Origin of the sequence: Actinophytocola sp., from assembly GCF_036378875.1 — a bacterium.
Classification (GTDB): Bacteria; Actinomycetota; Actinomycetes; order Mycobacteriales; family Pseudonocardiaceae; genus Actinophytocola.
Map to the genome: position 1 here is coordinate 1 of NZ_DASUVO010000159.1, position 57,671 is coordinate 57,671.

General features: G+C 69.3%; 48 protein-coding genes and 1 pseudogene (1 of these 49 running past the window's edge). 33 read left to right on the forward strand and 16 right to left on the reverse strand.

Going from position 1 to position 57,671, the window contains the following annotated elements:
• Positions 1-144 precede the first annotated feature (144 nt).
• The 3 genes from VF106_RS44050 to VF106_RS44060 are packed head-to-tail and all read left to right on the forward strand — an operon-like array spanning position 145 to position 3,415.
• The gene (locus tag VF106_RS44050; protein WP_330846014.1) at positions 145-582 is read left to right on the forward strand and encodes a helix-turn-helix transcriptional regulator; all 438 of its coding nucleotides are present in this window, start codon (positions 145-147) and stop codon (positions 580-582) included.
• A 10-nt stretch (positions 583-592) separates the two neighbouring features.
• Entirely contained in the window at positions 593-1,003 is a 411-nt protein-coding gene (locus VF106_RS44055; protein WP_330846015.1) for a VOC family protein, read from the forward strand.
• A gap of 27 nt (positions 1,004-1,030) precedes the next feature.
• On the forward strand, positions 1,031-3,415 hold the full coding sequence (locus tag VF106_RS44060) for an ATP-binding cassette domain-containing protein (RefSeq protein WP_330846016.1): 2,385 nt from the start codon (positions 1,031-1,033) through the stop codon (positions 3,413-3,415).
• On the opposite strand, the gene mug is transcribed toward VF106_RS44060, so the two are convergent.
• Together mug and VF106_RS44070 are read right to left on the reverse strand one after the other, a co-directional pair.
• Positions 3,400-3,960 (reverse strand): G/U mismatch-specific DNA glycosylase, encoded by a 561-nt coding sequence (mug, locus tag VF106_RS44065; protein WP_330846017.1) that lies wholly within the window; start codon positions 3,958-3,960, stop codon positions 3,400-3,402. The genes VF106_RS44060 and mug overlap by 16 nt on opposite strands.
• Before the next feature lie 21 nt (positions 3,961-3,981).
• Positions 3,982-4,839 (reverse strand): LysR family transcriptional regulator, encoded by an 858-nt coding sequence (locus VF106_RS44070; RefSeq protein ID WP_330846018.1) that lies wholly within the window; start codon positions 4,837-4,839, stop codon positions 3,982-3,984.
• A 69-nt stretch (positions 4,840-4,908) separates the two neighbouring features.
• Between VF106_RS44070 and VF106_RS44075 the strand changes: the two genes are divergently transcribed.
• From VF106_RS44075 to VF106_RS44140, 14 genes and pseudogenes are all read left to right on the forward strand, one after another.
• A complete protein-coding gene (locus VF106_RS44075; RefSeq protein ID WP_330846019.1) occupies positions 4,909-5,565 on the forward strand; it encodes a type 1 glutamine amidotransferase domain-containing protein in 657 nt (218 codons plus the stop codon).
• Between the two features lie 347 nt (positions 5,566-5,912).
• Positions 5,913-6,368 (forward strand): annotated as a pseudogene (locus VF106_RS44080) (class I SAM-dependent methyltransferase); the annotation flags it as partial.
• A gap of 355 nt (positions 6,369-6,723) precedes the next feature.
• Entirely contained in the window at positions 6,724-7,107 is a 384-nt protein-coding gene (locus tag VF106_RS44085; protein WP_330846020.1) for an STAS domain-containing protein, read from the forward strand.
• Between the two features lie 57 nt (positions 7,108-7,164).
• Positions 7,165-7,599 carry an ATP-binding protein gene (locus tag VF106_RS44090; protein ID WP_330846021.1) on the forward strand — a complete coding sequence of 145 codons (435 nt, stop codon included), beginning with the start codon at positions 7,165-7,167 and terminating at the stop codon, positions 7,597-7,599.
• A gap of 205 nt (positions 7,600-7,804) precedes the next feature.
• On the forward strand, positions 7,805-8,005 hold the full coding sequence (locus VF106_RS44095; protein ID WP_330846022.1) for an MbtH family protein: 201 nt from the start codon (positions 7,805-7,807) through the stop codon (positions 8,003-8,005).
• Between the two features lie 273 nt (positions 8,006-8,278).
• Entirely contained in the window at positions 8,279-14,116 is a 5,838-nt protein-coding gene (locus VF106_RS44100; RefSeq protein WP_414639209.1) for a non-ribosomal peptide synthetase, read from the forward strand.
• Positions 14,113-17,205 (forward strand): non-ribosomal peptide synthetase, encoded by a 3,093-nt coding sequence (locus VF106_RS44105; protein ID WP_330846023.1) that lies wholly within the window; start codon positions 14,113-14,115, stop codon positions 17,203-17,205. Before VF106_RS44100 ends, VF106_RS44105 begins: the two co-directional genes overlap by 4 nt.
• The gene (locus VF106_RS44110) at positions 17,202-18,506 is read left to right on the forward strand and encodes an FAD-dependent oxidoreductase (RefSeq protein ID WP_330846024.1); all 1,305 of its coding nucleotides are present in this window, start codon (positions 17,202-17,204) and stop codon (positions 18,504-18,506) included. The genes VF106_RS44105 and VF106_RS44110 overlap by 4 nt, the downstream gene beginning before the upstream one ends.
• A 2-nt stretch (positions 18,507-18,508) precedes the next feature.
• The gene (locus VF106_RS44115; RefSeq protein WP_330846025.1) at positions 18,509-19,186 is read left to right on the forward strand and encodes a DUF6875 domain-containing protein; all 678 of its coding nucleotides are present in this window, start codon (positions 18,509-18,511) and stop codon (positions 19,184-19,186) included.
• Positions 19,183-22,341 carry a non-ribosomal peptide synthetase gene (locus tag VF106_RS44120; RefSeq protein ID WP_330846026.1) on the forward strand — a complete coding sequence of 1,053 codons (3,159 nt, stop codon included), beginning with the start codon at positions 19,183-19,185 and terminating at the stop codon, positions 22,339-22,341. Before VF106_RS44115 ends, VF106_RS44120 begins: the two co-directional genes overlap by 4 nt.
• Positions 22,341-23,633: an MFS transporter gene (locus VF106_RS44125; protein ID WP_330846027.1), complete on the forward strand. Its 1,293-nt coding sequence runs from the start codon at positions 22,341-22,343 to the stop codon at positions 23,631-23,633. Before VF106_RS44120 ends, VF106_RS44125 begins: the two co-directional genes overlap by 1 nt.
• Positions 23,626-27,972, forward strand: a complete 4,347-nt coding sequence (locus VF106_RS44130; RefSeq protein ID WP_330846028.1) for a non-ribosomal peptide synthetase — start codon at positions 23,626-23,628, stop codon at positions 27,970-27,972. The genes VF106_RS44125 and VF106_RS44130 overlap by 8 nt, the downstream gene beginning before the upstream one ends.
• On the forward strand, positions 27,953-28,954 hold the full coding sequence (locus VF106_RS44135) for a methyltransferase (RefSeq protein ID WP_330846029.1): 1,002 nt from the start codon (positions 27,953-27,955) through the stop codon (positions 28,952-28,954). The genes VF106_RS44130 and VF106_RS44135 overlap by 20 nt, the downstream gene beginning before the upstream one ends.
• Position 28,955: 1 nt before the next feature.
• Entirely contained in the window at positions 28,956-29,969 is a 1,014-nt protein-coding gene (locus tag VF106_RS44140; RefSeq protein WP_330846030.1) for a helix-turn-helix transcriptional regulator, read from the forward strand.
• 87 nt (positions 29,970-30,056) lie between these two features.
• Here VF106_RS44140 and VF106_RS44145 read toward each other — a convergent pair whose 3' ends face one another.
• The gene (locus VF106_RS44145) at positions 30,057-30,974 is read right to left on the reverse strand and encodes an SDR family oxidoreductase (protein ID WP_330846031.1); all 918 of its coding nucleotides are present in this window, start codon (positions 30,972-30,974) and stop codon (positions 30,057-30,059) included.
• 629 nt (positions 30,975-31,603) lie between these two features.
• On the opposite strand from VF106_RS44145, the gene VF106_RS44150 reads away from it, so the two are divergent.
• The gene (locus tag VF106_RS44150; protein ID WP_330846032.1) at positions 31,604-32,791 is read left to right on the forward strand and encodes a GGDEF domain-containing protein; all 1,188 of its coding nucleotides are present in this window, start codon (positions 31,604-31,606) and stop codon (positions 32,789-32,791) included.
• On the opposite strand, the gene VF106_RS44155 is transcribed toward VF106_RS44150, so the two are convergent.
• Entirely contained in the window at positions 32,788-33,195 is a 408-nt protein-coding gene (locus VF106_RS44155) for a winged helix-turn-helix transcriptional regulator (protein WP_330846033.1), read from the reverse strand. The genes VF106_RS44150 and VF106_RS44155 overlap by 4 nt on opposite strands.
• 328 nt (positions 33,196-33,523) lie before the next feature.
• The gene (locus VF106_RS44160; RefSeq protein WP_330846034.1) at positions 33,524-34,549 is read right to left on the reverse strand and encodes an LLM class flavin-dependent oxidoreductase; all 1,026 of its coding nucleotides are present in this window, start codon (positions 34,547-34,549) and stop codon (positions 33,524-33,526) included.
• A gap of 91 nt (positions 34,550-34,640) precedes the next feature.
• Here VF106_RS44160 and VF106_RS44165 point away from each other — a divergent pair, with 91 nt between their 5' ends.
• Entirely contained in the window at positions 34,641-37,361 is a 2,721-nt protein-coding gene (locus VF106_RS44165; protein ID WP_330846035.1) for an alpha-amylase family glycosyl hydrolase, read from the forward strand.
• Positions 37,362-37,425: 64 nt separating this feature from the next.
• Here the strand turns inward: VF106_RS44165 and VF106_RS44170 are convergent, their stop codons facing one another.
• From VF106_RS44170 to VF106_RS44195, 6 genes are all read right to left on the reverse strand, one after another.
• Positions 37,426-37,599 carry a hypothetical protein gene (locus tag VF106_RS44170; RefSeq protein ID WP_330846036.1) on the reverse strand — a complete coding sequence of 58 codons (174 nt, stop codon included), beginning with the start codon at positions 37,597-37,599 and terminating at the stop codon, positions 37,426-37,428.
• A 124-nt stretch (positions 37,600-37,723) separates the two neighbouring features.
• Positions 37,724-38,515, reverse strand: coding sequence for an alpha/beta fold hydrolase (locus VF106_RS44175; protein ID WP_330846037.1), 792 nt, complete (start codon positions 38,513-38,515; stop codon positions 37,724-37,726).
• Entirely contained in the window at positions 38,512-39,228 is a 717-nt protein-coding gene (locus VF106_RS44180) for an SRPBCC family protein (RefSeq protein ID WP_330846038.1), read from the reverse strand. Before VF106_RS44180 ends, VF106_RS44175 begins: the two co-directional genes overlap by 4 nt.
• Positions 39,218-39,811: an ArsR/SmtB family transcription factor gene (locus tag VF106_RS44185; RefSeq protein WP_330846039.1), complete on the reverse strand. Its 594-nt coding sequence runs from the start codon at positions 39,809-39,811 to the stop codon at positions 39,218-39,220. The genes VF106_RS44180 and VF106_RS44185 overlap by 11 nt, the downstream gene beginning before the upstream one ends.
• A 210-nt stretch (positions 39,812-40,021) precedes the next feature.
• Positions 40,022-40,771 (reverse strand): alpha/beta fold hydrolase, encoded by a 750-nt coding sequence (locus VF106_RS44190; protein ID WP_330846040.1) that lies wholly within the window; start codon positions 40,769-40,771, stop codon positions 40,022-40,024.
• Positions 40,772-40,838: 67 nt separating this feature from the next.
• Positions 40,839-41,156, reverse strand: a complete 318-nt coding sequence (locus VF106_RS44195; protein ID WP_330846041.1) for a YciI family protein — start codon at positions 41,154-41,156, stop codon at positions 40,839-40,841.
• 31 nt (positions 41,157-41,187) lie between these two features.
• Here VF106_RS44195 and ybaK point away from each other — a divergent pair, with 31 nt between their 5' ends.
• Genes ybaK through VF106_RS44210 form a run of 3 tightly spaced genes read left to right on the forward strand, consistent with a single transcriptional unit; the run spans position 41,188 to position 43,288 of the window.
• Positions 41,188-41,676 carry a Cys-tRNA(Pro) deacylase gene (gene ybaK, locus VF106_RS44200; RefSeq protein ID WP_330846042.1) on the forward strand — a complete coding sequence of 163 codons (489 nt, stop codon included), beginning with the start codon at positions 41,188-41,190 and terminating at the stop codon, positions 41,674-41,676.
• Positions 41,673-42,026, forward strand: coding sequence for a hypothetical protein (locus tag VF106_RS44205; RefSeq protein WP_330846043.1), 354 nt, complete (start codon positions 41,673-41,675; stop codon positions 42,024-42,026). Before ybaK ends, VF106_RS44205 begins: the two co-directional genes overlap by 4 nt.
• A complete protein-coding gene (locus VF106_RS44210; RefSeq protein ID WP_330846044.1) occupies positions 42,023-43,288 on the forward strand; it encodes a cryptochrome/photolyase family protein in 1,266 nt (421 codons plus the stop codon). Before VF106_RS44205 ends, VF106_RS44210 begins: the two co-directional genes overlap by 4 nt.
• Here VF106_RS44210 and VF106_RS44215 read toward each other — a convergent pair.
• The 4 genes from VF106_RS44215 to VF106_RS44230 all read right to left on the reverse strand — a co-directional run bounded on the left by VF106_RS44215 (position 43,271) and on the right by VF106_RS44230 (position 46,176).
• On the reverse strand, positions 43,271-44,053 hold the full coding sequence (locus tag VF106_RS44215) for an alpha/beta fold hydrolase (RefSeq protein ID WP_330846045.1): 783 nt from the start codon (positions 44,051-44,053) through the stop codon (positions 43,271-43,273). The genes VF106_RS44210 and VF106_RS44215 overlap by 18 nt on opposite strands.
• Positions 44,050-44,571: a TIGR03086 family metal-binding protein gene (locus tag VF106_RS44220; protein ID WP_330846046.1), complete on the reverse strand. Its 522-nt coding sequence runs from the start codon at positions 44,569-44,571 to the stop codon at positions 44,050-44,052. Before VF106_RS44220 ends, VF106_RS44215 begins: the two co-directional genes overlap by 4 nt.
• Before the next feature lie 61 nt (positions 44,572-44,632).
• Positions 44,633-45,847 carry an RNA polymerase sigma factor gene (locus VF106_RS44225; protein ID WP_330846131.1) on the reverse strand — a complete coding sequence of 405 codons (1,215 nt, stop codon included), beginning with the start codon at positions 45,845-45,847 and terminating at the stop codon, positions 44,633-44,635.
• Positions 45,838-46,176, reverse strand: coding sequence for a YciI family protein (locus VF106_RS44230; RefSeq protein ID WP_330846132.1), 339 nt, complete (start codon positions 46,174-46,176; stop codon positions 45,838-45,840). The genes VF106_RS44225 and VF106_RS44230 overlap by 10 nt, the downstream gene beginning before the upstream one ends.
• A gap of 98 nt (positions 46,177-46,274) precedes the next feature.
• Between VF106_RS44230 and VF106_RS44235 the strand changes: the two genes are divergently transcribed.
• The 3 genes from VF106_RS44235 to VF106_RS44245 are packed head-to-tail and all read left to right on the forward strand — an operon-like array spanning position 46,275 to position 48,776.
• Positions 46,275-47,012: an SDR family oxidoreductase gene (locus VF106_RS44235; RefSeq protein ID WP_330846047.1), complete on the forward strand. Its 738-nt coding sequence runs from the start codon at positions 46,275-46,277 to the stop codon at positions 47,010-47,012.
• The gene (locus tag VF106_RS44240) at positions 47,012-47,857 is read left to right on the forward strand and encodes an SDR family NAD(P)-dependent oxidoreductase (RefSeq protein WP_330846133.1); all 846 of its coding nucleotides are present in this window, start codon (positions 47,012-47,014) and stop codon (positions 47,855-47,857) included. Before VF106_RS44235 ends, VF106_RS44240 begins: the two co-directional genes overlap by 1 nt.
• A 13-nt stretch (positions 47,858-47,870) precedes the next feature.
• Positions 47,871-48,776: a LysR family transcriptional regulator gene (locus VF106_RS44245; protein WP_330846048.1), complete on the forward strand. Its 906-nt coding sequence runs from the start codon at positions 47,871-47,873 to the stop codon at positions 48,774-48,776.
• Between the two features lie 3 nt (positions 48,777-48,779).
• Here the strand turns inward: VF106_RS44245 and VF106_RS44250 are convergent, their stop codons facing one another.
• A complete protein-coding gene (locus tag VF106_RS44250) occupies positions 48,780-50,309 on the reverse strand; it encodes an LLM class flavin-dependent oxidoreductase (RefSeq protein WP_330846049.1) in 1,530 nt (509 codons plus the stop codon).
• Positions 50,310-50,373: 64 nt separating this feature from the next.
• Here VF106_RS44250 and VF106_RS44255 point away from each other — a divergent pair, with 64 nt between their 5' ends.
• The 8 genes from VF106_RS44255 to VF106_RS44290 all read left to right on the forward strand — a co-directional run.
• Positions 50,374-50,856: a MarR family winged helix-turn-helix transcriptional regulator gene (locus tag VF106_RS44255; protein WP_330846050.1), complete on the forward strand. Its 483-nt coding sequence runs from the start codon at positions 50,374-50,376 to the stop codon at positions 50,854-50,856.
• 86 nt (positions 50,857-50,942) lie between these two features.
• Positions 50,943-52,094, forward strand: a complete 1,152-nt coding sequence (locus VF106_RS44260; RefSeq protein ID WP_330846051.1) for an ROK family transcriptional regulator — start codon at positions 50,943-50,945, stop codon at positions 52,092-52,094.
• 10 nt (positions 52,095-52,104) lie between these two features.
• Positions 52,105-53,418 (forward strand): ABC transporter substrate-binding protein, encoded by a 1,314-nt coding sequence (locus tag VF106_RS44265; RefSeq protein ID WP_330846052.1) that lies wholly within the window; start codon positions 52,105-52,107, stop codon positions 53,416-53,418.
• A 2-nt stretch (positions 53,419-53,420) separates the two neighbouring features.
• A complete protein-coding gene (locus VF106_RS44270) occupies positions 53,421-54,404 on the forward strand; it encodes a carbohydrate ABC transporter permease (RefSeq protein ID WP_330846053.1) in 984 nt (327 codons plus the stop codon).
• The gene (locus VF106_RS44275; protein ID WP_330846054.1) at positions 54,401-55,261 is read left to right on the forward strand and encodes a carbohydrate ABC transporter permease; all 861 of its coding nucleotides are present in this window, start codon (positions 54,401-54,403) and stop codon (positions 55,259-55,261) included. Before VF106_RS44270 ends, VF106_RS44275 begins: the two co-directional genes overlap by 4 nt.
• Complete coding sequence (locus tag VF106_RS44280) at positions 55,258-56,508, forward strand: family 4 glycosyl hydrolase (RefSeq protein ID WP_330846055.1); 1,251 nt, start codon at positions 55,258-55,260, stop codon at positions 56,506-56,508. The genes VF106_RS44275 and VF106_RS44280 overlap by 4 nt, the downstream gene beginning before the upstream one ends.
• The gene (locus VF106_RS44285; protein WP_330846056.1) at positions 56,505-57,476 is read left to right on the forward strand and encodes an N-acetylglucosamine kinase; all 972 of its coding nucleotides are present in this window, start codon (positions 56,505-56,507) and stop codon (positions 57,474-57,476) included. The genes VF106_RS44280 and VF106_RS44285 overlap by 4 nt, the downstream gene beginning before the upstream one ends.
• Positions 57,460-57,671 carry the start of a nitroreductase family deazaflavin-dependent oxidoreductase gene (locus VF106_RS44290; RefSeq protein WP_330846057.1) on the forward strand. 226 nt of this gene lie beyond the right edge of the window, so the window shows 212 of its 438 coding nt (coding positions 1-212); its start codon is at positions 57,460-57,462; its stop codon lies beyond the right edge, outside the window. Before VF106_RS44285 ends, VF106_RS44290 begins: the two co-directional genes overlap by 17 nt.

Sequence of the window (57,671 nt, forward strand, 5' to 3'; positions counted from 1 at the left end):
CCGCGGGGGCGGTGGGGTTCTGCTGGTCACCGACGCGATCGTGGCACCCCGCAGCGGGGGGCCACGATCCGATGATCAGTTCCCGGCGGTGGCGAAGCGGCGCTCGGTAGACGAGCTCCGGTGCGACATGGCACGATCCCGCAGGTGACCAGCGACCCCGCCGCGCACCTGAGCGACCTCGCGCGGCTGCGCCGCGTACGCGACCGGATGGACCGCGAGTACGCGCAGCCGCTGGACGTCGAGGCGCTCGCCCGCGGCGTGAACATGTCGGCCGGGCACCTCAGCCGGCAGTTCAAGCTCGCCTTCGGTGAGTCGCCGTACTCCTATCTGATGACGCGGCGCATCGAGCGGGCGATGGCGCTGCTGCGTCGTGGTGACCTCAGCGTCACCGAGGTCTGTTTCACGGTCGGCTGCTCGTCACTGGGGACCTTCAGCACCCGCTTCACCGAGCTGGTCGGGGTGCCGCCCAGCGTCTACCGGGACCAGGCGGCCGAGGCGACGGTGGGCATGCCGCCGTGCGTGGCGAAACAGGTGACCAGACCGATCAGGAATCGAGAAGCGCGGGCGCCGAGCCGCACCTAACGTGACCGCCATGGAAATCACCATTGCCCAGACCTACCTCCCCCACAACGACCCCGAGGCCGCCGTGGCCTTCTACCGCGACACGCTCGGCTTCGAGGTCCGCAACGACGTCGGCTACCAGGGGATGCACTGGATCACGGTCGGCCCAGCCACCCAGCCCGGCACGTCCATCGTCCTGTACCCGCCGGCCGCCACCCCCGGCCTCACCGACGACGAGCGCCGCACCATCACCGAGATGATGGCCAAGGACACGTTCGCCAGCATCAACCTGGCCACCAAGGACCTCGACGGGACCTTCGAGCGGCTGCAGGCGAGCGACGCCGAGGTCGTCCAGGAGCCGACCGAGCAGCCCTACGGCGTCCGCGACTGCGCCTTCCGCGACCCCTCGGGCAACATGATCCGCATCATGGAACAGCGCTGAGCCGCGCTTGAAACAGATGGAGACACGATGAGCACGGCCATGAGGACGAACACGCCCTCGCCGCACATCGCCGACAGCCATGACCTGATCCGCGTGCACGGCGCCCGCGAGAACAACCTCAAGGACGTCAGTATCGAGATCCCGAAACGCAGGCTGACGGTGTTCACCGGCGTCTCCGGCTCTGGCAAGAGCTCCCTGGTCTTCGACACGATCGCCGCGGAGTCGCAGCGGATGATCAACGAGACCTACAGCGCCTTCCTGCAGGGCTTCATGCCGACGCTGGCGCGGCCCGACGTCGACCTGCTGGAAGGGCTGACGACGGCGATCATCGTGAACCAGGAGCGGATGGGCGCCAACCCCCGCTCCACCGTCGGCACCGCGACCGACGCCAACGCGATGCTGCGCATCCTGTTCAGCAGGCTCGGGAAGCCGCACATCGGGCCGCCGACCGCCTACTCGTTCAACGTTCCGAAGCGCACCGCGAGCGGGTCGATGACCGTCGACAAGGGCAAGGGCGAGCGGGTCACGGTGCGCAACGCCGTCTACCACGGCGGCATGTGCGCGCGCTGCGAAGGCATGGGCTCGGTGAGCGACATCGACCTGACCGCGCTGTACGACGACAGCAAGTCGCTCAACGAGGGCGCGCTCACGATCCCCGGCTACAGCATGGAGGGCTGGTACGGCCGCATCTATCGCAGCGCCGGCTACTTCGACCCGGACAAGCCGATCCGCAAGTTCAACAAGAAGGAACTGCACGCGCTGCTGTACCAGGAGCCGACCAAGATCAAGGTCGACGGGATCAACCTGACGTACGCGGGGCTGATCCCACAGATCCAGAAGTCGTTCCTGTCCAAGGACGTCGACGCGATGCAACCGCACATCCGCGCCTTCGTGGAGCGAGCGGTGACGTTCACGATCTGTCCCGACTGCGACGGCACACGGCTGAGCGCGGAGGCCCTGTCGTCGAAGATCAAGGGCAAGAACATCGCCGACCTCTGCGCGATGCAGATCAGCGACCTGGCCGGCTGGGTCAGGGCCCTCAAGCTGCCCGCGGCGGCACCGCTGCTCAAAGGGCTGCAACACCTCCTCGACTCGTTCGCGGACATCGGCCTGGGTTACCTCTCGCTCGACCGGCCGGCGGGCACCCTGTCCGGCGGCGAGGCGCAGCGCACCAAGATGATCCGCCACCTCGGCTCGTCGCTCACGGACGTCACGTACGTCTTCGACGAGCCGACGATCGGTCTGCACCCCCACGACATCCAGCGGATGAACGACCTGCTGACGCAGCTGCGGAACAAGGGCAACACCGTGCTCGTCGTCGAGCACAAGCCGGAGACGATCGCGATCGCGGACCACGTCGTCGACCTCGGCCCCGGCGCCGGCACGGCGGGCGGCACCGTCTGTTTCGAGGGCAGCCTCGAAGGACTGCGGAAGAGCGGCACCATCACCGGCCGCCACCTCGACGACCGGGCCACCATCAAGGACTCGGTGCGGACGTCCACCGACGCGCTCGAGGTGCGCGGCGCGTCGACCCACAACCTGCGTGACGTCGACGTCGACATCCCGCTCGGCGTGTTGTGCGTGGTCACCGGCGTGGCAGGCTCCGGCAAGAGCTCACTGATCCACGGCTCGGTCGCCGGCCGCGACGGCGTGGTGGTGGTCGACCAGGGCGCGATCCGCGGCTCGCGACGGAGCAACCCGGCGACCTACACCGGTCTGCTCGAGCCGATCCGCAAGGCGTTCGCCAAGGCCAACGGCGTGAAGCCGGCGCTGTTCAGCGCCAACTCCGAGGGCGCGTGCCCGACCTGCAACGGCGCCGGTGTGATCTACACCGAGCTGGGGATCATGGAGACCGTCGCCACGACCTGCGAGGAGTGCGAAGGTAAGCGGTTCCAGGCGTCGGTGCTGGAGTACTCGCTGGGCGGCCGGAACATCGCCGAGGTGCTCGGGATGCCGGTGACCGAGGCCGAGGAGTTCTTCGGTGCTGGCGAGGCACGCACGCCGCCCGCGCACGCCATCCTCAGCCGGCTCGCCGACGTCGGACTCGGGTACCTGAGCCTCGGCCAGCCGTTGACGACGCTGTCCGGCGGTGAACGGCAGCGGCTCAAGCTGGCCACCCACATGGCCGAGAAGGGCGGCGTCTACGTCCTCGACGAGCCGACCACGGGCCTGCACCTCGCCGACGTCGAGCACCTGCTCGGCCTGCTCGACCGGCTCGTGGACGCCGGCAAGTCGGTCATCGTCATCGAGCACCACCAGGCCGTCATGGCGCACGCCGACTGGATCATCGACCTCGGCCCCGGCGCCGGGCACGACGGTGGCCGGATCGTCTTCGAGGGCACTCCGGCCGACCTCGTCGCCGCCCGCTCCACCGTCACCGGCGAGCACCTGGCGGCCTACGTCGGCGCCTGATCCTCCTGGGCCGCGGCGCGCAGCTCGCGGAACGCCGCGGCCAGGGCGGGCGGCTGATAGTGGGCGTTGAGCCCGCTCGGGTTGGGCAGCAACCACAACCGCGCACCGGCGAGCCGCTCGTCCTGCTCACCCATGGCCGCCTTCGGACGGTCGAACGCCGTTCTGTAGGCGGAGATGCCGACGACGGCGACGAAGGCCGGCGCGTACCGGGTCACCAGTGCGGTCAACCTCCGCGCGCCGGCGCGCAGTTCGTCACGGGTGAGCTCGTCGGCGCGGGCGGTGGCGCGGGCGGCGATGTTGGTCACGCCCAACCCGTGGGTGAGCAGCTCGTCCTGCTCGGCGGGGCTGAACTGGCGCGGGGTGAAGCCGGACTGGTGGAGCGCGGGCCAGAACCGGTTACCCGGCCGGGCGAAGTGGTGGCCGGTCGCCGCCGAGTACAGGCCGGGGTTGATGCCGCAGAACAGCACCGACAGTCCGGGCGCGACCACGTCCGGCACGGTCTTCGTATGCGCGGCGGCCAACTCGGCCGCGGAGGGCTTCGGCACGCCTCGGCAGTCTACGTACGGTCACCACTCCGCCGCGCGTGCCACGAGGAGGTCCCGCGCCCGCGCGATGTGCGGTTCGGCGAGGGCACCCGCGCGCACGGCCAGGTAGATCGTGTTGGTGGGCAGTTCACCCCGGATGATCACCTCACGGAGGGCACCGGTCGCGAGCTCGTACTCGCACAGGTATCTCGGCAGCACGGTCACACCCGCCCCGGCGATGGTCGCGGCCAGCACCGCCCGCAGGTCAGGGACCACGACGACCGCGCTGCCCGTGGGCGGTGTCTTGTAGACCGTGTGCCAGTAGCGGCGAATGAGCGGCAGGTCCTCGGCATACGCCACCCATGGCGCGTCGCCGAGGACGCCGGAGGTGTCCGGATAGTGCCAACGGTCCGCGGCGACGACGGTGAGTTCCTCGACGTAAAGAGGTTCGGCGGTGACGCCGCGAACGCGCGGTCTCGCCCCGGAGATCACCAGGTCCAGGCCACCTTTGACCAGCGCGTCGAGTAGCTCGTCCGGCATCCCGAAGGTGACGCGCAGGGCGGTGTCCGGCAGTTCCGCCAGTGCCGGCACCACCTTCACGCTGAGGAACTCGGCAGGGCCGCCGACGTGCAGCGCGACCTTGCCACCCACGAAGTCGCCTACCGCCGCTGCGAGGTCGTCGAGCGGACCGGCCAGCCTGCGCGCCAGGTCCTCGCCGGCCGCAGTGGTGGTGACGCCACGGGCGTGCCGGTGGAACAGGGGCTTCCTGACGCTCTTCTCGAGGGCCTTGAGCTGCGCCGTGACGGCAGGCTGGGACAGGCCGAGCAGCTGCGCGGCCGCGGTGATGGAGCCGGCGCGGTGCACGGTGAGGAACGTGCGGTACAGGTCAAGTGATGTCATCAGAAAACTGATGATACGCCACGTAAGTTCTATTGGTGCTCGATGGCTCCGACATGGCAACCTGTCCTCATGAACGCAATCCTGATGGCTCTGACCAGCCACGATGACCTGGGCGGCGTCCGCCCGACCGGTTTCTACGTGCCCGAGGCCGCGCATTCCTGGCGCGTCTTCCGGGACGCGGGCTACGCGGTCGACCTGGCGAGCGTGCGGGGTGGGCGCCCACCGATGGACGGCTACGACGCGGAGGACCCGACGCAACGGGAGTTCGTGGATCTCCCCGAACTGGGCGTGACACGACACGCGGCTGAGGTCGACGCCGTCGGCTACAACGCCATCTTCTACGTCGGCGGCCACGGCACCATGTGGGACTTCCCGAACGACACCGCCCTCGCTCGCCTGGGCCGCGACATCTACGAAGCGGGTGGTGTGGTCGGCGCTGTCTGCCACGGCCCGGCCGCACTGGTCAACCTGACGTTGTCGGACGGCACCTACCTCGTGGAGGGCAAGGAGGTCTCGGCCTTCACGAACGCGGAAGAACAGGCTGTCCACCTGACCGGGGTCGTGCCGTTCCTCCTGCAGACCGCGCTGGAAGACCGCGGCGCCAAACACGTCGCCGCGCCGAACTTCGAACGCCATGTCTCGGTGGCGGACCGCCTGGTGACGGGCCAGAACCCGGCGAGCACCACGCAGGCCGCGGAGGAGGTGGTGCGCCTGCTGACCGCCTGACCCCACGGCGACTCGCTCACCGTCAACCTTGGAAGGAGAGGTGACCCGTCACGATCGGATGTGACACACCTGGCCAGGCTGCGAGACGGGCTGGTGTTGATCGTGGGCCGGCCCGACGAGATCGACGAACAACGGCGGGAAGGGGGCGTTGGGTGCGCTGGTCGCCGAACGTGCTCACGTGTTGGGCTGGTTCGATCGCCCGTTCGGCGGTCTGGATGCGGTTGTTGGCCGATGGCTGGGAGCCGACCTCGTGATCGGGGCGAGGACGGGCGGACTGGGTGTCGTGGCTTTACCGGGCGTCGAAATGGAGTGAGGAGCGCACGGTCGCGGGCGTAGCGTCGGCGACCGTGATCGGTGAGGCGAACGCGGGAGATGACCCGGCGGACGGCTGGTTCCCCGAGAGCGTGGCCACGGGCTACGACGCCCCGTGCGGCGCCTGAGGTGGTGACGGCCGCGGTGGATGTCCTCGAAGACCTGGCCGACGGCCCGGTACTCGAGTTCGCCGTCGGGACCGGGCGAATCGCCGCGCCCCTGGCCGCTCGCGGTGTGCCGGTGAGCGGCATCGAGCTGAGCCGTGCCATGGCGGCGCGGATCGCGGGCAAGGCCGCGCACCTGCGGCCGGGCGGGCTGTTACTCGTCGAGGTGGGCCTGCCGGACCTGCGTCACCTATCGCCCTGGCAGGACACCGTCCCGAGATGGACCTCATGGCACGCATCGCCGGGATGAGCCTGAAGTACCGCTGGGCGGACTGGGACCGCTCGGAACTCACCGCCGAGAGCACCAAACACGTGTCGATCTGGGAGACAGACCGAGCGCGTGATGGCGGCTTCACGTGTAGTGGGGTCATAACGCTGTGTTGCAGACGACCCCGTTCTCTACCAGGATTTCACCACTGGTCACAGCGCGATTACGCAACGGCGCAACGACTTCGCGGCGGCAGTCCGCTGTGGCAGGAAGCACATTTTGTTGTCCCACGGAGGTTTGAAGCGAGGAGGAACGGGATACACCAAGCGACGCGCCGGTGTTGGCATCGGCGTCAGTGAGTCGTGACTCAACGAGGAGGTCCGTAGTGGACTCAAGGGGCAGTTGCCCGCCACTGGTCTATGCGCCCCCCTTGGGGCCGACACGTCGGGTTGCGACATGCGGGATGATGGCGTGGTGAGTTCAGAGCCGTTTCAAGACACCGGGCCCAAGCAGCCCGCCCCGTCCGGACTGTCCGTCCTGGTGGAACCGCATGGCGAAGCCGTCGTGCTGAACGTGGCCGGGGAGATTGATCTGGCCACCGCCCCACAGCTCGGCGAGTCCATCAACGCCGCCATGGAGCAGAAGCCCGGGACGTTGGTCGTGGACCTGAGCAAGGTCGACTTCCTCGCCTCCGCCGGCATGGCGGTGCTCATCGGCTGCCACCAGCAGGCCCAGGGCAACATTCGGTTCCGGATCGTCGCTACCGGCAGTGCCACCTTCCGTCCGATGGAACTGACAGGGATGACCGAAGAGATCTCGATCTACCACACTCGCGACGAGGCACTGGCTGCCGACTGAATGACCGCGCCGGTCGAGCGAGTGGAGACCGGAGGCTGAAAGTTGGGAGCTTCGGCCGTGAACCTGGGGCAGCAGGACCTGGACAGCGTCCCAGAGGGGGACCTGCACTTCCGGGTTCCCGCTGTGCCCGGCCGGCTCGCCGGCTTACGTCACGCTCTTGCCGAGTGGGCCGTCCGGGCCGGGCTTCCCGAGGAAGACACCGAGGCGCTCGTGCTCGCGAGCTACGAGGCGATGGCGAACACCGTCGAGCACGCCTACCGCGACCAGACCCAAGGCCTGCTGGAAGTCAAGGCACAGGTCGACGACGCCTCGGCGAGGGTCGTCGTCACGGTCACCGACTACGGAAAGTGGAAGCCGCCTCAACCGGGCGGCGGTCTACGCGGCCGCGGACTGTCGCTCATCCGAGGCCTGACGAAGACCGCGACGATCAACCCGACCACCGGCGGCACCACTGTGACAATGTTCTGGCCCCTGCCCAGCGGTAACGAGTAACCGCAATTCTTTCCCCGAATCTCGCGGCCATTCGCAAAAAGAAAGCATTCTGCGCCCCGTATCCGGATCATGCCCGTCCGTAATCGAATTACTCTTGATGGTCCGTCCCGGACGGTCGCTTGGGTCCGTTCGGGCGATTCGCCCGTGTCTGCGGCGCAGGTAGCGTCCTTTCCTGAGTGGGCATGGCAGGAAAGGCGCGTGGAATATGAGCGAGGTCGACGGTAGCCACTATCGGGTGGTGGTCAACGACGAAGAGCAGTACTCCATTTGGCCCGTCGAACAAGAGCTGCCACCGGGATGGCACGCGGAGGGCACCGAGGGTGCCCGTACCCACTGTCTCGAGCACATCGACCGGGTCTGGACCGATATGCGGCCACGTAGCGTTAGGGAGTACCTCTCCGCATAACCGGGAAGCCGTGACGGCCGGCACCCGCTGAACACCTCTGTCTGGGGTCTTCCGTTACCTGATTGAGGCTCTCGCATGCCCTCGACCAGGTATTGCCACAATCTCGGGCGCCGCCGCACCGAACCGAAAACAAAGACGCGACAATTGCCGCCAGGCACTTGTCGCGGTTTTTGACGACCTCGCATTCCAGCGGGATGCGTTGGAGGTTTCGTGCACCCAAAAACAGCCGCAAGCCCAGAGACCAGCTATCCCGCGCTACCGCTACAGCAGGGGATGCTCTTCAACGGGCTGCGTCTTCCGGATGCGGGCATCGACGTCGTCCAGTGCGTCATCCGGTGGCCGAACCTGGACGTGACCAGGTACCGCGCAGCATGGGAACGCGCAGTCGCGCGACACCCAATCCTGCGCACCGGCTTCCAACTCGCAGGCGACGCCGACCCGACACAGGTGGTGCACCCAGCGGCAACCCTCGACTTCTCCGTCCGCACCGACAACCTGCCGGACTTCCTCACCACAGACCGACTCCGCGGCTTCCCCTTCGACGAACCACCACTAGTCCGAGTCACGGTCCTGGACCGTGCCCCAAGCAGTCCGAGGCAGGACGCCCCCCGATCGAGTGACACCAGCCTGGGCGAAACTCAACGGACCGGAACGACAAGAGGAGAAGCTGGCCAGAACAGCTCCGGTGGGACCTGCCTCGATGGCGCCGCCTCCGGCGAGGCCGGTTCCGGCGAGGCCGGTTCCGGCGAGGCCACCTCCAATGGCACCTCCCCCAGCAACACCACCGGCGAAGCCACCTCCGAAAGCACCCCCTCCAGCGACGCCGGCTCCGGTGGGGCTGGTGGCAGCGTGGTCGTTCGCGATGCGGGTGGGGCCGACGAGGGCGGTCAGGGCGATGTGATCGTCGTCGTGTCGCTTCACCATGCTGTGCTTGATGGGCGTTCGCTCGCGATGTTGCTTCTCGAGGTTGACAGTGACTATGAAGGGCGGCCTCTGTTTCCTGTTCGGGGTCGTTATCGGGAGTTCGTCGAGTGGTACGTTCGGCGTAACCAGGTCGGCGGGCATGCCGCTGAGCAGGATCGCTTGTTCTGGGCCTCGCATCTCGCCGGGGTGAGCGGTGCTACGCCACTGCCCTTTGGGAAGAGTGCTGACGCCGGCGGTGGGTTGGCCGCCGGGCGGGCCGGTGAGGTTGTTCGGTTCTCGTTGTCCGCCGAGGAAACTCTTGCCCTGCAGCGGGTTGCTGACGCCGAGAGCGTCACCCTCAACACGATCGTCCTTGCCGCTTGGGGGCTTGTGCTCGCGGCCCACGCCGGGACCGATGACGTCGTGCTTGGTGTTACTCGTTCCGTGCGGCATGGGTCCGTGCCCGAAGCGAACAGCATCATCGGCATGTTGCTCGCCACCGTTCCTCTTCGGGTCATCGTTGATCGGACGTTGTCCGTCGGGGAGTGGTTGCGGGAGGTTCGGCGTGCGGCCGTGTCGGTCCGCGATCATCAGCTCACCCCGCTTGCCGAGATCCAGCGCTGTGCTGGCACCACCGATCTCCTCTCCAGCCTCGTGCTCTTCGAGCGGCAGGATCTGGAGACGCTCCTGCGTCGGGAGAATCCACGTTGGACGGACCGGTCAGTCACACTGCATCGCCGGCTTGCCTATCCGCTCACCGTCTACGCCTTCGCCGAGCCAGTACTGAACGTCACGATCACTGACGACCGGTACAGCCGCGCTGAGGCTGACGTGCTCGCCGGACACCTGCGTTCCGCCCTGGTCCAGCTCTCGCGGAGTCCACTTCGGAGGGTTGCGGGGTTGACGATCGCGCCCGACGCGGAGATGACGCGGCTCGTTTCCGGCGAGCATCGGGACTATCCGCGGGATGCCACCATTCCGGAGCTGTTCGACCTGCAGGTTCGGCGGAATCCGCATGCCGATGCCGTCCTGGATGGTGACGTCTGGCTGAGTTACGCCGATCTCGCCGAGCGTGCCGATCGCATTTCCGCTGCCCTCCGGCGGCGTGGCGTCGGTCTCGAAGAGACAGTGGCAGTCGCGTTGCCGCGTGGCGCTCGGATGATTACCGCCTTCCTCGGTGTGCTCAAGGCTGGGGCCGCCTACCTGCCCATTGACGCCAGCCACCCGCCGGCTCGCAACGCCGTCATGCTTGCCGACTCCGGCGCCACGGTGATCATCGCGGACGGCGGGGACTGGGCGGTCGACGTCATGAACATCGACGAACTGCCTGCCGCACCACCAGTCGCTTGTCCTGCCCGGGCCGACAGCCTCGCGTACCTCAACTACACCTCGGGGTCCACCGGGACGCCCAAAGGTGTTGCCGTGCCGCATCGTGGGGTGGTTCGGCTCGTCAGCGAACCCAACTACGCCCAGGTCGGCCCAGGACAGACCTTTCTGCACGCCTCCGCTCCCTCGTTCGACGTCACCACGTTCGAGATCTGGGGTGCGTTGCTCACCGGCGCCCGGGTCGTGCCGGCGCCGCCCGGACCGCTCGATCCGCCCGTCCTCGCCACACTCCTCAAGGAGCACGACGTCAGCGTGCTGTGGTTGACCGCGGGGTTGTTCCACCAACTCGTCGAGTACGACGTCAGCACGTTGTCCGAAGTGGACCAGTTGTTGGCGGGTGGGGACGTGCTCGCGCCCGACGCGGTCCGTGCCGCTCTCTCGGCTCGGGGTGGGAAGCCGGTCGTCAACGGCTACGGGCCTACCGAGAACACCACGTTCACCAGCTGCCACATCATGCGTGGGCCGGATGATCTCGGAACCTCCACGCCGATCGGGCGGCCGATTCAACAGACCACCGTCCACGTGCTGGACGACGACCTGCGACCAGTGCCGATCGGCGCTGTCGGCGAGCTGTACTCCGGTGGCGACGGCGTTGCTCGCGGGTACCTCAACCGGCCCGCTCTCACCGCCGCCAAGTTCCTGCCCGATCCCTTCGGCCCGCCCGGGTCACGCATGTACCGCACCGGTGACCGCGCGCGGTGGCGGGCCGACGGCACGCTCGAGTTCCTCGGGCGGGTGGACAACCAGGTCAAGGTTCGCGGGTTCCTGGTCGAGCCCGGCGAGACGGAAGCGGTGCTGCGCACGCATCCGCAGGTCAGGGACGCCGCCGTCGTGGTGCGCGGTCGCGACGACATGCGCCAGCTGGTTGCCTACCTCGCTCCCACCGCAGGAACACTCGAACTCACCAACGTGCGTACGCATGTCGCCGCCGCCCTGCCCGAGTACCTGCGGCCCGCGATCTACCAGGTGCTTCCTCGACTTCCGTTGAACGCCAGTGGAAAGGTCGATCGGGCCAACCTTCCGGCACCCATGACCACTGTGGACAGTGAACGCCTTCCGCTGGTCACGGATGGACAGCGGCGGATGGCCGCTGTCTGGTGTGCGTTGCTCGGCGTCGACGACATCGGGGCTGGTGACGACTTCTTCGATCTCGGCGGCAACTCGTTGCTTGCCATGCGGCTCACGTTCCGGATCCGGGACACGTTCGGTGTCGAGGTGCCGCTCAAGGAGATCTACCGGGCCGGCACGCTCGCCGCACTCGCCGAATCCGTTGCCACAGCGACGACACCCGCCACCAACGGGATCGTGCGGCGTGATCGAGCCGCGTATCGGGCCGGACCTCCCGCACACCTGGCGGCGGCGTCGGACCGCAACTGGGCGCTGTGGCGGTGGGTCGAGCTTCGGGGCACAGGTTTCGACATCGCCCCCATGCTCGACCTCGCCAGTCCGGACTGTGCCGAGGCAGCCGCGCACGTCCTGGCCTGTGAGCAGGAGTTCCACGCGTATCGGAGCGCCGTCCTCGACGGCATCAAGGCCGAGTTGGTGACCGCGCCCGCCGACGCGAAGCCCGCGTTGCGTAAAGGGTCCAAGCTGATCTGCAAGGGACGGCTCGGCGAAGTGGGCCCCTACCTCGGGCAACGACCCCACGTCGAGGACCTGCTGGCCGCCGCGGCCGCGCTCGACGACGCGCGGGCGGCCTATGCCACCGCTTTCGCCGCGGGCGCCGAGCACGTCGGGGTGGCGCTGCGAGATGTGGCCCGCGATCCCAAATTCCGTGAGGCGGTGGCCTGGCAGAACCCGCGGGCACTCCACACGGCCGTCGACTCGCTGGCCAACACCGAGGCACCGCGGCGCAACTCCCAGTACCGGCAGTGGATCGCGCTCGTCACCAGCTACCTCCAGCGGTACACCACCAAGAACGACACGATCGGCTTCTTCGGGCCGGTCGGGTGGGCACGTGTCACCGACAATGCCCGCGCCCTGGAGGTACGGCCGGGGCCGGACCTCCTCGCGCAGCGGACCGTGTACCTGGAGAACTGGGCGGTGCACGAACTCGCTCGCGCACTGTCCACACCAGACGCATTGCCGTGGGCGACACCGCGGCGAATGCCGTTCGTCGGGATCGACGGCAACCTCCTCCACGTCCCGCTCCAGGCTCCGGTCGAGTTGCCGGACGACGACGCCGCCGTGCTTCGTGCGGTCGACGGCGTCCGAACCGCGCACGAGATCGCCGCCGCCCTGCCTGGGGTGGACGTCCTCGCCGTCCTGGCACGTCTGAAGGACGAGCGGCGGATCGCGTGGAGCTTCGAGGTGTCGCCCGCCGAACTGGTGCCGCAGCGGACATTGTGGGAGCAGCTGGTCAGGATCGACGACCCCGCTGTGCGTGAACCCGCGCTCGCCGCGCTCGACGAACTGGAGGCAGGCCGCCAGGCAGTGGCGGACGCCGTCGGGGATCCGGATCGGCTCACCAGCGCGACGGCCGCGCTCCAGGACGTGTTCACCCGGCACACCGGGACCGCGGCCGTACGCCGACCCGGCAAGTTCTACGCCGGACGCACGCTCGTGTACGAGGAGTGTCGGCGTGATCTCGACGTCGTGATCGGGCCGGACCTGCTCGCGACACTCATGCCGCCCCTGTCGCTGATGCTGGAGAGCGCTCGCTGGTTCACCTCGGCCGGCGCCGCGCTGTTCCGGCGAGCGTTGCGGGACACGTTTCGCTCGCGCGGCGAACCGACCGTCCGGCTCGCCGACTTCTGGTTGTGGGCCAACGACATCATCTTCCGGCTCGACAAGCGGGTCATCGGTCGGCTGACGACGGCACTGCAGGAACGCTGGGCCGCCATCCTGCAGGTCGATCTCACGCAGCGCCGGGTCAGCGTGAGTGCGGATGGCGTGCGGGACAAGGTGTCCTCGGCGTTCGCGGCACCCAGGCCGGGGTGGCGTAGCGCTGTCCAGCACAGCCCCGACGTCATGATCGCGGCCCGGGACGTGGCGGCCATTCATGCCGGCGACTTCCAGTGGGTTCTCGGCGAGCTGCACGCGGGTGTGAACACCATGCGATCGGCGCTGTTCGTGTCGCAACACCCGAACGCCGCCGAACTGCACACCGCCATGGCCCACGATCTCGCCGGTCCGCGGATCGTGCTCGCCGCGACCCGTGAGGAGGGCGGCACACCGCAGCGGCTCGCCGACGCGCTCGTCCAGCCGACCGACCTCCGCGTGGTGTCCGCGCACGACGCCTGCGGACCGGACCTCGTTGGGGCGACGCTGGTCGCGGACCTACTGGTGTCCGAAACAGACGGTCGACTGGTGGCCCACGACCGGTCCGGCCACGTGCGGATGGATCTCGTCGAACTGGTGAGCGAGCAGCTGATGGGTCAGCTGGTGCAGCACTTCCGGCCACTGCCGGCGGCACCGCACACCCCGCGTGTGACGATCGACAAGCTCGTGGTCAGCCGGGAGAACTGGCGGCTGCCGTCCCGGGACCTGTCGTTCGCGTTCGCGGCGGACGAGCCGACCCGGTACCTCCGCGCGCAGAAATGGCGGCGCGCCACGGGACTGCCGCGGTTCGTGTTCGTGAAGAGCCCGGTGGAGTTCAAGCCGTTCTACGTCGACCTCGAGAACCTGCCGTCGGTCGAGCAGTTCGCGCACGCGATCCGCGCGCTGGACCGCGAGGAGCCGGATGGGCACATGAGCATCGGCGAGATGCTGCCCGGTCCGGACGAGTTGTGGCTCACCGACGCCGCCGGCGCCAGGTACACCGCGGAGTTCCGTTTCGTCGCCGTGGACCGCCGCGGCCCTGCCCCGGAAGGTCAGTCGTGAACACCGACTCGTTCGTCTTTCCCACCTCGTCCGGACAGCGCCGGCTGTGGCTGCTGGACCAGCTGATCCCGGGCAGCCCGGCATACAACATCGGCTGGCACGTGCGGCTGACCGGACCGCTGGACAAGTCCCGGCTCGCGTGGGCACTCACGTCCGTGGTCAACCGGCACGAGGCGTTACGCACGACGTTCACCGCCACCGATGGTCTACCGGCCCAGGTGGTGGTGTCGCATGTCGACGTACCCCTGCCGGACATCGTCGAGTCCACAATAGACATGCTGGTGCGCCAGCCGTTCGATCTCGCCACCGGACCGCTCGTCCGGGCCGGGCTTGCCACGGTCGGCCCGGACGAGCACCTTCTCCTGCTGGTCGTGCACCACGCGGTCGTCGACGGGTGGTCGTGCGGCATCCTGTTCGACGAGCTGGCACGCTGTTACGCCGGCGAGACACTCGCGGAGCCGGCCATCCAGTACCCGGACTACGCGGTGTGGCAACGAGAACAGGTCGAGGCCAACGCGTTCGCCGGCGCCGCACGGTACTGGCAGGCCGAGCTGGCCGGTATCCCGACCGTGTTGCCGCTGCCGACCGATCGGTCGCGGTCGGCGGCCTCAGCGCGTGGCGCAGAGCTGGTCCGAAACCTCGGACCTGTGGCGGACGCGTCGTTCGGCACGCTTCTCGCGGTCTACCAGGCATTGCTGCACCGGCTGACGGGGCTGACGGAGTTCCTCGTCGCCACCCCGGTGTCCGGCCGCACCCGGCCCGAGACCGAGCACCTCGTCGGCTTCCTGGCCAACACCCTCGCGTTGCCGGCCCGGATCCCGCCGGGGACGACGTTCGCGCAGCTGAACAAGCAAACCGCGGAGGCGGTGGCCGGTGCGCTCGCCAACCAGGATCTGCCGTTCGAGGACCTCGTCGACCTGTTGGCACCGCAGCGGACGCTCATGCACGCGCCGGTCGCTCAGGTCATGTTCGCGGTCGAACCGGTGCCCGCACCGATCACTGTGGACGGCCTGACGATCGCACCGCGCCTGCTGCCCAACGGCGGCTCGAAGTTCGACCTGTTCCTGACCGTCGTACCTGGACAGGACGGCTGGTACGCCAAGTGGAACTACGACACCGACCTGTTCGACGAGACCAGCGTCCGGCGCTTCGCGGACCTGTACGCGACGCTGCTCGAGAACGCGCTCGCCGAGCCGGACCGGCCGATCGCCGAGATCCCGCTCGGTGACACGACTCGCGCGGTCGTGGCCACCCCGCCGGCCGGCGAGGTCACGTTCGACCTCGCGCGTTTCGGTGACGCGCCAGCGGTGTCCGACGCGTCCGGCACGTTCACCTACCGCGAGCTGGACGAGACCGCGAACCGGCTCGCGCACCTGTTGCGTGCCAAGGGGGTTGGTCCGGACGTCCCGGTGGCGCTGTGCCTCGAACGTGGCAGGCACGTCGTGGCCGGCATCCTGGCCGTGTGGCGAGCCGGCGGCGGCTACCTGCCGTTGGACCCGAGCTGGCCGGTCGACCGCCTCACCAAGATGGTCACGGACGCCGGTTGCCCGGTGTTGGTCACGCACGACGCGGCTGGTGTCGAACTCCCCGGCGCACCAACGGTGATCAACCTCGACTCGGCCGACCTGGCGACGCGGCCCACCACACCACTGGAGCCGACCGCGAGACCGGACACCCTGTCCTATCTGCTCTACACGTCCGGTTCCACCGGCAGACCGAAGGGTGTCACGCTCACGCACGGCGGTGTGCACAACCTGCTGTCCGCAATGGACGAGCTGCTGGGTCTCAGTGCGGATGACCACCTCGGGTCGATCTCCAGCCCGTCGTTCGACGTGTCGATCGTGGAGATGTTCGCTCCCCTGCTTCGAGGCGCGCGGGTCACGATCCTGCCGGCGACCGAGGTGTCCGACGGGCACGTGCTGCGGCAGCGGTTGGTCGAGGTCGGGGCGACCGTGGTGCAGGGCACGCCGTCCGCGTGGCGGCTGCTCGTGGCAACGGGCGGGGTGCCGGCCGGCGTGCGGCTGCGGGTCACCGGCGGCGAGGCGCTGACCAGCGAACTCGCCGCCGAGCTGACGTCCGGTGACACCCGGTTGATCAACGCGTACGGCCCGACCGAGACCACTGTGTACTCCACGGCCGGGACCGTCTCCCATGGACTGGCGCCGATCCGGTTGGGTGGGCCGGTCGGCGCCACCACGCTGCACGTCCTCGACCCGGCCATGCGGCCCGTGCCCGAGGGTGTGCTCGGTGAGTTGTACATCGGTGGCGCGGGAGTCGCGCGTGGCTACCACAACCGGCCGTCGCTCACCGCTGAGCGGTTTCGGCCGAACCCGTTCAGCGCCACCCCGGGTACCCGGCTGTACGCGACCGGTGACCTCGTGCGGTTACGTGACGGCGAGCTGGAGTTCCTCGGCCGCGCCGACAACCAGGTGAAGGTTCGCGGGTTCCGCATCGAGCTCGGCGAGATCGAGTCCGTGCTGCGGGAGCACAACCTGGTGCGGGACGCGGTCGTGACGGCCTGGCGGCACAGCGACACCGACGTGCGACTCGTCGGTTACGTCCTGCCCGGACCGCGCCTCGAACCGCTCGAACTGCGACCGTGGCTGGCGACCCGGCTGCCGGAGTACATGGTGCCGAGCCTGATCATGACGATCGACGCGGTGCCGAGGACACCCACCGGCAAGGTGGACCGGTCCGCGCTGCCGGAACCGGTGTGGGCGCCGAGCCGCATGCGGGTGGTCGCGCCTCGCACCGACGTGGAGCGGCGGCTTTCGCTGGCGTGGCGGGAGGTGTTGGGTCTCGGGCCGGCTGTGGACCTCGGCGTCCACGACGACTTCTTCGCCATGGGTGGGCATTCGCTGACGGCCACACAGCTGCTCGCCCGGATTCGCACACAGCTGTCGGTGACGCTACCGCTCGCGACGCTGTTCGGTGCGCCCACGATCGCCGGTCTCGCCGAGGCAGTCGAGAAAACACGGTCCGGCGCGATCGCGGACAGGCCGAGGACACTGCTCGACCAGCTGGACGAGCTGTCGGACGCGGAGGTCGACAAGCTGCTGAGCACCCTCATCGAGGACTGTGAATCATGACAGAGGTAATCGTTGCTGGTGCCGGTCTTTCAGGCTCGCTCGTCGCGATTTATCTGGCTCGCCGAGGCTATGGCGTCCGGGTCGTCGAGCGGCGACCGGATCCCCGAGAGTCCACAGCGGAGGGACGGTCGATCAACCTCGGGATGTCGCAACGTGGCATCCAGGCGTTACGCGAGGTCGGGCTGCTCCACGTGCTGTGGCCGAAGACCACGCCCATGCGTGGCCGCATGGTGCATGCTCCCGATGGGACGCAGTCGTTCCATCCCTATGGCACCGAGGACCATCAGATCCTGCATTCGATCCTGCGGGACGAGCTGAACGCTGCACTCATCGACAAAGCGGAAGCGAAGGGCGTCCGGTTCGACTTCGCGCACAAGGTGACCGGCCTCGACAAGGCACTGCCGGCGGTGACGGTCGCGAACCCGGCCGGTGAGGTCCAGGAGCTGAAGGCGGACCTGGTGATCGGCGCGGACGGCGCGTTCTCCGCCGTGCGCGGGCACCTGCTGAAGGGTGAGCGGGCCGAGTTCTACCAGGAGTTCATGGACTGGGGCTACAAGGAGATCACGATCCCCTACCACGAGCGGACCCGCCTGGAGGCACTGCATCTCTGGCCGGGCCGCACCGGGCTCGTGGTCGCGCACCCGAACTACGACGGCACACTCACCGCGACCGTCTTCCTCCCGTTCGAGGGGCCGGGGTCGTTCGCCGAACTGACCACACCGGACCGCGTGGCGGCGCACTGTGCTGCCGAGTTCTCGGACCTGCCCGAACTGGTGCCGAACCTCGTCGACCAGTTCCTGGCCCACCCGGTCGGGAACCTCGTCACCATCCGCACCAACCCGTGGCAGCACGACGGCAAGGTCGTGTTGATCGGCGATGCCGCACATGCCGTGTACCCGTTCTACGGACAGGGTATGAACGCGGCGTTCGAGGACTGCTCCGTGCTCGACAAGTGCCTGGCCGGCGGCGACATCGTGGCCGGGTTGCGGGAGTTCGAACGGCTGCGTCGCCCGCACACGGACGTGCTGGCCGAACTGTCCAAACAGAACTTCCTGGAACTGCGGGACGGCATGCGCTCCCCACTGTTCGTCGCCCGCAAGAAGGCGGACCTGCTACTGCACCAGCTCTTCCCGAACGCGTGGACACCGCTTTACACGATGATCGCGCACACCACCACCCCGTACGGCGACGCGCTGGCCAGGGCGCGGCGTCAGGACCGCGTACTGGCCGCTCTGTCCACTGTGGCCGCCATGGCGATGACCGCGCTCCTGGCGACCCGATCGAAAAGGCAGGTTCCGTAGTCGTGCTCACCCACCCGACGCTCGACATCCCCCCACTCGTCGAACCACGCGACCTCGACGGGGAGCTGCCGGACGCCGTGCGATTATCCGAAGAACCGTTACGTGCCATCGTGGACTGGGCCTACAAATACCTGTGCCAGCCGCATCCCGAGCTGGGCCGCAAGGGCGACGTGTGCCCGTTCACCGAGTCGGCCCTCGTGCGGAACACCTTCTACATGGCCGTGTGCGAAGGAGTGCCCGCCGACGCGAGCCAGGTCGCGAACACCGTCGCACACTACCGGGACTGGTTTCTCGAGCTGCCGCCCACCGGTGGGCCGAACGCCCAGTTCAAGACCATCCTGATCCTGTTCCCCGACCTGGCCGGGCCGGAGCTGCACCCGGTCATCGACGCCGCACAGCGGATGCTGAAACCGGCCTACGTCTCCCGCGGCCTCATGATCGGCGAGTTCCACGACGGGCCGCCCGACAAGGCGGGGTTGTGGAACTCCAAGTTCCGGCCGCTGCGCAGCCCGGTGCCGCTGCTCGCGATCCGACACATGGTGGCGACCGACTTCCCGTTCCTGTCACTGGACGACGACCACGTCGCCGCGTACCTCCACCGGTTCGGCGACCGGGTGCCAACGCACCTGCAGCCGCAGGTCAGCGCGGCGACCGCACGAATGGGGAGGGTGTTGCCGTGACGGACCAGCTGCCACCGGGACGGAAGCGCCAACTACTCGCCGAGGCGCTGCGCCGGCGTTCCGCCACACCGAAGGCGTACCCGCTGTCGTTCGGCCAGCAGCGGTTGTGGTTCCTGGACAAGTTCGCGCCGGGCCTGCCCGTGTACAGCATTCCGATGGCGTTCCGGCTGCGCGGCCCGCTGGACGCCCCAACACTGCGGTCCTGTTTGGACACCATTGTGGCACGGCACGCGTCGCTGCGGACCACCTTTCCCGACCAGGGCGGTGAACCCGTACAGGTGGTCGCCCCGACCGGGACTGCCGAGTTCGAGGTCATCACGGTCACCGACGTGGCCGAGTTCATCGACGCGCAGGCACGACGCGGTTTCGACCTGACCACCGGGCCGCTGTTCCGCGCCGCACTCGGGGTCGTCGGGCCGGACGACCACGTGCTGGTGCTGAACCTGCATCACATCATCTCCGACGCGTGGTCGCTGTCGGTGCTGCTCCGCGAGCTGACCACGCTGTACCAGGCCGAGTCGCTGCCGGACCTCGCGCTGCAGTACCCGGACTTCACCACGTGGCAACGGGAGCGGCAGCGCACGGACGCGGCGCGTGAGCAGCTCGAGTACTGGCGGACACACCTGGCTGGCGCGCCGGAGCTGCTGACACTGCCGACGGACCGACCGCGGCCGGCAGTCCAGACCTACCGGGGAGCGCTGCACTCGACCCGGCTCGACACCGAGTTCACCACGTCGCTGGAACGGATGGCGCGGGAGTGCGGCGGCACGTTGTTCATGGTGTTGCTGGCCGCGTTCGGCGCGCAGCTCAGCCGCTTGGCCGGGCAGGACGACGTCGTGGTCGGCACGCCGGTGGCGGGCCGCACGGACACCGACGTCGAGCGGATGATCGGGTTCTTCGTGAACACGTTGCCGCTGCGGCTGTCCGTGACCGGCGACCCGACGTTCGCGGCGCTCGTGCGGCAGGCCAAGGACGTCACGCTCGGCGGACTGTCCAATGCGGAGGTCCCGTTCGAACGGCTCGTCGAGGCGCTGCAGCCCCAACGCAGTCTCGGCCACGCGCCGCTGTCACAGGCGCAGCTGATCCTGCAGAACGTGCCCCGGCTGGACCTCGACCTGCCGAACATCGCCTGCGAAGGAATACTCCCGGATCCCGGCGTGTCCAAGGTGGACATCACGCTCGCGGTCGAGATCATGCGGGACGGGCTGTTGATGTCGGTCGAGTACAACACGGACCTGTTCGACGCGGCCACCATCGCGCGGTTGACCGACAACCTCGTCGCGTTCTTGTCCGCCGCGGCGGCCGACCCGCACCGGCCGGTGTCCGCGCTGACGGCGGTGACCGGGGTCGAGCGGTGGCAGATCGTGCACGGCTTCAACGACTCCGGCACGGACCTGCCGGACGCGACCACGGCGTTGGACCTGATCGACTTCACCTCGACCGAGATCGCGTTGACCGGGCCGGACGGCACTCTGACCTTTGCCGAACTTGGCTCCGCGGTCGAGCGGCTCGCCGGCCGGTTGCGGGACTGTGGGGTGGGACCGGAAACGCCCGTCGGCCTCTACGTCGATCGTTCGACCGCGATGGTCGTGGCGTTGCTCGCGGTCTGGGCGGCGGGTGGCGCGTACGTGCCGCTCGACCCGTCGTGGCCGGCCGACCGGTTGGCCTACATGCTGGCGGACTCCGGCGCGCCGGTGCTGCTGACGAACCGGGACGACCAGCTCACCAACGACTTCAGTGGCACCATCGTGCGGCCCACCGACGACGGGGAACCAGCCGATGCCGCCAGGGTGACCGGCGAACACCTCGCCTACCTCATCTACACGTCGGGTTCGACCGGCCGACCCAAGGGTGTCGGGGTGCCCCACCGGGCGGTGGTCAACATGCTGTCGTCCTTTGTGGACGTCCTGGCGCTGGAGCCGGAGGACCGGTTGGCGGCGGTGACCACGCTCTCGTTCGACATCTCGGTGCTGGAGCTGCTCGTGCCGCTGGTCGCTGGCGCGCGGGTGATCGTCGTCGCGGACGCGTCGGACGGGCCCGCACTGAGACGCCAGCTGATCGACTCGGGGGCGACGGTCATGCAGGCGACCCCGGCGACGTGGCGGCTGCTGGAGACCGCGGGAGGCGTGCCGGCATCCCTGCAGGTGCGGATCTGCGGCGGCGAGGCGTTCCCGCCGGACCTTGCCGCAACCCTCCTGGCGGATGGCGGCGTGGTGTGGAACGCGTACGGACCGACCGAGACCACGGTGTGGAGTGCGGCCGGCATCGTCGCCGACGAGCAGGTCCACATCGGACCACCCATCGCCAACACCCGCCTGTACGTCCTGGATCCACGCGGCGAGCCGGTACCCATCGGCGTGGTCGGCGAGCTGCACATCGGCGGGCTCGGCGTAACACGCGGCTACCACGGGCAGCCGGCGTTGACGGCGGCCAGGTTCGTGCCGGACCCGTTCGGCGAGCCGGGAGCGCGGCTCTACGCGACCGGTGACCTGGCCCGCTTCCGACCCGACGGGTTGCTGGAGTTCCTCGGGCGGGCCGATCACCAGGTGAAGGTGCGGGGTTTCCGCATCGAGCTCGGCGAGATCGAGATGGCGCTGCTGTCCTGTGAGGACGTTCGGGCTGCCGTGGTCACCACGTTCGGTGTGGGACAGGACGTCCGGCTCGTGGCGTACGTCATCGGCGCGGCGGACGAGCACGTCCTGCGCCGGAGGTTGCCGGAGTACATGATGCCGGCGCGGATCATGTCACTGGACGAGTTCCCGTTGACCCCCAACGGCAAGGTCGACCGGCGTGCCCTACCGGCGCCGGAGTTCACGTCCACGGTGACCTGGGTGGCACCCCGCAACCCGGTCGAGGAGGTGCTCGCGGGCATCTGGTCGGAGGTGCTGGCGAAGCCCAGGATCGGCGTCCACGACGACTTCTTCCGCATCGGCGGCCACTCCCTGCTGGCGGCGAAAGTGCTGGCCAGGGTGCGTGACGCGTTCGCGGTCGACGTGCCCATCCACCGGATGTTCGCCATGCCGACGGTCGCCGGCCTCGCGGACGTGCTCACCGACCTGCACACCGAACCCGACCAGGTCACGACGATCGCGGCGCTGCGACTGGAGATCGCGTCGCTGTCGGACGACGAGGTGCGAAAGCTGCTGGGTGAGTGATGCGGACGTTCGGGATCATCTGGGGCGGCCAGCTCGTCTCCGTCATCGGGTCGGCGCTCAGCGCGTTCGTCATCGGGGTGTGGGTGTACCTCGGGACGGGGTCGGTCACGCAGTTCGTGCTGATCCAGTTCTGCGCGGCCGTGCCGGGGATCCTCGTGTCCCCGGTCGCGGGCGTCATCACCGACCGGTGGGACCGCAAGCGGATCATGCTCGCCGCCGACCTCGGCGCCGGCGTGGCGACGGCGATCCTGCTGACGCTGGTGGTCACCGATTCCCTGAGCGTGTGGCCGATCTACCTCACGACGGCACTGTCGTCGGCCTGCAACTCCTTCCACCTCATCGCCTACACCGCGCTCGTGCCGTCGCTCGTGCCGAAGAAGCACCTCGGGCGCGTCAACGGGCTCATGCAGATCACGCAGGGCGTGCAGATCGCGGCTCCGCTCGTCGCTGGCGCACTGCTCCAGCTGGTCGGACTGCGCGGCGTGCTGGTCGTCGACCTCGTGTCCATGGCGGTGGCCGTCGGCACGCTCGCGGTGACGCGGCTTCCGGAGGACGCCGTCCAGCCGGCGCCCAGCGACAAGGCGCCGAGCGGGTTCATGGCCGGGCTTCGTTACCTGGGTGGCAGGCCAGGGCTCGTCAACCTCGTGGTCGTGTTCTGCGCCTTCAACTTCCTGTTCGCCATCGCCGGCGGGCTGGTCCAGCCGCTGATCCTGTCGTTCTCCAGCCCGGCGACGCTCGGTGTGCTGATGGCCGCCGGCGGGAGCGGTCTGTTCGTCGGCAGCCTCGTGATGGCCGCCTGGGGCGGGCCGAGGCGCCGGGTCGACGGTGTCTACCTGGGACTCGTGCTCGGCGGGTTTTTCCTGGTCCTGCACAGCCTCTACCCGTCGCCGTGGCTGATCGCCGTGGCCGCACCGTGCTTCCTGTTCACGCTGCCGTTGATGAACACGGCGTGCACGACGCTCATACAGACCAAAGTGGACCCAGCGTTCCTCGGACGGGTGCTCGGCGCCGTGCGGATGCTCGTGACCGCCGCGACCCCGGTGGCGTACCTGCTGATCGGCCCGCTGTCGGACGGGGTGTTCGAGCCCCTGATGGCCGACGGCGGTCCGCTCGCCGGATCGGTCGGCGCGGTCATCGGCACCGGTGACGGGCGCGGCGTCGCACTGATCTTCCTCGTCGTCGGTGTGCTCATGCTCGCCGTCGCCGGCTACGCGTACACGCGGCCCCGGCTACGCGGCATCGACGTCGAGCTACCCGACGTGGAATCGAGAAAGGAACCAGCTCGTGACTGACCGGGACCGGTTACTGGCCCGCCTCCTCGCCCAGCGGGGCATCGAGTTGGCCGAGGAACCACGCATACCCCGCCGCTCCCCCGACGAGCCCGTGCCGCTGTCCGGCGCGCAACGCGGGCTCTGGTTCACCGAGCGCATCGGCCTCGACCAGGGCGCCTACGCGATGCTGTCGACAGTGCGGCTGACGGGTGACCTCGACATCCCGACGCTGCGCCAGGCGTTGCGAAAGGTGTTGGGCCGGCACGAGGCTCTGCGCACCTACGTCGTCGAGAAGGACGGCGTGCCGGAGCAGCGGGTCGCCCCGCTCGCCGAGCTGTCCGAAGAGGACTACTTCACCCTGGTCGAGGAGCCCGGCGAGCCGGACGGCCTGCTGGCCGAGGGCGTGGACCGGCCGTTCGACCTCACTCGCGCGCCGTTGCTGCGGCTACTACTCATTCGGCGCTCACCCAGCGAGCACGTGATGCTGCTCACCGCGCATCACATCATCTGCGACTACGACTCCATGAACCAGGTGTTCGCGGATCTGGTGTCCTACTACGGCGGCGAGGAACTCGCCGAGCTACCGCTGCACTTCGCGGACTACGTGCGCTGGCAGGAGGGCCAGCTCGACGCCGGGGCACGCGACGAGCAGCTCGCGTACTGGAAGGAGTCCCTCGACGGGGCGCCACCCGTACTGAACCTCCCGACCGACCGGCCGCGTATAGCGTCTCGTGGGGTTACGGGTGCGAGCCACATGCTCACCGTGCCGGCGGAGCTGGCGGCGAGGTTCAGCGAGCTGTGCCGGGCACACGGCTGCACCACGTTCGCCGGCCTGCTCGCCGCGTTCGGGCTGCTACTGGGCCGGTACAGCAGCTCGACCGACGTCGTGGTCGGCTCCGCCACCACACGACGGCCGACTCAGACGCAAGGCGTGGTCGGCATGTTCGTGACACCGACGGCCCTTCGCGTGGATCTGTCCGGCGCACCAACCGTGGCCGGGTTGCTGACCAGGGCTCGGGAGGTGGCGGCCGCCGCGCTCAGCAACGCGGACGTCTCGTTCGACCAGGTCGCGGCTGCTGTCGCGCCGCGGCGGGACCTGTCCTACCACCCGCTGTTCCAGGTGATGTTGGTGCAGAACCGGATCGGTGGCTCGATCGACTGGCCCGGCCTGACCGTGACGCCAATCGACGTCGGGCGCGCCACCAGTCGGTTCGACCTGACGCTGCAGGTGCGGGAACGTGCCGGCGCCTGGCCCGTGAACCTGGACTACAGCGCCGAGCTGTTCGACCAGGAGACGATCGCGCGGCTCGGCGAGCACTTCGTGGCGATGCTCACGGCGATGGTCGACCACCCGGCCGCACCGGTCACCTCACTGGATCTGTCCGCAGAGGATGACCGGAGCCTGCTGGCACGGCTCAACGACACCGAGACGATCTATCCCGATGTCGACAGCGTCGTGGACCTTATCGAGGCTCAGGCACGGGTGACGCCCGACGCGCCTGCCGTGTTGACCGTGGCCGGCGACACCGTCACGTACCGGGAACTCGACCAGCGGGCCAACGCGTTGGCGGTGTCGTTGCGTGAGCGTGGTGTCGGGCCCGAGACACCGGTGGGGCTGCGGCTCAAGGCCGGCCCGGACGCCATCGTCGGACTGCTCGGCATTCTCAAGGCCGGCGGCTACTACGTCCCGCTCGACCCCGGCTGGCCGGAACTGCGGTTGCGGGCCATTCTCGACGACTGCGGCGCGACGGTCGTCCTGTCCGATGAGGACACATCGGCCACGGCTGCCGAACCACCAGCTGTGGCACGGCATCCCGGCCTGCTCGCCTATGCCGTGTACACGTCCGGCTCCACCGGCACGCCCAAGGGTGTTGGCGTGCAGCACGAGTCGCTGCTGAACCTGACGCGGGCGTTCGTCGAGCGGCACGGGTTCACGGCCGGGCAGAAGCTGCTCATGGTGCCGCCACTGTCGTTCGACGCGTCCGTCGGCGACGTCTTCCCCGCGCTGGCGACCGGCATGACGCTGGTGCTGCACCCGGAGCCGGCCGCGCTCGGCGGCGCGGAGCTGCTGCGGTTGTGCGCGGAACACGGCATCGCCGCCGTCGACACGGCGGCGGCCCTGTGGTTGCGGTGGGTCGACGATCTGGCCGGACTGCCGGGGGCGGCGCAGGACAGCCCGCTGCGCGTGATGATGGTGGGCGGCGAGGCGGTGCCCGCGACCGCGGTCCGGGAGTGGGCCGGGCTGACCGGCGGCACGGTCATGCTGCACAACCACTACGGTCCGACCGAGGCCACGGTGTGCGCCACCACGTACTCGACCATCGACGGGTCCGAAGTGGACAACGTGTTGCCGATCGGTTCGCCGCTGCCCAACGTGCGTACCTACGTGCTGGACGCGACACTGCGGCCGGCGCCGGTCGGTGTGCCGGGTGAGCTGTACGTCGGCGGGGTGGCGCCGGCACGTGGCTACCTGTCGTCGCCGGCCGCGACCGCGGCGGCGTTCCTGCCCGATCCCTTCGGCGGCGGCCGGATGTACCGGACCGGCGACCTCGCGCGGCTGCGGTCGGACGGCACGCTGGAGTTCCTCGGCCGCGCGGACGAGCAGGTCAAGCTGCGGGGCAACCGGATCGAGCTGGCCGAGGTGCGTGCCGCGCTCGCCGCGCACCCGCAGGCCGGCGAGGTGGCGGCGGCTGTCCGGGACGAGATGCTCGTCGGCTACCTCGTGCCACGCACCGGATCCACCTTGCCGGGCCCGGCGGAGCTGCGGGCGTTCTGCGCGGAACGGCTGCCCGACTACATGTTGCCGACCGCGTTCGTGGTGCTCGACGCGCTGCCGTTGTCCCGCAACGGAAAACTCGACTCGGCTGCGCTGCCGGCGCCGGCCGGGTCGGCGGCACCGTACGAGCCTCCGCGTACCCCGGTCGAGCTGGCGCTCGCCGAGATCTGGGCCGAAGTGCTCGGCACGTCCGCGGTGGGGCGACACAGCAGCTTCTTCGCACTCGGCGGGCACTCGCTCGTCGCGGCGGCGGTGCTCGCGAAGCTGCGTGCGTTGCTCGGCGTGACGTTGCCACTGCGTGCGTTGTTCGCCACCAACGACCTCGCCGAGCTGGCCGAGGTCGTCGAGCAGGCACAGGTCAGCGACGAGTCGTTCGCGCGGAACTACACGCAGGGCATCCCGTCGATCGAGCAGATGCGTCGCGACGCCGAACCGCCGGCGGACATCGTGCCTGGCGGCCCGGTCGTCGAGGGTCCGGCGAAGCGGGTGCTGCTGACCGGCGCGACCGGGTTCCTCGGTGCGCACCTGCTGGCCGAGCTGCTCGCCCGTACCGATGCGGACGTGTACTGCCTGGTGCGGGCCGAGTCCGTCGCGGTCGCGAAGGCCAGGCTGCTCGCGAACCTGCGGCGGGCCAAGCTCTCCGTGCCCGAACACGACCTCGCCAGGATCGTGCCGATCATCGGTGACATCGCGCTCCCCCGGCTCGGGCTGTCCATATCGGACTACGAGCTGCTCGCCGACTCGATGGACGCGATCTACCACAACGGCGTGGTGATGAACTTCGTGCTCACCTACCGGTGGCTGATGCCACCACACGTGGAGAGCACGGTCGAGATACTGCGGCTCGCGGTCCGCAAGCGCACCAAGCCACTGCACCTGATGTCGACGCTGGGTGTGTTCCTTGGCAAGGCGTACGACGAGCAGCTGATCACCGAGTACGACCGCGCCCTCGATCCGTCCGGTTTGGACACCGGCTACCACACGACGAAGTGGGTCGCCGACACCATGGGCGTCAACGCCCGGGATCGCGGCCTGCCGATCTCGATCTACCGGATCGCCGCGATCGTCGGCGACGTCCGGACGGGCACCGCGAAGACCGACTCGTACCTGAGCCGCCAGGTCGCCACGTGCGCGCACCACGGCTCGGTGCCCGAGACCTCCGACGTGATCGACATGCTGCCGGTGGACCTGCTGGCCGCCGCGATCGTCGGCATCTCCACGCGGCACACCGGGCGGGACTTCCACTTCTACCGGGCGGACGGCTACCGGTACGCGGATCTCGGCGCGACGCTGTCCGAGATGGGCTATCCGGTGGCGGCGCTGCCGTACGAACAGTGGCGGCAGGCGATGCTCGCCGCGCCGACCAGTTCGTTCGGCCCGCTGGCATACGGGCTGCCGACGTGGCGCCGCCCGCACCCGGTGTTCGACTGCTCGGCGACGTGGGCCGCGGCTCGGGAGGCCGGCGTCGAGTTCCCGCCGGCGGACGCGGCGATGATGCGCCGGCACATCGAGTTCCTGGCGGACAGCGGAGTGCTGCCCGCACGTGCGGAGGAGGTGACCGCCGATGCCGATCGAGTTGGGTGACGACTCGGCCGTGTTCGCGAACAACGAGGCCCCGTCATCCTTTGTGGACATGCTGGGCACGGCGGCGTACCGGTGCGCGGCGGCGGCCATGCGACTCGGGGTGTTCCGGGCCCTACAGCAGGACGCTCTGTCCATTGTGTCCCTGGCGGCCACGGTGGGCGCGGACGAGCGTGGGCTGCGGATCCTGACCGACGCGTTGGTGGGCTTCGGCTACCTGACCGAGTCCGCCGGGCTGTACGCGCTGACACCGCTGTCGTCGAAGTGGCTGGTCGACTCGCCGTACGCGACGGTCGAGCTGTTCTGGCAGCAGGTGATGTTCGAGATGTGGGACGGCATCGAGGAGTCCGTGCGGACCGGCAAGCCGTCGGTGGACTTCTACGCCTGGCTGGCCGCACGGCCGGAGACGTCCAGGCGTTTCCAGTCCATGTTGGACAGCCACGCGCAGATGCTGGCGACCGAGATGGCTCCACTCATCCCGGTGCCGCCGAGACCCGCGCGCCTGCTGGACCTCGGCGGCGGACACGGCCGGTACTCGACCGCCCTGTGCTCACTGCACCCGTCGCTGACGGCGACCGTGCTGGACTACCCGTCCGCGCTCGGCGCCGGCGGACCTCGGGTGACGATGCGGCCGGGCGACTACCTGCGGGACGACCTCGGCACCGGCTACGACGTGGTGTTGCTGTTCAACGTGCTGCACGGCCACCCCGCGTCGGGCAACCAGGCGCTGCTGGCCCGGGTCGCCGACGCGCTGGCGCCGGGTGGTGTGGTCGCGATCCTCGAACACGGACGGGACGCGCCTGGGCCGGCGGACGTGGCGTTCCTGCGTACGTTCAGCCTCAACCTCTTTCACGGGCAGAACGGCGAGGTGTACGCGATCGACGAGATCACGTCGTGGCTCACGGCGTTCGACCAGCCGACGATCACCCGGCTCCGGAAGTCACCGACGCAGTACCTGATCACGGCGGTGCGGCAGAATCGGTGAGGTGCGGGCCGAACGACTGGTGGCGTTGCTGTTCCTGTTGCAACAGCGACAACGGGCGACCGCCGCCGAACTGGCGGCGGCACTCGAGGTGTCCGAACGGACGGTGTACCGGGACGTCGAGGCGCTGCTCGCTGCCGGCGTCCCACTGTGGACGGAGCAGGGCCGGTCGGGCGGCATCCGCCTGTTGGAGGGGTGGCGCACGCGGCTGGACGGACTGACCGGCCGGGAGGCGGCGGCGATCTTCGCGATCGAGGTGCCGTCACTGCTCGCACAGCTCGGGTTGGGCGCTTCGCTGACCGCCGCACGGGCGAAGGTGCTGGCCGGGCTGCCCGTCGAGCTGCGGGAGTACGCGTCGCGGATCGCGGAACGGTTCTACCTGGACGCGCCGGGCTGGTTCCAGCAGGTGGAGTCGTCACCGCAGCTGACGGTGGTCGCCGACGCGGTGGCGTCGACGCGCCGGCTGGTCGTGGAGTACCAGCGCGGTGGGGCCGTCGTGACGCGTTCGCTCGAGCCGCTTGGCCTGGTCGTGAAGGCGGGTGTCTGGTACCTGATCGCACGCGTGTCGTCGGACATTCGAACCTATCGGGTGTCCCGGATCGTGTCGGCCACGCTGGGTGAGCCGTTCACGCGGCCGGACTTCGTGCTGTCGTCCTGGTGGGCGGAGGCGTCGACCCAGTTCGAACGATCCCTGCTGCGGGAGACCGTGCGGCTACGGCTGAGCCGGCAGGCGCTGAAGCTGCTACGAACCGTCACGGACGAGGACGCGGCGGCCACGGCCATCGCGACAGCGGGCCCACCGGACGATGCCGGGTGGCGGTCGGTCACGCTGGAGGTCGAAAGCCTCCCGGTGGCCACCACCCAACTGCTGTCGCTGGGGCCGGGCGTGGAGGTGGTGGCCCCGGTGGAACTACGGTCCATGCTGGCCGAGCTGGCGCTGGCAATAGCCGCCCGCAACGCCCCCGACCCCGCGTGTCCAACACCCCAGACCCGCGTGTCCAACGAACCAGACGCCTGAGTTCAACAAATCGATGATGCGCGATTTGTTGAACTCACGGGTCCAGTTGGTTGGACTCGCGGGTTCGGAACGTTGGACACGCGCGGGTCAGCGGTAGCCCGTTGCGTCCGCTGGTTTGTCCTTGCTCTCCACCTCTTCTATGTAGCGCCACGCGTCCGGGCGGCTGCCGTCCAGGTCGGTGAAGTCGTAGACCTTGGCCAGTTGGCCCGATGACAGGCACTTGCCGTTCCATCGGGACACGTCCGGGTCCGCGGCCAGTGCGGCTGCCGCGCGGCCGACGAAGGTCGGGGACTCCGAGATCACGAAGTGCGGCACCTTCGCCGTGGCGTCGCGCCAGTTCGACTCCGTCACGCCGTAGATCTCCAGCATCGCCTCCGAGCGGAGCCAGCCCGGGGTCAGTGCCACCGCGGTGCCGCCGTGTTGGCGCAACTCTTCCGACTGTGCCAGCGCCATCCGCTGCACCGACACCTTCACCAGGTCGTAGAAGAACCCGACGTCGGCCCGGTAGTTGGCGTTGTACTCGGCGGTGCCGTCGGTCATCTCGATGACCAGGCCGCCTGGGCGGCGGATCAGCAGCGGCAGCGCGAAGTGGCTGGTGATGGCATGGGTGTCGATGCCGAGGCGCAGCATGCGGAGCCCACCTTCCAGCGAGTGCTCCCACAGCTTCTGCCCGAAGTTGTTGAGGTAGACGTCGCCACCCCAGATGTCGTTGACCAGGATGTCCAGGCGGCCATGATCGTCGTCGATGCGTTTGGTCAGTGCGGACACCTGGTCGGGTTCCAGGTGGTCGACCTGGACGGCGATTCCCGTGCCGCCGGCCGCGGTCACGAGGTCGGCCGTGTCCTCGATCGTCTCCGGGCGGTTCATCTCCGACCGTTGGGCGCGGGTCGTCCGGCCGGTCGCGTAGACGGTGGCGCCGAGCCGGCCCAGTTCCACCGCGATCGCACGACCAGCGGCCCGGGACGCACCCGCCACCAACGCTACCTTGCCCTTGAGTTCGTCCATGACGCCTACCGTGCCGGACAAACATGACAACTGCTGACAAGGTTCTACGCGTTACCCTTGGTTACCAGATCGGCCAATCGGGTAGACAACCGACGTGACCGCGTTCCCTCTGTGAGTTCGATCTAGGGTCGTAGCGGCGGGTCGTGCGTCTTTCGTGCGGCCTGTCGTTGGTGTTGGGGGCAGACGGGGTCGCCGACGCGATCATCCCTGTCCTCGCGGTCGCAACCGGAGGTGTTGCCGGCGTGGTGTTCACCGAGCTCTTCGGCACGTCGTGGCGTCGCGCCCGGCCCCGCAAACCGGGCGGGCGCGAGCCCGACAACGGAGAGATCACCAGTCGCGGTTCATCATCACAGGCACCTCCTCCCGCAGGGACTGCCGCCAGGAACGACATGGCTGGCCAGATCACCGCGGACGCTGGCCAGGAGGAGGGGCTCACCAGTCGCGGTTCATCATCAGAGGCACCTCCTCCCGCGGGAACTGCCGCCGAGCACGGCAATAGGGGTGCTGATCAGGTCGTTCTGGCCCGACCGGCGCGACCAGCATCCACGTCGACCCAGGAGCGGTCCAGGGCGCCACGACGCTGGGCGCTGTGGGGCGAGTCGAAGCGAGTGCTGGCGTTCATCCTGTTCGTGGAGTCCGTCGCAATCGCCTTGACCGGGGTGTTCTCGACCCGGGACGACATCGACTCCGGGGCGTGGACGACCCTTCTCATCATCACCTGTCTCGGCGTCGGGATGGGCGAGGCGACCCGCCACGTGGAGCGGGTGCGGCGCCGGTTCACGGACACCCCGCACGTCAACCTCACCTCGGTGTGGACGTTCTCCGCGGCCCTGGTGCTGCCGCCTGCGCTCACTCCCATCGTGATCGTCGTGCTCTACCTGCACCTGTTCTGGCGCAGCTGGTACCGAGTACGCAGCGTGCACCCCTACCGGTTGGTGTTCACGGCCTCGACGGTCACCCTCGCCGCGTTCGTCGCCTGGAACATCCGGCATGTCCTCGCGCCGGCCGACATCTCGGACTGGCGTACCCCCGGCGCGGTGTTCGCGGTCGCGGTGGCGCTCGTGGCGTACTCGGCGACGAACTCCGGCCTGGTCGCGTGCGCGATCACGCTGCACGAGCGTGAGTGGAACACCCGCCGCGCGCTCGGCACCGCCAAGGAGTCCGCGCTCGAGTACGGCACCCTGGGGTTGGGCGCCATCACGGCGCTGCTGCTCAGCTTCAGCCCGGCGTGGGCGGTGATGATCGTCCCGGCGGTGCTGGTGCTGCACCGCAGCGTGCTGATGCGGCAGCTGGAGGAGGCCGCGTCGACCGACCAGAAGACCGGGCTCACCAACGCGACGGCCTGGACGAACCTGGCGTCCGCCGAGATCCAGCGTGCGGCGCGGGACGGCACGAGCGTCGGCGTGATGATGATCGACCTCGACCACTTCAAACAGGTGAACGACGCGCATGGCCATACCGTCGGCGACCGCGTGCTACAGGCGGTCGCCGACGTGCTGTCGTCCTCGGCCGGTCGCTACGACGTGGTGGGGCGCTGGGGTGGCGAGGAGTTCGTGGTCCTCTGTCCCGAGGTCACGAAGGAGACGCTGCGGGAGATCGCCGAGCGCATCCGGGTGCAGGTGCGGCAGCTGCGGGTGCCCGTGGACAGCACGGTCGTCGACGGGCTGTCCGTGTCGATCGGCATCGCGCTGTACCCGGAGTTCGGGCCGGAGCTGCAGGACGTGCTGTTCGCCGCGGACGACGCGTTGTTCGTCGCCAAGGACTCCGGCCGCAACCAGGTCCAGACCATCGTCGCCGCGATCGGCGACCTGAACTAGCTGCGTGCTTCCTGGGCGGCCTGGTGCGCGGCACGTGCCTCGGCCAGGTCCGTCCGGTGGTCCTCGGCCCACTTGGCCAGCGGGAGCAGTGCCCGCAGCAGCGAGCGGCCCATCGGGGTCAGCTGGTACCAGGTCGACCCGAACCGGCTGGGCCGTTCGATCTTCACGACCAGCCCGTCGCGCTGCATGCGGTGCAGCGTGTCGGTGAGCACCTTCTGTCGTAGCGGGCGCTCGTGGGTAACCCATCCGAGCCGCTCTTCAGTGTTGTTGATGTCGGCGAGCAACTTTGAGTAGGTCATGGGTCGGGCCGTGAGCGATGCCAGGACGGCCGTCACCCACTGCCCGGACAACACGCCCATGGCTTCGTGAATGCCGTGCCGGTACGGCAAGCTCGCGTCACTCATCGTTCTCCCACCCGTGCGGATCTCCAGTGTGCCGGATCGGCGACGTTCCGTATCCCACTGGTCCGCCTAGGCCGAAGGAGTGAATGCCGTTCCCAGAATTCCCAGGTCGCGGCGGCACACTCGCAAGTCGGACAGCTACGCACCTTGCAGTGTGCCGAGTGCCTGCCTGTACGAAAGGGGGGACCGCGGCACTTCGGCTGCGGGTCGGGGAGCCGGGACGGCGGTGGCGCTGACAATCCGAGCCGTGGGTGACCATCCTCATCCACGTTTGTCAACGCCACCGCCGGCCTGCTCATGGCCGCCTGAGCCGCCCCTCAGGCGGCCTCTCTCATGGACGGGTTCCGTCCACTTGACGGGTGAGCAAGGGCGCGACCTTCTCCGTGACCAACTCGAACGAGCGCACACGGTCGGCAAGGTCGTAGACCATCGTCGTCAGCATCAGCTCGTCGGCGCCCGTCTTGGCGAGCAGGTCGGTGAGCTGCCGGGTGACCGTCTCCGGGGAGCCGACGGCCTGGTCGCGCCAACGGTCCTCGACGAACGCGCGCTCCAGGTCGCTGTACGGGTAGGCGGCCGCCTCCTCGGGCGGCACGAGGGCCTCTGGCCGGCCACCGGTCCGCAGCTTCAGGAACGCGAGCGCCGACGGCCCGGCCAACCAGTGCGCCCGCTCGTCTGTGTCCGCGCAGACCACGTTCACCGCCACCTTCGCGTACGGCTCGGACAGCCACTGGGACGGCTTGAAGTGCGCCCGGTACAGCTCCAGCGCCGGCACCGTGTTGGCCGAGCTGAAGTGGTGCGCGAACGAGAACGGCAGCCCCAGCATCCCGGCGAGCTGCGCGGAGAACCCGCTCGACCCCAGCAGCCAGATGTCCGGCTCGTTGCCCTTGGCCGGGACCGCGTCGATCAGGTCGTTGTCGCCCTGGAAGTACCCGATGAGGTCGCGGAGCTCCTGTGGGAAGCCCTCGGCGGACAGGCCGGCCGTCGTGCGGCGCAGTGCCAACGCGGTCCGCTGGTCGGTGCCCGGCGCGCGGCCGACGCCCAGGTCGATGCGGCCGGGGTGCAAGGCCTCCAGCGTGCCGAACTGCTCGGCAACCACGAGTGGCGCGTGGTTGGGCAACATGACCCCACCGGACCCCACCCGGATGGTCGACGTCGACGCCGCCAGGTGGGCGATCAGCACCGCGGGCGACGAGCTGGCGATGGACGGCATGTTGTGGTGCTCGGCGACCCAGATGCGCCGAAAACCCAGCTCCTCCACCCGTTTGGCCAGCTCGGTCGTGTTGTTGAGCGCGTCGGTGGCCGTGGCGTCGCGGGCGGCGGGGGCCAGTTCGAGGACGGAGAGCGGTACCGGTGTCACATCCCGGCCAACCCGTTCGAATGGTGGTTTCTTCCCGCGCGCCCCACGGTTATGGTCTCCGCGCCACCCGCACCCAATGGAGGGCTCGCTGATGTCACTACGCCGCGCCGTTGTCGCGCTCCTGGTCCCGTTACTCGCCGTCGGACTGGTCGCGCCGCCGGCCGCCGCGGAGCGCGGACCGGAGGCCCTGCACTCGCTACGCGGGCCGGTCACCGACGAGAACTTCTACTTCGTGATGGCGGACCGGTTCGACAACGGCGACACCGGCAACGACCGCGGCGGGCTGGCGGACGACCCGCTCGTCTCCGGGTTCGACCCGACACGCAAGGGTTTCTACAACGGCGGTGACCTCACAGGCCTGCGGAACCGGCTCGACTACATCCAGGGCCTCGGCACGACCTCCATCTGGCTGACGCCGAGCTTCAAGAACAAGCCGGTGCAGCTGGAGGACGGCCCGTCGGCCGGCTACCACGGGTACTGGATCACCGACTTCACGCAGATCGACCCGCACCTCGGCACGAACGACGAGCTGGCGGCGCTGATCGAGGACGCGCACCGGCGCGGGATGAAGGTCTACTTCGACATCATCACCAACCACACAGCGGACGTCATCGGGTACACGGAAGGGGCACGCAAGGCCTACACGTCCAAGGACGTGGCGCCGTACACCACAGGCGGGGTCGTATTCGACGACCGGGACTACGCCGGCGGCTCGACGTTCCCGGCACTCGACGCGGCCACGTCGTTCCCGTACACGCCGGTGCTCGACCCGGCGGAGCAGAACCTGAAGGTGCCGGCCTGGCTGAACGACGTGACGCTGTACCACAACCGGGGCGACACGACGTTCGTCGGCGAGAACTCTCAGTACGGCGACTTCTTCGGCCTCGACGACCTGTTCACCGAGAACCCGCGCGTGGTCGACGGGATGATCGACATCTACCAGCGGTGGATCGCCGACTTCGGCATCGACGGCTTCCGCATCGACACGATGAAGCACGTCAACGACGAGTTCTGGCAGAAGTTCGGGCCGAAGGTCCTGAAGTTCGCGCAACAGCACGGCAAACGCGAGTTCTTCATGTTCGGCGAGGTCTTCGACACGACGAAGAGCTACACGTCGCACTTCACGACGACCGACCGCATGCAGTCCGTGCTGGACTTCCCGTTCCAGGCCGCGGCACGGCAGTTCGCGTCCGGCAGCGGCAGAACCGACGCGCTGGACTCGTTCTTCGCCGACGACGACTGGTACACCGACGCCGACTCCAATGTGTACGAACTGCCGACATTCCTCGGCAACCACGACATGGGCCGGTTCGGCGGCATGGTCGTGGCGGACAATCCCGGCGCGGGCGACGCGGAGTGGGTGAAACGCGACCAGCTCGGCCACGAGCTCATGTACTTCTCCCGCGGCAACCCGGTGATCTACTACGGCGACGAGCAGGGCTTCACCGGGCCAGGCGGCGACCAGGACGCGCGGCAGACCCTGTTCGCCTCGCGGGTGCCGGAGTACCTGGACGACGACCTGCTCGGCACCACGTCGACGCACGCGGTCGCGAACTTCGACCAGCGACACCCGCTGTACCAGACGATCTCGTCGCTGGCGGCGGTGGCCAAGCGGCATCCCGCACTGCGTGACGGAGTGCAGCAGAGCCGGCTGTCCGCCTCGTCGGCCGGGGTGTACGCGTTCTCCCGGGTCGACCGGTCGCAGCAGCGCGAGTACGTGGTGGCGCTGAACAACAGCGAGACGCCGGTGACCGCCGCGGTGCCAACCTATACAAACGGTCGTCCGTACAGTCGGGTCTACGGGTCCGGGCCCGCGCGGGTTTCCTCGGCGCGGGACGGGAAGCTGACCCTGACCGTGCCTCCACTGTCCACTGTGGTCTACGCGCTCGACGGACGGATCCCGCGCTCGTCCAGTGCGCCGGCGATCTCCCTGTCCGCGCCGGCGCCGGCGGCGCAGGGCCGGGTGGAGGTCGCGGCCACCGTGCAGGGCTCGTCGCTGTACGAGGTGACGTTCGAGGCACGTGTCGCGGGCGGTCGGTGGCGGCCGATCGGCACCGACGACAACGCTCCCTACCGGGTGTTCCACGACGCGTCCAACCTGGACCCGGGCACCTCGGTCGAGTACCGGGCCGTGGTGCTGGACAACGGAAACCACACGCGGACGAGCAACACCGTGCGGGGCCGCGTGCCCGCGCCACGGCTGACGATCGAGGCCCCGGTCGAGGGCGGCGGCGTGCGCGGCGTGGTCGAGGTCCGCGCGACGGCCGATCCGGAGAGGCCGTCGCACGTGGTGACGTTCGAGCGGAGCGTCGCGGGCGGTCCGTGGACGGTCGTCGGACGGGACGACACCTCGCCGGCCTACACGGTGTTCGACGACCTGGGCGCGTTGAACCTGGCGCCGGGAACCGCGGTGGCGTACCGGGCCTCACTGGGCGGCGCGCGGTCGGAGGTCAGGACGGTCCGGTATGCCGGGCCGCCCCTCGAGACCGCGGAACTGCGCTACTTCCGCCCGGCAGGCGACTACGACCAGTGGGGACTGCACATGTGGGGCGACGCGGTCGACCCCGCCGTGCTGGCGCAGATCGCGTGGGACAAGCCATGGCCGCCGACCAGGATCGAGAACGGCTGGGCGGTGTACGAGATCCCGCTGGTCGACGACACCAAGCCGGTGAACTTCATCATGCACCTGCCCAGCGGCGACCAGGTCCCGGAAACACGTGAACCGGGCGGCGACCGCTTGTTCCGCCCGATCGACACCCCGACGGTGTGGATCAAGCAGGGTGATCCGACGGTCTACCCGAGCCAGCCATGAGGAAAGGGCCCGCGACCGGGATGGTCGCGGGCCCTTTTCACCCCTACGGACGAAGAGACCGGGCTCAGGCCGCCTTGGTGCTCCTCGTCTCGGAGTGGTTGGCGCGGTATCGCCGCCACCAGGACTGGTGCGCTTGCTGTGCGCCACGCAGGTGCTCGAGCGTCGTGCCCGGATCGCCGACGGCGCGCTCGACCCGGTAGTCCATCTCCGCCCGCAGAACCTCAGGTGTCCAGTTCATTTCGATCTCCTCGTCCGGTCTTCCTGCTGATATCCGAAAGACTCGTCCTGAGGTGGGCATCCGGGCATCGGACGATCGCGCACGACCACCCCTTACCCGGCGGGTAAGGGATGGCCTGAGGACCTTAGGTAAGGAAGAAGTCCCTCAGTACCGGGGCCAGCGCCTTGGCCTTCACGAGGTGCGTCTGGCCGGGCAGCGTCGTGTGGGTGGCGTTGGGCAGCACCCTGGCCATGGCCGCCGCGCTGTTGCGCAGGTAGGCCGGGCTCTTGCCGCCGTTGCCGACCAGCGTGGGCATCGTCGCGGACGTCCAGCGGTCGGTGGGCAGCGGCCTGCCCTGCCGCAGCCCTTCCACCAGCATGAGGTCGTTGGGCAGCGTGTGCGCGACGCCCTTCAGCTTCTTCCACATCGGCAGCAGGCGCATGATCGCGACGACGAAACCGGGCACGTCGACGGACCGCATGAACGTCGCCACCGCGTCACCGCGCCGGTCATGGGCGATCAGGTCGCGCATGTCGTCCAGGGCGGACTCGGGAGCCGGCGCGTGCTGGTCGTCGGTGATGATCGGCGGTTCGTACATCGCGAGCTTGGTGGCGCCCACGCCCTCGTTGGCCGCTTCCAGAGCCAGCATCGCGCCGGACGACGACCCGAACAGGTACGCGGCCCCGCCGGCCTCCTTGACGAGGGTGGCGATGTCCTCGATCTCGCGTTCGGGCGTGAACTCGGCGTTGGGCGAGTCGCCCCGGCCGCGCCGGTCGTAGGCGTACACGGTGAAGTCGGTGGCCAGCTCCGCGGCGAGCGGGCGAGCGGGACCGGACGCCCGGGAGCACATCGCGCCGTCGACGATGATCAGCGGCGGACCGTCACCGGACACCTCGTAGGCGATCCTCGTGCCGTCCGCGGAAACAACGGTGTTCATGTCAGGTCCTCCGTGTTCAGCCAGGCCACCCAGGCCCGCTCGGTGTCGTCGGTGCTGTCGAACACGTGGTGGCACGCCATCACCGGACCGCGGAAACCCCTGAGGAAGCGGTAGATCGCGTTCTCCGTCCGGATGCCGATCGTGTCCTCGTTCTCGAAGTAGACGGTGCCGTCGACCAGGGCCAGGCCGGCCGGCGTGAACCGGACCTCATCGCCACGCCGGCCGATCGCGGTCATCAGCTTCGCCCTGGTGCGTGACCAGTCGGTGATCATCGGGCCGAACGCGGTGACCGGGGTGGCGACGCGGCCGGCGAAGTGGTCGAGGTAGGTGGCCAGGGTGTGGAAGAACAGGGCGTTGCCCTTGAGCATGGCGTCGTACTCGTCCGCCCAGTCGTCGCCCGGCAGGAAGCCGGCGGCCACCACACGCAGGACCGTGCTGCCCTGGCCACGGCCCTCGATGAGGAACTCGTAGCCGATGGACCGGCCGTCCTCGCCCTCCGAGCCGTACGCGAGACGCTTGCCTGGCTCCCATGCGGAGATCGTGTGCTCCGGGGTGTAGCCGCCGAACGCGGTCCGCACGACGTTGCCTGGGTCGACCTCGTTGCGGCCCATGAACCAGGAGTCGATGCCAGGGCCGGTCGCGATGGCGTCCCACACCTGTTCCGGGGTGGCGTCGACCCGCAGTTCCTCGACGCCCTCGAACTCATGCCCCATCGCCGGTCTCCTTGCTCGGGTGAACGGCGAGGACGAGCCGGTGCGAGCGGCCTCCCTCGGCCTTCTCGTCGTGGTACTTGCCGATGAGCGTGGTCACCGCGGTGGCCAGCTCCTCGGCGAAGGCGGCCCGGTCCGCGGCGTTGGCGAACCGGACCTCCCCCTCGACCGCGAAGGTCGCGACCTTCTTGTTGGCCTTGTCCGCGCCGGAGATGAGCGTCCCGACGTCCTTGACGAGCCGCGCGGCCAGCGCCAGCAGCCAGCGGGCACTCAACCGGTCCGGCGCCCGACTCGGGTCAGGCGCGACGGCGGCCATCGCGAGCGGCGAGATGACGTACGAGGAGGCCGTCGCGCGCAGGACACGCTCGGTCATGTTCCCCTTGCGCCGCTCCTCGACAAGCTCCACGAGCCCGTGCTTCTCCAGCGCCCGCAGGTGGTAGTTGACCTTCTGCCGCGGCAACCCGACCCGCCCCGCCAAGGAGGCCGCCGACCCCGGCTCCGCCAACGCGGCAAGCAACCGCACCCGAGTCGGATCAAGCGACACCTCAGCAGCCGCCGCGTCCTCGATCACCGCAATGTCGAACATGCCTCAACCCTGACACCGACAACACAACTTGTCAAGACAAAACTTTTTGTCGGCACGCGAGTCTCGCTTCCGGCCCCCGCGAGTCGCGCTCTCGGCCCCTGCGAGTTACGCGTTCGGCCACCCTGAGTTGCGGTTTCGGGTACACGGCGAGCGCGGGGTGCGTACACGAAAACGCAACTCGCCGGGGCTGAACGCGCGACTCGCGCGTTGTTAGGCGAAGGCTTGTCTTAGGGCCCGGGCCAGGGTTTGTGGGTCCACGTCGTGGGTTTGGTCTGGGAGTTCCTCGTGTGTGCCGTTCGGGAGGGTTTTCGCCAGGGTGCGGCCTGCCTCTCGCATCCAGGTCGGGCTTGCGCCGCCGGTCAGGACGGTGACCGGGATGGTCAGGGCGGACACCGCCGGGAGCTGGCCGTCGGCCATGACGGCGTTGTCGTAGCGGAGGGTGGGGGCCAGTGCTTCCATCGCCGGCCAGATCGGGGCCTGCCTGATGCCGGCCACGTGCTCCGGTGGGACGCCGACCGCCTCGATGAGGAACAGTTCGAGTGCCTCGCCCGGGTGGCCGGCGTCGATGGCCGCGGCCAGGCGGTCCGCGTGGTTCGGTGGGGTGGCCGGCGCGTTCAGGGGCGGTTCGTACAGCGCCAGGCGGGTGATCGGCACACCGGCCAGCGCGGCCCGCAGTGCCAGCACGGCGCCGGACGACATGCCGTAGACCATGGCTTCGCCGCCGGCTTCCTCGATGACCGCGGCCAGGTCCTCGATCTCCCGTTCGACCGCGTAGGGCGGAGTGTCACCGCTGTCGCCGCGGCCCCGGCGGTCGTACGAGTACGTCGTGAACCCGGTCAGGTGGGCCGCCACCCAGCCCGTCGAGCGCCGGTCGTTCAGCGCGCCGCCGACGCAGACCACGGCAGGGCCCGTGCCGACCCGGTCGACGGCGAGCATCGTGCCGTCCTTGGAGGTGACCATGGGTGAGCTACCTTCCAGGAGTGGTTGTTCGCCGCACCGACGAACGGCCACTCACCGGATCGACAGCTCACGTCAGGATCTGGCGGATCTCGATCATCCCGTACCGCGCCCACGGGTGGGTGGCGGCGATCTCGCGTGCCTCCGCCGCCGAGGAACACTCGATCACGGTCAGGCCGCCCATCTGTTCCTTCGTCTCGGCGAACGGGCCGTCGGTGAACAGGACGTCGCCGTCGCGGACGCGGACCGTGGTCGCCGAGTTCGGTGGGTGCAGGCCCACGGTGGTGACGAACCCGTCACCCAGCCCGGCGGTCCACGCCACGCATTCGTCCGAAATGTCCACCAGCGGTGTCGTCTCGTCGGCACACAGCAGGAGCAGGTACTTCATGGCCGCGATTGTGCCCCGATAGGTTTTCGGCATGGCGGGTAAGGGAACGCCGGCCACCGCGTTGCTGGTCAAGCAGAAGGTGGCCCACCAGGTGCACGAGTACGCACACGACCCCCGGTCGACGTCCTACGGGACCGAGGCCAGCGAGGTGCTCGGACTGCCGGCCGAGCGGGTGTTCAAAACGCTGGTCGCCGAGGTGGACGGGAACCTCACGATCGGGGTCGTGCCGGTCGCCGGGCAGCTCGACCTCAAGGCGCTCGCCGCGGCGGCCGGCGGCAAGAAGGCCAAGATGGCGGACGTGACGGCGGCCGAGCGTGCGACGGGTTACGTGGCCGGCGGGATCTCCCCACTGGGTCACCGCAAACGTTTGCCGGTGGTCATCGACAGCTCCGCGACCGGCTTCGACACGATCTTCTGCAGTGCGGGAAGGCGGGGCCTCGAGATCGAGGTCGCCCCAGCTGACCTGGTCAAACTCGCACAGGCCACCGTGGCACCCATCGCAGCTGGAGGACACTCGTGAAGCTCCCACGCCTGCTCGGCCTGGCGACCGCCGCGTACGGCGCGGCCATCTTCGTGAAGCCGGCCCTGTTGCTGAAACCGTCCGGGATGCCGACCGGCGACCAGCACCTGGACGCGGTCGTCCGCACGCTGGCCGTCCGCGATCTCGCCTCCGGGGTCGCGATGGTGGTGGCCCCGTCGCGCAAGGCGATGCGTGTCGCCATCGGGGTGCGGGTCGCGTCGGACGCCGGGGACGCCGTCGTGCTCAACCGCGCACTGGCCGGGCGGCCGGAGCGGAAGAAAATCCTCGCGGTGGCGGGCGGTTGGGGCCTGCTGTGCGCGTTGTCGGCGCTGTCCACCCGACGACGATGACGACGACGGTCGCCGTGTTCACCCGCGACCTGCGAGTGCGGGACAACCCGATGCTCGCCGGCGCGGTTCGCGGCGCCGAGCACGTGGTGCCGCTGTTCGTGCGCGACGACCGGGTCACGGCGGCCTCGGCCATCCGCACGCGGGTCCTCGACGCTGCACTGTCCGATCTGGACACCTCGCTGCGCGGGCTCGGCGGCCGGCTCGTGGTGCGGAACGGCGATCCTGTCACGGAGATCAGCCGGGTGGCGGCGGACGTGTCGGCGGCACGCGTGCACATCGCCGCCGATGTGTCGTCCTACGCGCAGGCTCGGGAGAAGGCGTTGCGGTCGGCGCTCTCCTGCCAACTGGTCGTGCACGACGACGTGCACACGGTGGTGCCGCCCGGCGCGCTCACCCCACCCGGCAAGGACCACTTCGCCGTGTTCAGCGCCTATCACCGGCGGTGGGCCGACCACGAGTGGCGCCGCCCGGTGAGCACGCCGAAACGCCTGTCGCTTCCCAGGATCCGGGCAGGCACGGTGCCGCCCGCGAAGGGCGGCGAGACGGCCGGACGTGCCCGGATGACGTCCTGGCTGCGCAACTCCGCCAAGTCCTATGCGGACACCCGCGACCTGCTGGCCGTCGACGGCACGTCCAGACTGTCGCCGTACCTGCACCTGGGTTGCGTGTCGGCGCTGGAGCTGGCGCGGCGGGCGGAGGAGAGGTCGCCGGAGTTCGTCCGCCAACTCGCGTGGCGGGACTTCCACCACCAGGTGCTGGCCGCGCGCCCGGACGCGGCACACGAGGACTACTGGTCACGCGGCGACCGCTGGCTCGACGACGACCACGCGCTGGCCGCGTGGTGCGCCGGCGAGACCGGCATCCCGATCGTGGACGCGGGCATGCGACAGCTGCTCGCCGAGGGTTGGATGCACAACCGCGCACGGATGATCGTGGCCTCGTTCCTGACCAAGACGCTGTACCTGGACTGGCGGGCGGGCGCGGCGCACTTCGCGAAGCACCTGCTGGACGGCGACGTCGCCAACAACTCCCTGAACTGGCAGTGGGTGGCGGGCACTGGCACCGACACCCGCCCGAACCGGGTCCTCAACCCGTTGCGGCAGGCGGAACGCTTCGACCCGGACGGCGAGTACGTCCGGCGTCACGTCCCCGAGCTGTCCACTGTGGATGACGTGCGGCGGCCGCCCGCCACACGTGGCTACCCACCGCCCATTGTGGACCTGGCCGAGGGTCGCGCGCGGTTCCTAGCCGCCCGAGGTTAGCGTCAGGATCTCCGGAACCACGAGCGGCCAGTTGCGGCGCGGGAACTCGTGCCCGGTGTCGGGCAGCACGACCAGCCGCGCGCCGGGAATCTCCCGCGCCAGCGCTTCCCCGTGCGGCAAGGGAAAGAGCGGGTCCTGGTCGCCGTGGATCACCAGCACCGGCACCGTGATCTCGCCGAGCCGGTGCCGCCACGAGCCGGAACCCGCTGCCGCGAGGTGGTTCTTCTGGCTCGACTCGTGGTTCTTCGTGCGGGACACGGCGATCGTGGCCACCGCGCGAACCTCCGCCTCGTCGAACGGGCCCTCGGCCACCGCGCGCTGGCTCTCGACGAGGTACGACACCACCGCGGCATCGTCGGCCCAGTCCGGTTCCGGCACGTCCACCAGCGACGACGGGCCCGGCAGATCGGGATCCCCCGGCCCAGCGGTCGTCGACATGGCCGTCAGCGACAGCACCCGGTCCGGGTGGTTCAGCGTCAGCAGCTGTGCCAGCGCACCACCCATGGAGATCCCCACGACGTGTGCCGCAGCGACTCCCACCTCGTCGAGCACCGCCGCCGCGTCGGTCACCAGGTCGTCACCCGTGTAGCCGGGTCGACCGGGTGGATAGCTCGGCGCGTCGCCCGTGTCCCGGTGGTCGTAGCGGATGACGTGCCGGCCTTCGAGCAAGCGGCAGAACCCGGGCTCCCACCAGTCCATTGTGGAACCGATGCCGGCGATCAGCAGCACGGCCGGCGCCGAGGGCGAACCGAACGTCGAGATCACGCCACCCTCCCCAACCTGGCCAGCAGCACGGTGAACGGCGACGCGCCGGCCGGTGCGGGGACCGGTGGTGCGAACGCACCTTCCGGCGCCGGGCCACCCGAGCGAGACAGCACGTCGGCCACGACCTCCGGCGCCGGTGAGTACGGCACTCCCGCGCCACGCGCGATGTCCCACCCGTGCACCAACGTCTCCGACAGGCTGATCTGCGCGATCACCCGGCCAGGCGTCGGGCCGAACGGGAACGGGTGCTCGGCCGCCAGCACCTCAGGGCGGCTGAACAACGTCAGGCACCGGTCGGCGGCGGCGCGGAACGCACCCGCCGGGTCGGTGCCCAGGTGGTCACCGTCCATCACGTCGTCGCCACCGTCGGCCGCCGCCGCGAACACGCGCAGGGCCGCGACCAGGTGGTTCGCCACCTCCCGGACGGTCCATTCGGCACACGGGCTCGGCGCGTCCCAGTCGGTCACCTTCACCAGCACAGTCTCGGTCGCGTCGTAAGCCTTCGCCAACAGCTCCACGGGAAACCTCCTCGATCCGTCTTGTGGCCCACCGACGAACGGGGATCGGCCGGATCGACACCTACGGCGAGGAAACTTCCGCGAGCCGCTTTGCGAGATACCGCTTCTCGACCTCCGACGTCGTCAGCGCCAGCGCGGCCCGGTACTCAGCCGCCGCCTCGTCGTGCCGGCCCAGTCGTCGCAGCAGGTCGGCGCGGGTCGCCGGCAGCAGGTGGTAGCCGGACAGTCCCTCCAGCGAGTCCACCATCTCGAGCCCGGCGAGAGGGCCGTCGGCCATCGCCACCGCGACGGCGTGGTTCAGCGCCACCACCGGTGACGGCACGTACTTGCGGAGCTGTCCGTACAGCGAGGCGATCTGTGCCCAGTCGGTCTCCGCCGCGGTCCGGGCCGTCGCGTGGCATGCCGCGATGGCCGCCTGCACCTGGTACGGACCTGGTGCGCCGAGCCGGAGTGCCGAGGACAGCAACACCTCCCCCGCCGCGATCTCCGCCGCGTTCCACAGTGTCCGGTCCTGCTCCTCCAGCGTGACGAGCTCGCCGGACGGCGACACCCTGGCCGGCCGGCGCGCGTCGTGCAGCAGCATCAACGCGAGCAACCCCATGGCCTCCGGCTCGTCGGGGAGCAGCGACACCAGCACCCGTCCCAGCCGGATCGCCTCCGCGCTCAGGTTCTGCCGCACGAGGTCCTCGCCGGTCGACGCCGCGTAACCCTCGTTGAACAGCAGGTACACCACGCCGAGCACCGCGCTCAGCCGCGCCGGCAGCTGCGCGGCGGGTGGCACGCGGTACGGGATGCCGGCGTTGCGGATCTTCCGTTTCGCCCGCACCAGCCGCTGCGCCATCGTCGCCTCGGGCACCACGAACGCCCGCGCGATCTCACTCGTGGTCAGCCCGGTGAGCGTCCGCAGCGTCAGCGCCACGCGGGCCTCGAACGCGAGCGCCGGGTGGCAGCACGTGAAGATCAACCGTAGGCGGTCGTCGGGAATCTCCTGCGGTGGTTCGCCTTCCGGCTGGATGAGGGCCAGCTCACGCAGCTTCTCCGCGCCGACCTTCTCGCGCCGCAACCGGTCCACGGCGCGGTTGCGTGCGGTCCTGGTGAGCCACGCGCCCGGTTTCCTCGGCACGCCGTCGCGCTCCCATGTGGACAGTGCGGTGGCGAAGGCGTCCGAGGCGCACTCCTCCGCGAGGTCCCAGTCGCCGGTCAGGCCGATGAGCGTGGCGACGACCTGTCCCCACTCGTCCCGAAAAGCCGCCGAGACGGCGTCCTTCACTCCCAGATCGGCCGCACCTCGACCATGCCATACCGCGCGACCGGATGGGCCGCGGCGATCTCCAACGCCTCGTCGAGATCGGCGCACTCGATCACGCACAGTCCGCCGATCTGCTCTTTCGTCTCGGCGAACGGCCCGTCGGACAACAGGATCTCGCCGTCCCGCACCCGTACGGTGGTCGCGTCCTCCGGCGGGTGCAGCACCTGGCCGTTCAGGAGCACGCGGCGACGCGTCATCTCCTCGGCCCACTCGACCGCGTCGCTCTCGGCGCACACGTCCTGAGAGGTGCGGCCGGAGCCGTCTTCCTCGCCGCCGATGAGCAACAGGTAACGCATGTCGGTCATGATCCCACGCATCAGCAATGCACCGCACGCATACTGAGCATCAGACAGTTGCATTGGACACATAGTCCAGTGTGGCGCACAGTGGTCGCATGAACGAGACACAGAGAGTGGCCATTGTGACCGGCGGGTCGCGCGGCATCGGCAGGGAAACGGTTTCGCGGCTGGCGGCGGACGGGTTCGCGGTCGTCGTCGGGTACGCGGGGCGCGCGGCGGACGCCGACGCGGCCGTCGATGAGGTCACCGCCAAGGGTGGCCGGGCCGTCGCGGTCCAGGCCGACGTGGCGGACGAGCAGGCGATCGCCACGTTGTTCGACCGGGCCGAGCAGGAGTTCGGCGGGGTCGACGTGGTGGTGAACGCGGCGGGCGTGATGAACGACCCGACCCCGTTGGCCGAGATGTCCCTCGCGGAGTTCGACCGGATCATGCGCACCAACGTGCGTGGCGCGTTCGTCGTGTCGCAGCAGGCGGCGCGGCGGGTTCGTGCCGGCGGCGCGATCATCAACTTCTCCAGCTCGGTGACGCGGCTCCAGCAGCCGGGCTATGCCCCGTACGGCGCGAGCAAGGGCGCGGTCGACACGATGACGCTGATCCTCGCCCGCGAGCTGCGCGGCCGGGACATCACGGTGAACGCGGTGGCGCCCGGCCCGACGGCGACCGCGCTGTTCCTCGACGGCAAGCCGCAGGAGGTCATCGACCGGCTGGCCGCCGCACCCCCGCTGGAGCGGCTTGGCGAGCCGACGGACATCGCGGAGGTCGTGGCGTTCCTCGCCGGCCCGGCGCGCTGGGTCAACGGCCAGGTCCTGTACGCGAACGGAGGTATCGCGTGATGGCGAAGATCCTGATCACCGGCGCGTCCAGCGGGTTCGGCGCACTCACCGCCCGCGCGCTCGCCGATGCCGGGCACACCGTCTACGCCGGCATGCGGAACGCCGGCACAAGGCCGGAAGCCGACGAGGCCAGGGCGTACGGGCTGATCCCCGTCGAGCTGGACGTGACCTCCGACGAGTCCGTCGCGGCGCTGGACCTGCCCGAGATGGACGTGCTCGTGCACAACGCCGGGCACATGGTGACCGGACCGGCCGAGGCGTTCACGCCGGAGCAGTACGCCTCGCTGTACGACACGAACGTCCTGGGCACGCAGCGGGTCAACCGCAAGCTGCTGCCGGCCATGCGTGCTCGCGGCGACGGGCTCGTGGTGTGGGTCGGCAGCTCCAGTACCCGCGGCGGCACTCCGCCGTACCTCGCGCCGTACTTCGCGGCGAAGGCTGCCATGGACGCGGTGGCGACGAGCTACGCGCTGGAGCTGGCCAGGTTCGGCATCGAGACGTCGATCATCGTGCCGGGCGCGTTCACGGGCGGCACCAACCACTTCGCCAACAGCGGGACGCCGGACGACGTGGCCGTGGTGGCGGAGTACGAGCAGCGCTACCCCGGCCTGATGGACCAGGTCGGCGCGGCACTCGCCGAGATAACGCCACCGGAAGCCGACGTCGCCGAGGTCGCGAACGCCATCGTCCGTGTCGTGGCCGCGCCCAAGGGCAGTCGTCCGTTCCGCGTCCACATCGACCCGGCCGACGACGGCGCCGCGGTCGTCAACGCGGTCGCCGACCGCGTCAGGGCGGAGTTCCTGGGGAGGATCGGCCTGTCCGACCTGCTGCGCCCGGTGGCGTGAGACAGTGCCCGTCGTGCGCATCACCCAGCTGCAGCGAGTCGACCTGAACCTGCTGGTCGCGCTGGCCGCGCTGCTCGAGGAACGGCACGTGTCCCGCGCTGCCGACAGGATCGGGCTGTCGCAGCCGGCGACCAGCCGGGCGCTGCAACGGCTGCGGCGCACCCTCGACGACGAGCTGCTGGTGCGCACCCGCGACGGCTACCGGCTCACGCCCCGCGCGGAGCGGGTCCAGCGTGAGCTGGCCGGCATCCTGCCGAGGCTGGAGATCCTGTTCGGCACGGAACACTTCGACCCCGCGACGGCCACCGACAGCTTCCGGTTGATGGGCACGGACTTCACGACGTCCGTCCTCGGCCCTGGACTGCTGGGCAGGATCTTCCGCGAGGCGCCCGGCACGACGATGACCTTCCTGCCGTGGCACTACGGCGTGTTCGACGACGTGGCGCACGGGTTGGTGGACCTCGCGTTCTCCGGGGTGTCGGTGGACCCGGCGCTGCGCAGCGAGCTGCTGTTCGAGGAGCGGTTCGTATGCCTGATGTCCACCACGAACCCCCTTGCCGACCGGGACACGTTGACACTCGAGGAGTTCCTCGGCGCGGCACACGTCATGGTCGACGTCCTCCAGGGCCAGCAGTCCGCGGTGGACAGACGGCTCGCGGAGCTTGGTGAGCGGCGCAGGGCGGCACTGTCGGTCCCCTACCACACGGCGGCGGTGGCGGTCGTGCCGGAAACCGCGCTGGTGGCCACGCTCCCGTCCCGCCTCGTGTCCGGTATGGACAACCCGACGCTGCGAGCCGTGGCCGCGCCGCCCGAAATCGACAGCATGCCGTACCTGATGACGTGGCACGCCCGCCTCGACGACGACCTGGCACAGCGCTGGCTACGGGACCTGGTCAGGATCGTGGCCGCCGAAACGTGAGCCTCAGGCTCGGATCGACAGGCGCGCCATGGGTTCCACCAGTTCACGCTCCTCATAGGACAGATGGGAGAGCAGTGTGTCGGTGAGCAGGTCGACGGCCGCCGACACCTCCGTGATGCCGTTGGGGTCGCGCACCATCGCGACGAGCGCCGCGTCAACACGTTCGAGCACGTCGTGGATGACGTGGTGCTCCTCGGTCAGGCGGTCCAGCACCGGGCCGAGACGTGCGTCGCCGCGACGCAGCCGCGGGTAGAGCGTCGTGTCCTCGAGCGTGTGGTGCAGGGTGAGCAGCCGGCAGTAGCTCTCGCAGAACGCGCCGAGCGTCCAGTTGTTCTGCCGCATGGTCATCGTGTTGATCTCCGAGCGGGCCGCGGCGACGTCCAGCGCGCCGCCGGCGACCTGCTTCACCAGCGACCGCACCCGGGACAGCTCGGCACGCAGGTGGTCGTGCACGTCGATCAGGTGCTGGCCGTTCGTCCGGCCGGCGGCGGTGTAGACGGCGTCCGGGTCCGGCGGCGGACCGGTCGGGCGGGCCGACTCGTCCCATAACCGCTCCTTCGACAACCGCCGCCCGTCGTCCTGGGTCGGCGTGACACCAAGACGGTCCGGCTCCGCCGTCAGGACCGGTGGCTCCTCGGTGCGGGACAGCATGGTCCGTTCCTGGTCGACCAGCTCACGCACGCCGGGCGCCACCTCTTCGGCGAACCGGCGCAGGTGGTCCTCGCCGCCGCTGTCGACCATCAGCACGAACCCGCTGATGCCTTCGGTCAACGCCAGCTCTGCCAGCTGCTCGACCCACACCTTGGCCGGGCCACGCAGGAAACCGTTGCCGGTGAAGGAACCGCCGATGTTGTAGAGCCGCCGGACGTCGGCAGGCGAGCGACCGGCCTCTTCCGCCGCGTCGTCGATGATCTGGTTCATCGCGGCCAGTTCCTCCGGCGGCGCGTACGGGCTCGACGGCAGCCACCCGTCGGCGGCGCGGCCGGTCAGCTGGAGCATCCGCTTCTTGTACGCACCGAGCCAGATGCCGATGGGGTGCACGGGGAACGGTCCGGGATGCGCGCCGTTCAGTGAGTAGTGCTTGCCGGAGAACCTCACCCCGCGCCCGGGTGTCCACAGTGTCCTGATCACCTCGATGGCCTCGCCGAGCGCATCGACCGACTCGGCAGGCGTGCGACGCGGTCCACCCATGGCGGCGATGGCGTCGACGAACCCGCCGGCGCCGAGCCCCAGCTCGACCCGTCCTCCGGTGATGATGTCGAGACTGGCGGCACTGCGGGCGAGGACCGCTGGGGGTCGCAGCGGCAGGTTGGCGACGTTGGGGAAGACCCGCACCCGGCTGGTGGCCGCGGCGATGACGGTGAGCAGCGTCCACGTTTCGAGGAACGCCGACTGGTACGGGTGGTCCTGCACGCTGACGAGGTCGAGACCGAGGACGTCGGCGGCCTGCGCCAACCGCAGGGTCTCGTCGAACTGGTCGGCGGCGGGCGGCAGGAAGACACCGAACTCGAGTGGGTGACCGTAGTCTGGCATGCCGACAGTATGCCAGACAGATGTTCTGTTCAACAGACGTTCTGTTTCGGCTATCATTGGCCGGGTGACGGCTCTGGACGCTGACCTCGGCTGGACCCTCGGCGTGGTCTTCCGCGCGTACGTCAAGGCGACGAACGCGGTGATCGGCGACATGCCCGGCGGACACCGCGGCTACCAGGTCCTCACGGCCGCCACCCGCGACCAGCCGGAGAGCCAGTCCGCGCTCTGCCAGCAGCTGGGCATCGACCGCACGGTGATGACCTACCTGCTCGACGACCTCGAACGAGCGGACCTCGTCGTGCGCAAGCCGGCGCCCACCGACCGTCGCACCCGGCACGTGGTCGCGACGGAGACGGGCCGCGCCCGCCTGGCCGAACTCGACCGTCACCTCGCGCACGCGGAGGCACACGTTCTGTCGGGCCTGCCGAAGGCCGATCAGCAGAGCCTCAAGTCGTTGCTGACCCGGCTGGCCACACACGTGAACGCCCTCGATCCGGTGGACAGCGCGTGCGCGGTCGTCGAGGAGATCGCCGCTACCAATCCGTAACCTGAACACCGTCTTGACTCACCTTGGCCTGCTCGTCAATAGTTAGGCAGATTGCCTAACCAATACGCGCATCGAGGCAGGCGACGTTGACAACACAGGCCGGATCTTCCCGTCTACTCCGCGAGATCAACGAGTCCGCGGCACTCAGCCTCCTCCTCGAGCGCGGTCCGCTCACCCGTGGGGACCTGCGTGACCTGACGGGCCTGGCGAAGCCGACGACATCGGATGTCATGCGGCGCCTGCAGGAGGCCGGTCTGGTCCGGGTGATCGGGCGCACGAGCGGCGGTCCCGGCCCGAACGCGGACATCTACGACGTCAACCCGGACGCCGCCTACGCTGCCGCGGCCTCGTTGCAGGAGAAGGACTCCAGCCTGATCACGGCCGTGTGCGACCTCACCGGCGAGGTCCGGTCGAGGGTCACGACGAAGCTCTCCGACGACCCCGTCAAGTCCGTCGCGGAGGGGGTGCAGCTGGCGTGTCAGAAGGCCCGCATCCCCCGCAAGCGCCTCGACCACGTGCAGTTGGGCGTCCCGGGCGCCCACCACGACGGCACGATCCGCTACGTGGACGTGCCGGGCTGGTCACGCCCGGGACTGATCGACGACATCCGCGCTCGCTTGCGTACTCCGGTGAGCGTGGACAACGATGTCAACCTCGCGGCGGCCGCCGAGCGGTCGCGGGGCATCGCCGGTAACGCCGAGAGCTTCGCCTTGCTGTGGCTGGGCGAGGAAGGCCTCGGCCTGGGGATCGATCTCGGGGGAACAGTTCTGCGCGGTGCCCGAGGGGGCGCCGGCGAGATCGGCTACATGCCGGTAGGTGTGCCCCAGCACGACGGGGCGCACGACTTCCAGGAATTCGTGGGCGGTCCGGCAATCCTGGCGCTGGCCCGCGAACACGGCATCGAGGTGGAACGAGCGGAAGACGCCGTCCGCAGCGCGGCCGCAACCTTGACCGAACCAGACACCAGTGATCCGTTCCTCAGCGCGTTGGCCGTCCGCATCGCCACCGGTATCGCCGCCGTGGTCGCTGTGCTCGACCCCGCGCTCGTCGTCCTCGCCGGCGAGGTCGGCCAGGCCGGCGGGCCTGTGCTCGCCGGCGCTGTTGGCGCCGCGTTGCGGGACCTGTCCGTTCTCGAGACCGAGGTCGCCGCGACCGGCCTCACCGAGGACGCGGTCCTGCTCGGCGCGCTTGACACCACCCTCACCGCGGTCCGCACCGCCTTGCTTGACCGCCGCTAGGAGACCACATATGTTGCGCCGTTCCGCGCTGCTCGCCACCGCAGCCCTGCTCATCGCCGCCTGCACCCCAGGTACCAACGCCGACACCGAGATCGCGCCCGCCGGCGAGGACGCCAAGGGCACCGTCGAGTTCTGGCACTTCTTCACCGACCGCGAGGCGAAGGCCATCGACACGGCCGTCGCCGCGTTCGAGAAGGAGCACCCCGACATCGACGTGAAGGTGACCGCCGGTCAGGACGACTCCAAGATGCTCCAGGCCATCTCGTCCGGCAAGGGACCGGACGTCGGCCTGTCCTACTCGACGGACATCGTCGGGAAGTTCTGCTCCGCCAAGGCCTGGCGTGACCTGACCCCGTACATCGAGCGGGACAAGGTGGACCTCGACCAGTTCCCCGAAACTGTGCGGGAGTACACCTCCTACAAGGGCAACCGCTGCGCGATGCCGTTCCTCGCCGACGTGTACGGCCTGTACTACAACAAGGCCCTGCTCGCCGAGGCCGGTTACACGGAGCCGCCGAAGACGATGACCGAACTGGCCGACATGGCCAAGAAGCTCACCAAGCGCGCGCCGGACGGCACCATCGAGGTCGCTGGCTTCCTCCCCGTGCTGAACTTCTACGAGCACTCGCCGCAGCACGCCGCGCCGATGTGGGACGCGAAGTGGCTCACGGACGACGAGAAGTCCGCCATCGGTTCCGACCCGAACTGGGCCGCGATGCTCCAGTGGCACAAGGACCTCGTCGACTGGTATGGCTACGAGAAGGTGCAGCAGTTCACCGCCGGTCTCGGCGACGAGTGGAGCGCCGACAACGCTTTCCAGCAGGGCAAGCTGGCGATGGCCATCGACGGTGAGTACCGCGTCGCGTTCATCGAGGACCAGGCGCCGGACGTCGACTTCGGCACCGCTCCCCTGCCGGTGGCGGACAACCAGTCCGACCGCTACGGCGCCGGGTTCGTCACCGGCAACGTCATGGGCGTCTCCGCGAACTCCGACAACCCCGAGGCGTCGTGGGAGCTGATCAAGTACCTCACGACCGAGACCGACACGATCGTGAACCTGTCCAACGGCATCAAGAACGTGCCGACCACAAAGGAGGCTCTGGCGTCACCGAAGCTGGAGGCCGACGAGCGGTTCAAGACGTTCCTGGACATCTTCGCCAACCCGAACACCGGGACCACGCCACCGAACGCGTCCGGCCCGAAGTACGTGGAGATGGCATCGGAGTTCGTCAACAGCTACCTCTCCGGTGAGGCAACGGATCTGACCGGCGGGCTCAAGGACCTCGACCAGCGCATCGACTCCGCTCTCGAGCTCGGACGCTGACAGTGACGGCCGTCCTGACCCGTCCGCCCACCGTGGCGACGCGACCGGCGCGGCGGCGACCGCCGCGCCGGTGGCGGCACCGGATGACCGTGCTGAGCTTCATGGCCCCGGCCCTCGTCGGCATCACGGTGTTCTTCCTGTACCCGCTGCTCTCCGCGATCTACTTCTCCTTCACCAGGTTCGACCTGCTCACCACCCCGCAGTGGGTGGGCCTGCGCAACTACATCTACCTGTTCACACAGGACCCGAACGCGCAGAAGGCGGCCTGGAACACGTTGTGGTTCGTGGCGATCCTCGTGCCGGCACGGATGATCGCCGCGCTGCTCACGGCGATGCTGCTGGTGTCGCTCAAGCGCGGTGGCGGGTTCTTCCGCACGATCTTCTACCTGCCGGCGCTCGCCCCGCCGGTGGCGGCGACGATCGCGTTCGTGTTCCTGTTCAACCCGGCCACCGGTCCGGTGAACGGGGTGCTGAGCTGGTTCGGCATCGACGGTCCACTGTGGTTCGACTCGCCGGACTGGGCGAAGCCGTCGCTGGTGCTGCTCGGCACCTGGGCGGTCGGCGACCTGATGGTCATCTTCCTGGCCGCACTGCTGGACGTGCCGAAACCGCTGTACGAGGCGGCTTCGCTGGACGGCGCGAGCGCCCTGCAGCGGTTCCGCTACGTCACGTTCCCGTCGCTGTCCCCGGTGCTGCTGTTCGCCGGGGTGACGGGAGTGATCCAGACACTGCAGTACTTCACGCAGGCGGCGGTCGCGGCGAGCGTCGCCAGCGGCGTGGTCACCGCCGGCGGTGGGATCTCCTCCACGTTCGGCTATCCCGAGGAGTCCACTTTGACCTATCCGCTCCACCTCTATGTCGCCGGGTTCCGCTACTACGACATGGGCTACGCGAACGCCCTGGCCGTCGTGCTGTTCCTGGTGGCCTTCGGGGTCACGATGGTGCTGCTGCGGCGGTTCCGTGACTTCGCTGGAGGCGCCCGATGACCGCGGTCACCGCAGTGCGGCGGGGCACCATGGTGCGGGAGTCGTGGCTGATCGTGGTGGCACGCAACAGCCTTGCCATCGCGGCGGCGGTCATCTTCGTGACACCGTTCGTGTTCGTGGTGCTCATCTCGTTCATGACGAGCGACCAGGCGCTGACGTCCAACCTGTGGCCGACCACGTGGCATCCGGAGAACTTCGTCACGATCTTCACGAAGCTGCCGGTGTTCGACTACATGGTCAACACGGTGGTCTACGTCGTGCTCGCCACCGTGTTCATGCTGCTGTCGAGCGTGCCGGCGGCGTACGCGCTCGCGAAGCTGCGCTGGCGTGGCGAGAAGACCGTGTTCCTGGTGATCATCTGCATGATGATGCTGCCACCGCAGGTGGTCACGGTGCCGCTGTACCTGATGTGGTCGAACGCCGGGCTGACCGGCACACTGTGGCCGCTGATCCTGCCGATGCTGGCCGGCGACGCGTTCAGCATCTTCCTGCTGCGCCAGTTCCTGCTGACGATCCCGGACTCCATTGTGGACGCGGCACGGATCGACGGCTGCGGGGAGTGGCAGGTGCTGCTGCGGGTGGTGGCGCCGATGGCGCGGCCGGGTATCGCGGCCACGGCCATCTTCCAGTTCTTCTACGCGTGGAACGACTACTACGGCCCGCTTCTCTACACGAGTGAGAACCAGGCGAACTGGACGCTGTCCATCGCGCTGTCGCAGTTCAAGTCGCTGCACCACGTGGAGTGGAACCTCATCATGGCGGCGACGCTGCTGGTGATGGCGCCGGTGATCATCGTGTTCTTCTTCGCCCAGAAGGCATTCGTGCAGGGCGTGACACTGACGGGAGTGAAAGGGTGAAGGTCGCGGTCGTTGGGGGTGGTTCGACGTACACACCCGAGCTGATCGACGGGTTCGCGCGGCTGCCGTTCGCCGTCGACGAGGTGGTGCTGGTCGACCCGGCCCTGTCCCGGCTCGGGATCGTCGGGGAGTTCGGGCGCCGGCTTCTCGCCCGCCACGACAGCTCCACCAAGCTGTCCTGGACCGACGACCTCGACGCCGGGCTCACCGACGCCGACGTCGTGCTGCTGCAGCTGCGGGTCGGCGGGCAGACGGCCCGGATCAGCGACGAGACGTTCCCGCTGGACTGCGGGTGCGTCGGGCAGGAGACGACCGGCGCCGGCGGTCTGGCGAAGGCGCTGCGCACGGTGCCGGTCGTGCTCGACATCGCCCGCAGGGCACGGGAACGTGCCGCGCCGAACGCGTGGGTGGTGGCCTTCACGAACCCGGTGGGCATCGTGACGCGTGCGCTGCTCGACGACGGGCACCGCGCGGTCGGGCTGTGCAACGTGTCGATCGGCGTGCAGCGGCGCTTCGCCGGGCTGCTCGGCGTGGCACCGGACGAGGTCCAGCTCGACCACGTCGGTCTCAACCACCTGACGTGGACGAGGGCCGCGCGTGTGTCCGGTGTGGACCGGCTGCCGGAACTGCTGGCCGAGCACGGCGAGTCCCTTGCCGAGCCGCTCGGCCTGCCGATCGAGGTGCTTCGGCTCACCGGCACGCTGCCGTCGTACTACCTGCGGTACTTCTACTGCCACGACGAGGTGGTGGCCGCCCAGCGCACCGAGCAGTCACGCGGTGCGCGGGTGGTCGAGATCGAACGGGAACTCCTTGCCCTGTACCAGGATCCGGCCCTCGACACGAAGCCGGCGCTGTTGACCGAACGAGGCGGGGCGTACTACTCCGAGGCCGCGATCGGGCTGCTGGCTTCTCTGCACGGAGAGCCGGGCACGCACGCGGTGAACGTGCGGAACAACGGGACGCTGCCGAACCTGCCCGACAACGCGGTCATCGAGGTGACCTGCGACGTCGACACGGACGGGGCCAGGCCCGCGCCGGCCGCACCGCTCGCGCCGGACCTCGCGGGGCTGGTGTCGCACGTGTCCGGTTACGAGGAACTGGCGGTCGACGCCGCGCTACGTGGTGGCGCGGACCGCGTGTACCACGCGTTGCTGGCACATCCGCTGATCGGCCAGGCGGACCAGGCGCGTGTGCTGACCGACCGGCTGCTGGCGGAGAACGCCGAGTTCCTTGCGTGGGCGCGATGAGCCTGCTCCTCGCCGTCGACGGCGGCAACTCCAAGACCGACGTGGTGGTGGTCGACGACACCGGGGTGGTGCTCGGGCACGCACGCGGGCCCGGCTCCAACCACCAGTCGACCGGACTGCCGGAAGCCATGCGCCGGCTTGGTGTCCTGGTGGACGAGGCCCGCGCCGACGCGGGCCTCGCCGATGCCGACCGGCTCGCGCTCGCCGCCGTCTACGTGGCCGGCGGGGACCTGCCCAGCGAGCTGGCCATGCTCAACGACGCCGTGACCGAGGCCGGCTGGGCCGACAAGGCCATTGTGGACAACGACACGCTGGCACTGCTGCGTACCGGTACCGAAGCGCCGGACGCGGTCGCGGTGGTGTGCGGTGCGGGCATCAACTGCGTCGGCAGGGCCGCGGACGGCCGCATGGTCCGTTTTCCCGCGCTGGGCACGATCTCCGGCGACTGGGGCGGCGGTGACGAGATCGGCCCGCTCGCGTTGTGGCACGCCGCGCGCGCGGAGGACGGCCGGGGCCCGGCGACCGCGTTGACCGGGGCCGTCGCGGCGCACTTCGGCCTCGCCAGCGCGGCGGAGGTGACGATGGCGGCACACCTGGATCCCGGTGTGGCGTCACGGTTGGGTGAACTGGCCCCGGTGCTGTTCGAGGTCGCACGCAGCGGTGACGACGTGGCGAAGTCCGTCGTGATTCGTCAGGGCGAGGAGGTGGCGGTCCTGGCGATCGCCGCACTGCGCCGGCTCGACCTGGTGGCGAAACCGGCGACGGTCGTGCTGGGTGGCGGCGTGCTCAGGGGCAAAGATCCGCTGCTGCACCAGGTAATCCGCGAACGACTGGCATCGGCGGTGCCACTGGCGGAGATCACGGTGGCCACCGATCCGCCGGTGGTCGGGGCGGCACTGCTCGGCCTGGCCGAACTGGGCGGGGCGAGCGGACTTCGTGTTGACTGGAAGAATGCCTTTGCACGGTGAGTACGCGCCGAGCTCGTACGAGAAGGCGCGCAAGCAGGTGAAAGAGTACGAGAGTTCCGGCGGCACCAGTGGCACCACGATGCACGGGTTGCCCGTCGTCATCCTGACCTCGAAGGGCGCGAAGACGGGCAAGATCCGCAAGTCGCCGCTGATGCGGGTCGAGCACGAAGGCCGGTACGCGGCGGTGGCGTCGAT

Bases quoted from the DNA above. Each gene is read 5' to 3' on its own strand.
- VF106_RS44110 (WP_330846024.1), top strand. From the start codon at position 17,202: ATGACAGAGGTAATCGTTGCTGGTGCCGGTCTTTCAGGCTCGCTCGTC.
- VF106_RS44060 (WP_330846016.1), top strand. From the start codon at position 1,031: ATGAGCACGGCCATGAGGACGAACACGCCCTCGCCGCACATCGCCGAC.
- VF106_RS44175 (WP_330846037.1), bottom strand. From the start codon at position 38,515: ATGAACACCGTTGTTTCCGCGGACGGCACGAGGATCGCCTACGAGGTG.
- VF106_RS44180 (WP_330846038.1), bottom strand. From the start codon at position 39,228: ATGGGGCATGAGTTCGAGGGCGTCGAGGAACTGCGGGTCGACGCCACC.
- VF106_RS44095 (WP_330846022.1), top strand. From the start codon at position 7,805: ATGAGCGAGGTCGACGGTAGCCACTATCGGGTGGTGGTCAACGACGAA.
- VF106_RS44070 (WP_330846018.1), bottom strand. From the start codon at position 4,839: ATGACATCACTTGACCTGTACCGCACGTTCCTCACCGTGCACCGCGCC.
- VF106_RS44100 (WP_414639209.1), top strand. From the start codon at position 8,279: ATGCTCTTCAACGGGCTGCGTCTTCCGGATGCGGGCATCGACGTCGTC.
- VF106_RS44235 (WP_330846047.1), top strand. From the start codon at position 46,275: ATGAACGAGACACAGAGAGTGGCCATTGTGACCGGCGGGTCGCGCGGC.
- VF106_RS44195 (WP_330846041.1), bottom strand. From the start codon at position 41,156: ATGAAGTACCTGCTCCTGCTGTGTGCCGACGAGACGACACCGCTGGTG.
- VF106_RS44275 (WP_330846054.1), top strand. From the start codon at position 54,401: ATGACCGCGGTCACCGCAGTGCGGCGGGGCACCATGGTGCGGGAGTCG.
- VF106_RS44055 (WP_330846015.1), top strand. From the start codon at position 593: ATGGAAATCACCATTGCCCAGACCTACCTCCCCCACAACGACCCCGAG.
- VF106_RS44155 (WP_330846033.1), bottom strand. From the start codon at position 33,195: ATGAGTGACGCGAGCTTGCCGTACCGGCACGGCATTCACGAAGCCATG.
- VF106_RS44240 (WP_330846133.1), top strand. From the start codon at position 47,012: ATGGCGAAGATCCTGATCACCGGCGCGTCCAGCGGGTTCGGCGCACTC.
- VF106_RS44230 (WP_330846132.1), bottom strand. From the start codon at position 46,176: ATGCGTTACCTGTTGCTCATCGGCGGCGAGGAAGACGGCTCCGGCCGC.
- VF106_RS44210 (WP_330846044.1), top strand. From the start codon at position 42,023: ATGACGACGACGGTCGCCGTGTTCACCCGCGACCTGCGAGTGCGGGAC.
- VF106_RS44135 (WP_330846029.1), top strand. From the start codon at position 27,953: ATGCCGATCGAGTTGGGTGACGACTCGGCCGTGTTCGCGAACAACGAG.
- VF106_RS44170 (WP_330846036.1), bottom strand. From the start codon at position 37,599: ATGAACTGGACACCTGAGGTTCTGCGGGCGGAGATGGACTACCGGGTC.
- VF106_RS44165 (WP_330846035.1), top strand. From the start codon at position 34,641: ATGTCACTACGCCGCGCCGTTGTCGCGCTCCTGGTCCCGTTACTCGCC.
- VF106_RS44075 (WP_330846019.1), top strand. From the start codon at position 4,909: ATGAACGCAATCCTGATGGCTCTGACCAGCCACGATGACCTGGGCGGC.
- VF106_RS44250 (WP_330846049.1), bottom strand. From the start codon at position 50,309: ATGCCAGACTACGGTCACCCACTCGAGTTCGGTGTCTTCCTGCCGCCC.
- VF106_RS44145 (WP_330846031.1), bottom strand. From the start codon at position 30,974: ATGGACGAACTCAAGGGCAAGGTAGCGTTGGTGGCGGGTGCGTCCCGG.
- VF106_RS44190 (WP_330846040.1), bottom strand. From the start codon at position 40,771: ATGGTCACCTCCAAGGACGGCACGATGCTCGCCGTCGACCGGGTCGGC.
- ybaK (WP_330846042.1), top strand. From the start codon at position 41,188: ATGGCGGGTAAGGGAACGCCGGCCACCGCGTTGCTGGTCAAGCAGAAG.
- VF106_RS44185 (WP_330846039.1), bottom strand. From the start codon at position 39,811: ATGTTCGACATTGCGGTGATCGAGGACGCGGCGGCTGCTGAGGTGTCG.
- VF106_RS44285 (WP_330846056.1), top strand. From the start codon at position 56,505: ATGAGCCTGCTCCTCGCCGTCGACGGCGGCAACTCCAAGACCGACGTG.
- VF106_RS44265 (WP_330846052.1), top strand. From the start codon at position 52,105: ATGTTGCGCCGTTCCGCGCTGCTCGCCACCGCAGCCCTGCTCATCGCC.
- VF106_RS44125 (WP_330846027.1), top strand. From the start codon at position 22,341: ATGCGGACGTTCGGGATCATCTGGGGCGGCCAGCTCGTCTCCGTCATC.